A 49,057-nucleotide genomic window follows, 5' to 3' on the forward strand; every position below is an offset into this window, starting at 1 on the left:
GTAATGTCGCATAGTATTTTCCGAAGTTCCCCATAGCGCAGCACCTTACGATTATGCAGGTACCATAAAATACGTCCTTTATATTTCCCACCAATGCGCCGAAAGGCATAGTCTAATGCACAAGTTGGTGCGTTCTCATATTTCTTTGCCATTTTACAATTTTTTTATTGTTGATAATCAGGTTAGTATCTTTTTGGTATGTAGGATACTAAAAAGTGCATACTTGTCTCAAAGATAGTAATGAAATAGATTTGTCATTCAATAAAACTCAAATTTTATGAAAGCAATCATTTTAAAAGAAGCAGGGACCACTGCAAACCTGGAACATACAGAACTGCCTTTACCAAAAATCAAAGAAAACGAAGTGCTGATAAAAGTAAGGGCCATTAGCATCAATCCCGTGGATGTAAAAGCAAGGGCGAATGAAGGCGTGCTGACCTGGCTGTTTGCTGAGGAGCGTCCGGTAATCCTGGGCTGGGATATTTCCGGTGAGGTCACGGAAACCGGTAGCGGGGTATCTGCCTTTAAAATTGGTGAGGAGGTATTTGGGATGGTGAATTTTGTTGGACAGGGGAAGGCCTATGCTGAATATGTTGCGGTGCCAGCCGATCAGCTTGCATTGAAACCAGCCACGGTCTCACATCAGGAAGCTGCAGCAGCCACCTTAGCGGCTTTGACCGCCTGGCAGGCGTTGGTCAACCATGGCAAGGTAAGCCGCGGCGAGAAAGTTTTGATTCACGCTGCATCCGGTGGCGTAGGGCATTATGCGGTGCAAATCGCCAAATATTTAGGTGCATTTGTGATTGGGACTTCATCTGCCGGTAACCGTGATTTTGTGCTCAGTTTGGGTGCAGATGAACACATTGACTATACCTCACCGCTTTTTGAAAAGGCAGTGACCGATGCAGACTTTGTACTGGATACCATTGCCGGAGATACACTGACCCGTTCGATCGACATGCTGAAACCGGGGGGCAGGCTCATCACCATTCCTTCCCCGGACTTCCCTCAGACGGACAAGGAAAAAGCCCTTGGCAGGAATATCAGTTTATCCGCCATTATGGTACAGTCAAGCGGAACAGATATGAACTTACTGGCTGATTTACTGGAGAAAGGCATCCTGAAATCTCATGTTGCTCAAAATTTTGATTTTAAGGATATGGACAAAGCACACCAGGCAGTAGAGACCGGTAGGACAAGAGGCAAGATTGTCGTGACATTAGTAGCGGATTCAAATTAAGGTCATATAGCTATTAAACCTTTCCTGTTAAGCAGGAAAGGCTTTTATGAAGCTGGTTCTGCTATTTCAATAAGGCGTCGAGCTGCTTTTGTAGCTCCGGATTCGAGGGACGCTTTGCGTCGTTGTCAATGACGATGCCATCAGGACCGATCAGCAAGAATCTTGGAATAGAATTTACGCCGAATTTCTTCACGAATTCGGACTTAAAATCGTTGTCTGCAATGAGCTGGATCCCCTGTAAATCGTTGTCCTTTACGTAGCTTAACCATTTGTTCTTCTCTGCCGGTGCATCCAGTGAGATACTAACGAATTTAATGTTCTTTTCCTTCAGCTTCAATTCAAGTTTTTTGAGGTCTGGAATTTCTGCAATGCATGGGGCGCACCAGGTTGCCCAGAGGTCGATGTAAACATAACTGCCCCGCATACTTTTAAGGCTTACCTGCTGGTTATCAGGATTGGTATAAGTGAAATCAGGAACAATTGCATTTTTTTCCGTTGCCTTTAAGTTTTTAAAAGCCTGTTCAACGTCTTGGAGACGGCTTGGAACTTTAGTGCTGCTGAGGTATTCCTTATAAAAGGATTCCACTTTTGCGCTGCTTTTCGACTTCCTGATCAGGGATAGGGTAGTGGTGTACAGAAAATAGTCTTTAATGTAGTCGTTGCCGATCTCTTTCCTGATGAACATGAGTTTGGCCTGATCTGGGTTTTTCAAAGAATCACTCAGCTGCTTGTATTCGCCTGATCTGGTTCCGAAATTAATCCGGTTACTGATCGCATAGCTGTAGGAAGAGGAGTTTTTAAACAACAGCTCGTTGTTCATGTCCCATCCGGAAAATAACAGCTCATCCACCTGTTTCTTTTCCTCCGCCGTCATTTTCTTGCTGAATTGATACAAATAGGCGTTTTGCAGCTGCTGGGTATGGTCTTTTTTGCGTGCCGCCAGGGGAATTGAAAGGGTTTTCTTTAGCGAATCCATTCTGGTGCTGTCCAGTCCGTAAAAGAGTTTCCAGTTATAGATTTTATTGAGACGAATGTAATTGATCTCTTCCCGCATCAATGTTTTAAAGAATTTATTGCTGGATTTGTCAATCGCTAGCAATGCCAGTTCTTTGTATTTGTCCATGATCGGGATGAATTTTTCCGGCTCGGTGAGCAGGACTGAAAATTTTACGCCGTATCCACTATTCGAATTCATCCGGTTTAAGGGAATCTGGATTTGTTGGATCAGGTTGTTTTCCAGGCTTCCATTCCCGCTAAATTCATACCCGTCATTGACTTTTTTTATGATTAAACTGTAACTGGGTTCCAGGTAGATCTCTCCAACCTCCCCAAGACTGTACATCCCTTTTTTAAGTGCCTTGATTTGGACTGTATAGTTCCCGTCCTGATCGGTAGTTACCGGCGTGCTCCAGCCGTCGTTATTGCTAAGGGACCACTTTGACTTGTCTGTTCCCGGTATGACACCGGTCACCTGGGCATTTGTAATTTTTGCACTGCCTGTAATCAGGAAGACTAGCAGTAAATAGGCTGAGGTTTTCATATTTATAACTAATTATTTAGTTCAATTTACTACTAAGTTTTTAGTTATGCAAATCTTTAAAGGGATTTATGTATTTTATTTTGACCTTGGCCTGTTCATTCATTCTTGATTTGGGAGGAGTGATTCTTTTATGGATAGGATTGTTTAGCGCTCTTCCTGAATCAAATTAGACAACTAAATTCAGGACGAAGGCATACTGGTCGATAGTAAGCAATAGCTTAATTTATTCTATACTATGAAAATCAATAAATTCAATCATCTTAATTATTAAAAAATCAGGGAAAAATTTGAGAAAGTAAAACAACTGATTGGTTCTTTTGAAGCTGATGCTGACAAGTTTTATAACAAAGCGAATGATACTGCAGGCACCAGGGTAGGCAGAGGAATGCAGGACTTGAAAAATTTGGGTTCGGAAATTCGTGAGGAAGTTACCGGGCGTAAGAACAATAAATAAATCATCAGTTGTTTTGGGAATTATCGAGCGTTATCATTTTGCAGTCAGGCTTTTTATTTTTGATAGTTACTTCATTAGCTTACATTAGGCAATAGAAATTGATTGTAAAGAGATAGAATATTACCGACGGTGCTAGTTCCGGCGATTCAGATTTGCCATCTTTTAAATAGCTTACATCCATCATAAGTTAAGGTAGAGAATAATTGAAGTCATAGAAATGCTTTCCATCAGTAACGGTAATGGAGAACACTCCAGATAAGCCGACTAGATCATCTGTACCCGAATCCGGGACTACCAAAATGGTCAGCGAGGGTACCCCTTTTTTCATAGTCGCCGAATGCTGGAGGATAAAGCTTCCCTTTTTTCCTTGTAATACTCCTTCAACCCTTTCGATGGCTACATATCCTGCTGACTTTGGATTGCTCGTTTTTGCACTGAGCATTTGACCTTGCGATATCCCCTCAAGATCACCCTTAAATATTTTGTCGATGGTCATTCTCGAAAGCATTGGTATTTCCCGATCCGCTTGGGGGATGATGTTTACTTCGAATTTTCCTGTTGCTTTAAAATCCATAAATGTGAGCTTTTATTTTAGTTCCCGTATCGTTTAGTCAGACCAATGCTGCATTTTAATGTCCAAAACCATTCATAAAATTCCCATCTAGCTCGTCGTCATAAATCTCAGAAATAGAATAGGGCTGTTTGTTTTTTCAGTTTTATGTTTTCCTAATGTTCGTTTTTATTTGAATAGGGGAATTCTTATTCAGTCAACACTTTATAAATAAAATGGTTTGATTTACAGTGAAGTTATATAGAATCGCTGGGCAGAAGACCTGCTAATTTTCAGTACTGATTTGGTATAGCCGATGAATGCTGCCAATTGGCTGGAGATCATGAGTAGTGAGGCGACCTGAATTTTTATTTTTGTGCGTTCTGGTTTTGGGTATTTGGTTACGGAACTTGTTCCGTTCTGATGATGATACGAGAAATCATTCCTTTTCATTACACCAATTTACCTGATTTTTTTAAAAGGCATGGAGATCAATCGAATCAGTTATGCTCCGCATTTAAAACGACTCCATAGTGCGTTCAGTTTCGTCCATACCGGTTGATTAAGCGGTTTTGGGGATAGCTGGTAGAAAACAATCGTTTGGGTGCTTCCGGGACATTTTTTGACATGGATCCTGGCATTAAGTACCATTGGTTTCTGCGCCATATAGTCGAGCATGCGAATGGTTCCCAGGAAAGTACGCAGATCTCCTCCTTCTGTTTTTATCGCCTGGAGTTTGGTCTGCGTCTTGATGACTAGGGCTTTTGGAATGTTTCGCTTGGTGACGTTCCTGCCGACAAGACCGTCGTAATAAGCATTCAGGTTGTTTTGGATGATCGCTGCAGTTTGACCAGGACCATTGTCCAGAAGCCACAGGAACGCATAAGACCAGTATTCTGGGCTCTTATGATCGCTCCAGCCTTTGGTAAACCGGATGTCTTCCACACCGGTATAGGTAAGGGAGGGTGCGAAGTCTATAGGGATGGGAAAACGCTCGATTCCCCATCCCTCCAGTTCAAGCTGATAGGGTGGTTTCCAGGAGGGGCCATCAAATGCTGGTTTATTTTGGGCCATTACCTCAGCGCAAAGGCAGCTGAGGATCAAGGCAAAAAGGTAGCTGCTAAACTTTTTCATGTTTTATGGGTTGAATAATATCGATTGGATGGCGATTAGTCGAATCGACAAAAGATTTTGAAAAGCGATATCTTGTGGATCAGTACATTCCCTATAGTCCGAACTTGTAACCCAAGCGGATGCCAACAACGCGGATCGCATTATAGTCCCCACTGCCTTCAGAATGTTGATACCTTAGGGAAAATTCGACGTTTTTGAAGGCATAACCTGCACTAAGGGCCCAGCCAAATGCGGTTTGGGTATCACTGTGGGATTCGCCAGGAACAGATAAGGCAACTCGGTTAAAGGAGACGCCAGCCTGTGACTCCAGGATAAGGCCACTAAGATCGGCCCTGTATCCCGCGTAGACGGGCAATAGAGAATAATCTCCGGAAGCAACAGCGGGTAAATTTTTAACTGCAAAGCTGTTGTAACCTGCCTCCAAGGTAATAGCCTGGGGTTTAGTGCTGAAGCCGTAGATACCCTTAACAGATCCGCCAAAACCGGTTTTGACCACATCTGAAAAGTTTCCGGTGGGTAATGTTGCCTGTCCGGCTACCTGCAAGAAATTGCTGCCCTTCTGGGCCATGGTTACAAAAGGAAAAATGATAAGAATTGCGAGTGCTGAAAAATTACGATTCATAAGCTGTAAATATAGTGTGGTTTATCGATGAGCGAGGAAGATTTGTTTTTACAGAGGTTGCGCAGGTCCAGTTTGAGGTTGAGTTGAAACATTGTGGCATGGTTTGATTTCGGGATTGCAGTTTCCATTTTTATGCCATAAGGTTAAATAGGGTTTTAGGTGGGTGTAGTTAGTTTTTTCTTTAGTGTCTTTGTCCGATAGCGGACATGGGTTGTTCGGTTTTGAACAGCAGATGGTGCGTATTGGGGATTCAGTAGAAAACATATTTCTGCACAAAAGGATCTGAATTCAACAGCCAGGGATTAAACGAAATGGTGATGGATTTGGCTTAGCTTTTGTTTAGCACTTAAGCGATGCGTTGGAATGTTTCAGTGCAGCCACTAGCATGTAGGCGGTATGCTCGGTGGTTTGTCTTACGATTTCTTCCGGACTGCCTTCAAACCGTAACTTTTCTGAAAACAATGTTTTTCCGAATAGCCTGCAATGGATAAACATGGTTCCCACGGGCTTTTCAGCTGTCTCGCTACCACCCGGAGCAGTGAGTCCGGTTACCCCGATGTGCAGGTCGGCAGGGATGAGTTTCTCTAAACCTAAGGCTATGGCCATAGTGACTTCCATGGATTCGGGGCTGAAGGTCTTGATCAGGCCCTGGGGCACGTTTAACAGTTGTTCCTTCAGACTTGCATCATAACAAACCAGTCCGCCTTTAAGGAATTTTCCGGCCTCCGGGAGGAGCGAGAATTCTGCGGCTAGTCTTCCGGCTGTAGCGCTTTCGGCGAATGCGATGCTCAGCTCCTGATCAAGAAGCAGCGTTCCGCAGGTCAATAAGGTTTTTGATTCCATGGTCTTTTTAAATAGCTGCTTACAGGGTGTCTACCTGCAGACTGTCTGGTGTTAATTTGCTGGTATCCGGCATCCCCCCGTCTGGATTGCTGCTGGTGTCAATTCTTGAAGAGTCGGTCATCAGGGAATCTGCCGCTTTGTTCCGATCGCTGGAGCCACAGCTGGTGAGTGCTAGCCCAGCCATAAAAACTAATATTGGAAAGAGGTTTTTCATGGCCGTGATTTTAAAACTGTTTTGTTTTTGCTGGATACTGTGCTGCTCAATATGTAACTGGATGCCCCGGGAAATGGCTTTGACCAGTTCAGCACGAAGATCGGTTTCCCCTGCACTGGTCCACACGTTGTTTCTTTTGATCATAGTGATCGAATCCTTTTCCGGAAAGATGACTTTAAGGGCCTGTTCGCCTTGATGTAAGGCAGGTATGGCATTCAACAGCAAAGGCTTGTTGTCGGTAGGGTCTTTAATGCTAAATCTCATAGGTCAGAATGATTGAATTCACAATGGTCTATAAAATGGTGATCCATTTGATGCAACAACAACTGAGATTCCTGCAGGTTTGTAAAAAAAATAATCTTCATGGAAAAGTACCAATTATCTGGAACCACCTGACGATTCAGTTGTTGTTTTTATGCTTAGTCAGGAGCTGAAGCAGGTAAATTATGGAAATGAATCAGTCCGAAATCAAGCCGGAGAAACAGGATCCTGTTTAACGATTTGACCAACGCATGTAAATGCTTAAATAGAACGTTATGAAAATTGTGGTTTTATTGGGAAGAGTTTTATTCTCCCTGATTTTTTTAGTTTCCGGTCCTGGCCATTTTTCGAATCAAAGTATTCAGTTTGCTACGGCTCAGGGTGTGCCGCTACCTTCTTTGCTGGTTCCGTTTTTCTGTATTTTAGCCCTTATGGGTGGGATCAGTATTTTGTTGGGATATAAAGCTAAGCTGGGTGCCTGGATCATTGTCGTCTTTCTTGTGCCGGTGACCTTGATGATGCATAATTTCTGGGCAGTGTCGGAGCTGCAGTTGAAACAAATGCAGCTCGCCATGTTTATGAAAAATCTGTCTTTACTGGGAGGAGCATTGCTGATCGCCTATTTTGGTGCGGGACCTTTAAGTCTCGATCATAAAATGGGGGGTACCTGAACTGGATCAGCCAGGTTAAACGGTGCTACGCTCTTTTTATTGACCTGCCTTATCGACGCCCTTGGTTGTCATGATTACGGGCTGTATGGTGCCATCTTGGTTATAATGCAGGTAATCTATACAGACCGAGCGACGGTGATTTCCGCCTCCCTTTAAAGCACCATTGTGATAGAAGAGATAGGATTTGCCTTTGAAATCTATAATCGCAGGGCGATTGGTTTCACAATTGTAAGGGATCTCGTTTAGGATGCCCACGAATTTCCATGGACCGCTGATGTTGCGGCTCATGGCATATCCGATTTTTTCAGGCATGCCATAGCCATAGGCAAGATAATACCAGTTGCCATGCTTATGGAGATGAGCACCTTCACTGAATGCAGGAAGGGAAATGGTGTAAATCGGTCCATCAATTTCGATCATGTTGCTTTTTAATTTTGCAATGTAACAGGTTTGGTTTCCCCAAATGAGATAGGCTTGGCCATCCTCATCGATGATTACGCTGGGGTCCAGATTTGCTTTTGGGTTCGCGGTTGGAGGGATCATCTCCTGGGAGATTAAGGCGGATGCTTTGGCATCCCTGAATGGTCCGGTCGGTTGAGTGGCCACCGCGACTCCAATGGCCATGCCCTCAATACTGGCATGAGAGACGGCAGCGTACCAGTAGTACTTATCGTTCTTTTTAATGACGTTTGAGGCATAGGCATTTCCTTTGGCCCAGCTAAAGTCTATGGCCTTGAGCGGAGAGGGGTGTTCGTTCCAGTTCATCAAATCTGTTGATGAAAAGCACAGCCAGTTGTTCATGACATAATCTTCGACTCCATCAGGAGGGGCGTCATGACCGGTGTACAGATAAACGGTATCCTGATGGACCAGAACAGTGGGATCGGCGGTAAACTTGTGCCTGATAATGGGATTGCCTTGCCCGGTAATTTTGCCTTGTGTATGTTTCATAGGCTTAATGTCTATTGATTTTCCGATTCCTTATGGGCGGATGAGTTTTTCACGATCGTTTTCATCTTTGTGCCGAGGATTACCCAGGTTTGGTTTTGGCGGGCTTGGTTTTGAAAACCCGGCTTCATTGGCCTCTGCCTGATCGTTCAGGTTTTCAGTCGAAGGCAATTCATGACTCGCCCTTCTGTCGCTGCTGCTGTGGTATTCGGGAACATTTAGGTGTTGTGGCTTTTCCGCATCATATGCTGCTGAACCTGGTTGTGGGGTGTTTCGATTTTTCATCATGTCTTAGTTTTAAGGGGTAAGAACAATAGGAACTACGATGCTTACCCTGTGAAGCGGTAGCAGGTGCCTACCTTTCTTTCTTATTTTTGTTTAACCTTTGGCGGAGTGCTTCCTCAGCCTGTTTGACTTCGTCTTTTTCTGAAAGTGGCTCATCTGTTTTGAGCTTTTTCGGAGGGACACTTGCTGCTTTTGCCAGCACTTTGTCGGTATCGCTCTCGGGTAGTATCTTATCGCTGTTTGTCATGATGGGGTTGCTTTAAATTGAACAATTTTGCTTAATTTCTTTTTGACCTGAGGTACCCATCAGGACGATAACCAGCAGTGCGACGATCAGGGCACTTGTGATAGATATTTCCATCCGGCAATAGGTCTAGGAGCACTGTTTTGGTTCGGGAGTCCTGTCCCGGCTAAAAAGAAGGATAGAGAACTGACTCAGGATTTTTTCCTGGGAACTTTTGCGCCGGCTTTACGGGCTTCTGAAAGGCCAATCGCAATGGCTTGTTTTTTTGACGTGACCTTTTTTCCGCTACCCGACTTAAGTTTCCCTTCTTTCATTTCATGCATGGTTTCTTCTACTTTCTCTGAGGCTTTTTCTGAATACTTTGCCATAATCTGAGTATTTAAATTTCTCCATTTTGTGTACAGGCCAGTAATCATTGATCCCGTAGGACTTCTGCAGTATTTTCTGACCTTATTCTGTAGCAATAACATTTTGTTTGCTAAATGGTTTGTCATAAGGTGTTTAATGACAATCCCGGGTTTGGTAAACTGGGGTCATGCTTATCGTTTATGTTTCTCGCTAATACAAACTTTGTAACGACTGATCAGGCATAGGATACCGGTTAAACTCCTGTGGTATTTTCACAGTGACTGATGTTAAGTGACAGGGACTATGCGGCTATTTTAAGGCACTCCCGGGCGCAGTGTAGACAGGCCTCAGCACATTTTTGACAGTGTTCGGTATGGTGCTTACCGCATTCTGTTCCGCAGTCTTTACAAATTTCAGCACAGAGCTTACAAAGCTGTTTTGCGCTGTCAATACCCAGGCTCATCAGCTGCTCAGCAGCATAACATATCGCTGCACATTCCATATCCAGTCTGATGCATTCCGCCATCATTTCCACATCCGGTTCTCTGGTGCAGGAGCTGGCGCAGTAATTGCAAGTTGAGGCACATTCCAAACAGGCCTCAATGCATGATTTCCATTCACGATATCCCGTTGGCTTCAGTTTTGAATTTTCAAATCATACCGTTACCTAAATAGCATGTGAGGTTTGTTAACATATACGGTTGTTTGTTCGCCCTGATCTTTTAGGTCGGTATTAGCTGTTCCTTATTGGACAACTCTTCACCGGTTCCAGATTTTGGGGGATTTGAACTGCCTGCCTTTGCAATGACCGTATCGGTGTCATGGTATGTTATTCTTTTTCTTTTATTTTCCATGGCTTAAACATTTGGGAAAGTAAGAAATGCGTTTGCTATGTTAAACGGTAACAGTCAGGGATTTAAATGGTTTGTCATAAAGTTGATTTCGAAAAGAGGGTACTGAGGTGATTGATTACATGATTAGCCCCTGATTTCTGCTCCAAAGCAACTTTGACAGCGGATAACTGGAGGGAAAATGAGCCGTGTCGTCAATTGCGAAAACAGGTTTGGGCTGTTCCTGTTGTTACCGCTGCAGGTTTAATATTTTGAGGGTGATGTGGTCCTTTAAGCCGTTGTAGAATTTATCAAGGACTTTTTCGAAGACTTGATTTGTAGGTGAAACCGCCGCAAACAGGGTCATACATGATTTTAGTTTCAAGTCATCCGGGCTCCCCAATAGCTGATGTGCATCATTGGTTTTAAGTTCCAGCAAGGTATTGCACATTAAAATCAGTCTTGGACCTAATGTGCGGTGTTGTAGGTATTCTTTGGCCTCATCAAGGTCACGAATGGCATAAAATCTGGAAATTTCTGTAAAGCCAAGTCCCTGGATTTGCGGAAATACATACCACATCCAATGACTGCTTTTCCTGCCGTTTTGAATTTCAGTCAAAGCGGTTTGAAATACGGATTTCTGTGCGGTTATGTATCTTTCCAGGTTGTGCGGTTTCATCGCTTCATTTTCTTTACAAATTAGGGTAAAGTTCGCAAAATTGCTATAGTCATCCTTATTCCTTTCAGGAAGTGTAGAGGGTTTCTATGGTTGATAAACGTTACCAGACAGAGTGGAACGCTGATCAGAAATTCACATTTTAAATGAGGTCATCTGTCTTAGTCTCCTTTTTGTTAACTTTTAAGCCATCCCGTATATTGGAGCGTTCGTTTGTTTTTCCCCAGTCGCGATCTTCTCTAAAATCTTCATCAGCATGAAAATAGTGGCTGTGTTTGCTTGTAGCAGGATCTTTGACTGCATCAAATGCACTGCTTTCTTTTCCTTTAGTCTTCATGTTTTTTAAAAATTGGTGACACGCAGCTAAGTAACAGCTGCGTGTTCAAAAAGGTTTGTCATAGGATTTTAATTTATGGATGAAGTCAATACTTTGATATAGGGGGCTGAATAGTTACTGCCTGACTTTTAAGCTGACTGCAAGAAGATCGCATGTAAGCTTAAAATAAGCGTAGCATTTTTTCCTGGCATTATGATATCTTCGCCATGACAGCAGAAGATTACGACGTGGCATTTTACGGATACAACTTCCGTAAGGACCAATTGAAATTGGACAGGGGGCGATTGTTAAGGATGCTCCTTTATATATTGAGAATGGAGGTTAAACAGGCTGATTGAGCTGATCGATGAAAGTAACCATAGCAGGAGTTCGATTTAAGTGCTGCTCATGTACTTTGCTATGGGATTGATAAAATTAAAAAAATCGGATCGATAGCTTGCCTTATGTATCATGACTGACTTAGTTAAATCATAGCGTTTTCATAACTTGTAGATTCATTGTGCTTTTCTCAACATGGGGCGCACTATAGGGGAGTGGCCGGATTGAATTTCGCCAATTACCTCGAATCCGTGACGCTGATATAGGGAGACGTTTTTGGGGTTCGAAGATTCTAAATAAGCGATCAGCCCATCACGGTCAACGGCCTTGAGTGCTTCGGTCATAAGTGCTGAGCCTATCCCCGAACCCTGATGTACCGGGTCGACACCGATCATCGGTAAGTACCAGTGCGGCTGGGTTGGGTGAAATTCCTCCATTTGCTCAAAAATGCCCTGCATATCTTCTTTAATCTCTTCGTCAGTGTTCTCGTTGAATATCCTCGCTAAGGATTCTTCGTCGGATGTGGAACCGGGTGGCAACCATAGTGCTGCGCCGGTGAATCCATTTGCAAAGTAAGCGGTTCCCTTTTCGAACGCACTTCCGCCAAAAGCCTTCGTGATCGAAGCAAATGTTGCCAGATATTTTGCAGGGTCTGGCAGGGACCATCTGGCCATTGGATCAACGCTGAATGCCATTGTCAATACCCCGATGGCGCCGGCTTGATCCGAGGCTAAAGCTGTTTTTATCATCATATCCATTTGTTCCTGAATTTTTAACTCGCCTAAATTTCATTGGATGGTTAGCATTATTTAGTATTAGTTTATCAATTCCCTTTGTCCTTTGGGGGTTTATTAAAATAACAATCGATGGCAGGAGACTGTTTGTATATTTCGCTGACATAGCTGAGCGCGCAATCTGGTTTTAACTTACAGCAACGTTTTGCTGCCCTACTTTACTACGCTGTGTCGTTTTAGTGCACCGCTGGACCATAGTGCCCAAATGATGAGCACAGGCTGGAAGAAAAGCCGTGCCAGACGTTTGGTGTCGGTATCCAGCCCGAATGCATTGCGATGTTCAGTGTACTGGGCAATGTTGCCGGGGAAAACCAGTAGATAAAAGATGGCAAGTGCTATGCCGACTTTAATTCTTTGCCTGCGCCAAAAGATCATTGCGGCGCCCAGTAAAATCTCCACGACCCCTGAAAGCAGTACGACCAGGTCTTCGTTCATTGGGATCCAGGCTGGTACCTGTGCCTGAAATTCTTCCCGCTGAAAACTGAGGTGCCCCAAACCTGCCAATATCATAAATAGGCCAAGGATGATCCGTGCAGGATTTTTTAGATGGAAGGAAGGCTGATTTTCGTTTGTCATTGTCGCGGGAAGGATTACTGTTTTGTTAACAATCGGCAGGCGTGATTGTTCGGGGGATTAGATCACTGTTCCCCCTTTTAGCTGAAAGTCTTTCTTCACACGTTCATATCTTTCCGGATCTATCGGTTTAGATGCGCGCGTTATAATGCTTGATTTAAAACCCAAGTCCAATGCGTCATTCGCGGTATAATACACACAGAAATCAGCTGCCACTCCGCAAACGGCTACTGCTGTAACCCCTCTTCCTTTAAGGTAATCGGCCATGCCTGTAGTTTTTTTTCTGCCATTGTCAAAAAAACCGCTGTAACTGTCAATCTCTTTATCCATCCCTTTTCTAAAAATAGCCTCAACAGCATTCGTTAAAAGTTCTGGAACCAGTTCTGCCCCCTTTGTTCCCTGTATGCAATGCTCAGGCCACAGCACCTGATTTAATCCGTTTAATGATATCTCTTCAAACGGTGTTTTATTTGGGTGGGAAGTAAAGAAGCTTTTATGGCCCCTTGGATGCCAGTCTTGTGTGGCGACTACCAGGTCATATTCAGACTGTATGTCGTTAATAATTTGGACGATTTCATCACCATGGTCAACGGCTAAAGCACCCCCCGGTAAAAAGTCATACTGTACATCAATAATAATTAGTGCATTCATAAATAAGGATAATTGTGAGGTGGTTGCAGCCCATCTCTTTAATGCTAGTGGATCTGACTTATTAGGTATATATTTTCATTCCTGTTAAATTATAAAAAATTATATTTATTTCGAACTTTCTAATTTTTGAACAAAATGTAGTGAATCTTTAATAGAACTGGAATAGATGAATAGAGAAATAATAGGTTATTGGATATTAGATCCTGCTGATGTTAAATCATTTGAAATATACGGCAATATATCTATGGAATTTAAAGCCAATGGTGAATTGATATATACCCTACATTCTGATATAAAGAATGAAATTATTGTAATGACTTATGAGATAAAAGATGAACTATTAATCACCGATCAATTATCGTCTCCTCATATGGAGGAAACTAAATTCGTATTAACATTTGATGATAAGTTAGAGTTATTTTTTAGTGGACATCGATCAATTCATATAAGAAAGAAATTGAATAGATTAAATAGATAGATTTGATATATTTATATTTAGTAGTATTATTTATTTGTTTTGTTTCTCTTGTGTCTTACTGCTGTCAATCAGCTGAGAAACGTATAGAAATAAGAGACCGCGTTATGTCAAATGGTCTTTTGTTAAAGGAAGAGTCCTAAATGTAAAGGCTTCAGGGAATCACAGTTTCGGTATTCTTTTATTAAAGGTAGATAGTATCAGTAGCGGTAAGTTCGTTGATACTATATTAAATGAGGGTATCTATCCTTATAAAATTAAGGAAGGAAAAGCTGAGGTATATGTTACTATTTATAATGGCATTCAAAGAGGTGATGAAGTGATTGTTGATTAGGAAAAAAAAACAGTATTCTATCCTTATATTAGAGAGAATGAGCGCTCTGAAGGCGACCTAAGAGTTGTTGCAGATCCTTATAATGTTGAATATGTAAAAGAAAATACAGTATTCAAGTAGAGTTATCTGTAGCGAAACCTGGTTAAGTAGCTGATTCCTGACTCGGAAAACAAAAAAAAAGTTTGATTTTCGATGTGCCAAATATCTTATACTAAAAATTCATTCTCGTTTTATTTGAAATACTAATATTTTTAGTATTATCTTTGTTTGTTCATTTGCATTGCTAATGCAATAAATCAATAAGGGGGATGACATCATGAACGCAAAACAGGAATTGGTCCATAAATTACAGCAGGATATCCTGCTATGGCAGGGCTTTAAACTGCAAGGKAAAGAACCTGCTGAGGCGATTGGCCTTGGTGAGGTAGAAAATGCATTTCCAAACGGGGKATTTCCGAAAAAGGCGATTCATGAATTTATCACAGTGCTACCAGAGCATGCGGCAGCCAGTGATGGCTTTATCGGCGGACTGCTGTCGGTATTGATGAAGGATGGGGCAGCCTGCCTATGGGTCAGTACGGCAAGAAAGTTATTCCCGGTTTCCCTTTGTCCGTTCAATGTGGAACCTGAGCGGATCATTTTTATGGATGTTGCCAGGGAAAAAGATGTGCTCTGGATCATGGAGGAGGCTTTAAAATGTGAAGGTCTTGCTGCTGTGGTGGCGGAACTGAATGAACTGAGTTTGATTGAATCCCGCAGATTGCAACTTGCGGTGGAAGGTTCTGGTGTGACGGGCTTTATTTTACGTAAAGATGCCCGGAAGGCGGTAAGTACGGTGGCTACCGCACGCTGGAAGATCAGCCCGGTGCCGAGTGTAACCGAGGATGAAATGCCTGGTGTGGGTTTCCCCCGCTGGAAAGTGGAACTGACCAAAGTCCGTAATGGAAATCCGGGAAGCTGGATCCTGGAATGGGGTGGTGATCGTTTTGTGGAAGTATTACCGGCTTTGAAAACAGGGGGATGGTACGATCAAAGGGAACAACAAATTGGTTAAACGGTTAAAAAATGCAAAAGCGTTATGTTTCGATATGGTTCCGCCATTTGCTGGCGGACTGGCAAATGATCCGAAGGCCGGAACTTTGTGACATTCCTTTTGTTTTCGCAGCGCCCGATCATGGGCGCAATATGATTACTGCAGTGAGCCCTTTGGCTGCTTCGCAGGGAATTGAAATAGGAATGCGTGCGGCTGATGCCAAGGCCCTTTGCCCGGGACTGGAAGTATTGGATGATAAGGTCGGTCGTGGGGCCAAATTACTGAAAGGACTGGGAGAGTGGTGTGTCCGTTATTCGCCGGTGGTAATGGCTGATGATTTTTCTGTGGATGGCTTGTTTCTGGATGTAAGTGGCTGTACACACCTTTGGGGCGGGGAACGGGAATACCTGAAAGAGATCGTATCCAGGTTAAAAAGCAAGGGGTATACTGGTCGTGTGGCGATGGCGGATACTGCCGGTGCTGCATGGGCGATCGCTCGTTTTGGAAAAGTAACTCCTTTAATTGCACCCGGGGCGCATACCGAAGCCCTGCTTGCGTTGCCACCAGAAGCCTTACGTTTACCTGAAATTACACTGGCTAAACTGCGTAAGCTTGGCTTTTACCAGATCAGGAGTTTTGTAAGCATGCCACGCTCGGTATTGCGCAGGCGATTCGGGGAGGAATTTTTGGCCCGTTTGGGGCAGGCTTTGGGCACGGCCAGTGAACTGATTACTCCTTTGCAGGTGCCTGTCCTTTTTCAGGAGCGCTTGCCTTGTCTGGAACCGATCAAAACCCGCATTGGCATTGAAGTGGCGATCAGTCGGTTATTGGAGCACTTATGCCTGCGACTGCAAAATGAAGGCAAGGGCTTGAGGACCGGGGTGCTGACCTGTTATCGCATTGATGGCAAGGTGGTACAAGTTTCGATAGGTACCAGCGGGGCCACCTGCAGTGTCAATCATTTGTTTAAGCTTTTCCAGCTCAAGATCGATCAGATTCGCCCGGGACTGGGAATTGAGCTGTTTGTATTGGAAGCAGCTAAAGTCGATGATATTTTACCAGGACAAGAAGCGCTTTGGGCGGGTAAGCCCGGACTGGATGACCAAAGTGTGATCCAGCTGCTTGACAGGATAACGGGGAAAATGGGGGCCGATGTGATTCACCGTTATGTTCCTGCGGCTCGTTATTGGCCGGAGCGATCCGCAAATCGGGCAGTTTCGATTACTGAAAAACCGATAGCCCAATGGCATATTGACAGACCACGTCCTACGGAATTGCTCAATAAACCTGCCCCGATCGAGGTGATGGCCTTGATCCCAGATCATCCGCCAAAGTTTTTCATTTATATGGGCATCAGGCATGTTGTGGTGAAGGCAGATGGTCCTGAACGCATAGAACGGGAATGGTGGCTGGATGTGGGGGAGCACAGGGATTACTATCAGGTGGAAGATGAATTGGGACAGCGTTACTGGTTGTTCCGTTCAGGTCACTACGGGGGGCAGCAGCGGTATCAATGGTTTTTGCATGGATTTTTCGCTTAAATAAGGAGGGAATAATGGAATACAGTGAATTACAGGTGACTTCTAATTTTAGCTTCCTTCGGGGAGCTTCCCATCCCCATGAACTGGTTGATCAGGCAACGGCTTTTGGGTATAAAAAGATTGCCATTACAGACCGCAATACCCTGGCAGGCATTGTCCGTGCACATGCTGCAGCTAAGGAAAAGAACATTCAGCTCATTCCAGCTTGCCGGCTGGATCTGCTGGATGGGCCAAGTTTACTGGCTTATCCAACCAGCAAAGAGGCCTATTGTCGGCTGTCTGCTTTACTGACAGTTGGGAATCTGCGCGCGGAAAAAGGATCCTGTCATTTGAATAAGGCCGATGTGTATGCGCACGCTGCGGGGATGTTGTTTACCGTAGTGATGCCAGGTGTGCTAAACCGTCACTTCCATTTTGAGGATTCCTTGGTGAAAGATCTGCAGGAGTGCAGGGAAGCTTTGGATAAGCAGCTGTACCTCTCTGCAACAAGAACCTATCTGGGTAATGATGATAAGCTGATCTTTCGTATCCAGCAGTTGTCGGGCAGGTTTGGAATACCAGTTGTGGCTACAGGAGATGTGCATTACCATGATCCTTCACGAAGGGAATTGCAGGATGTGCTGACCTGTGTGCGGGAAAAGTGTACCATCAAGGAGGCTGGTTTCAGGTTGCATCAGAATGCGGAGCGTTATATGAAACCGATTGCCGAAATGCACCGTTTGTTCCGTAATTATCCTGAAGCGATCCGCAATACCATGGCTATCGCTGAGGCCTGTACTTTTGCGCTGGATGAACTGAAATATGTATATCCGGAGGAGATCAACAAAAGCGGGCGTTCGCCATTGGAAGAGCTGGAATACCTGTGCTTTAAAGGGGCACATGCCTTTTATGGGGAGGTGATACCGGAGAAAGTGCTGAACATGATTGCCCATGAAATGGACTTTGTCCGGAAGATGGATTATGCGAATTACTTCCTTTTTGTGGAAGACATTGTCCGGGAAGCGAGAAGTCGGGGCATTTTATGCCAGGGAAGGGGATCAGCGGCCAATTCGGCCATTTGTTTCTGCCTGGGCGTGACTTCAGTTGACCCCATGAAGTTTGACCTGCTTTTTGAGCGGTTCATTTCTTCTGACAGGAACGAACCACCTGATATTGATGTGGACTTTGAGCATGAACGGCGTGAGGAAATTATGCAGTACATCTATACCAAGTATGGCCGTGACCGTGCAGCGATTGTGGCGACGGTGACCCAGCTGCACCAGAAAGGGGCTTTGCGAGATGTGGGCAAGGCCATGGGTTTATCAGTGGATACCATTAACAGGTTATCCAGTTCAGTCTGGGAGTTTACCGATGAATGGTTCGAGGGCAAGCGTGTGACCGAACAGGGATTGAATCCCCGGGATCCGCATTTGATGAAGACCTTGCAACTGACTGCGCAGATGATGGGTTTTCCCAGGCAGTTGGGGCAGCATACCGGTGGCTTTGTGGTGACCAACGGGAAGCTGACTGATCTCTGTCCGATCCTGAATGCGCGGATGGAAGACCGTACGAATATTGAATGGAACAAGGACGATATTGATGCTTTGGGTTTTCTGAAAGTGGATGTATTGGCTTTAGGCATGCTGACCTGTATCCGCAAGGCTTTTGACTTGTGTAAAGCGCAGTATGGTTTAGACCTTACGCTGGCCAATATTCCACAGGACGATCCGGAGGTGTATGATATGATCAGTGCTGCGGATACACTGGGGGTATTCCAGATTGAAAGCAGGGCACAGATGTCCATGCTGCCCAGGTTAAGGCCCAAGTGTTTTTATGACCTGGTGATTGAGGTAGCTATTGTGAGACCTGGTCCGATACAGGGGGATATGGTGCATCCTTACCTGCGGAGACGTAATGGTGAAGAGCCTGTTGTTTATCCTTCTGCAGAACTGGAAGAAATATTGGGCAGGACCCTTGGGGTTCCACTTTTCCAGGAGCAGGCAATGAAAATTGCTATTGTAGCTGCTGGATTTACACCTGCCGAAGCGGATGGCTTGCGACGTAGTATGGCCACCTTTAAGTTTACCGGAACGGTTAACAAATACGAACAGAAGCTGATCGAAGGAATGATGGAGAAAGGATATACCGAGGAATTTGCCAAACGGATTTTCAGACAGCTGGAGGGTTTTGGGAGTTATGGTTTCCCGGAAAGTCATGCGGCAAGTTTTGCTTTGCTGGTCTATGTATCCTGCTGGCTGAAACACTATTATCCAGATGCTTTTGCTACGGCCTTGCTCAACAGCATGCCGATGGGCTTTTATCAGCCTGCACAGATTGTGATTGATGCACAGAAACATGATGTGGAGGTTCGGCCGGTTGATATCAATTATTCTACATGGGATAATTTGCTGGAAGAAAAATCAGGCAAGTATTGTGCGATCCGCTTGGGTTTTCGCCAGATTAAAGGTTTAGGGCAGGAGGAGATGGCTATTTTGGTGAATTGCAGGGGAAAGGAGTACCCGACAGTTACGGCCTTACGTGATGCAGGAATAGCGATTAATACGTTGGAACGGTTGGCAGATGCGGATGCTTTCCGCTCGATTGGTCTTGACCGTAGAAAAGCATTATGGGAGGTTTCGGCCTTGCAGGATATGCCGGTGGAGATATTTAAGGGGCAACCCTCAGAAAGTATGTTGGAAGCACAGGTGGAATTGCCATTGATGAGCAAAGGGGAGCATGTGGTTCAGGATTATGCGACTGTAGGATTGTCGTTAAAAGCGCATCCAGTGAGCTTTGTGAGATCGCAACTGGAGATGCTGCGCATCTTGTCCTGCCATCAGATCAATAGGGAGGCGCAGAATGGACAATTGGTGAAAGTTGCAGGGCTCGTGCTAGTAAGACAGCGGCCGGGAACTGCCGGTGGAGTATGTTTCATTACCATTGAGGATGAGACCGGCTTTAGTAATCTGGTGGTATTTGAGAAGCTTTTTGACACCTATAGAAAGGAAATCCTGCATTCCAGGCTCCTGATGGTGGAGGGTCGATTGCAGCGGGAAGGAGAGGTTGTTCATGTGATCGTGAGCAAATGTGTGGACTTGACCAAGCTGTTGAGTAAGCTGGTGCAACGGGAGCATGATGAATTGCCAATACTTACTTTATCACGGGCAGATGAGACAAGTGCACCTTATCCTTCACAAAATAAACGGATAACGGTTCCGGGGGAAATTGCGAAGCAGACTTTTTATGGGGGAAGGAATTTTAAATAAGGTGCTTTTCTGTTATAACATTTATACAATTACTGACCAAAACTGTTGTCAGCTCTTTTCTATGCTATTATTTCAAAGAAAAGCGACGGAAATATGTAGGGCAAAGCGAAACAAATGGTTAGATTTGATGGTGAAACTAACATTTGTTTATGTGCAAAATTAACGCTTCTTTACTGCTTATTTTTCTTTTTATTGGCCATCTATCCGCTCAGGATATCAATACTGCGAAATTAGACAGCTTCTTTAATGCTTTAGATGCCAATAGCAAAGGGATGGGCAGTTTCGCTGTTGCAAAAGACGGTAAAGTAGTTTACCAGAAAAGCATCGGTTACAGCTTGATTGAAGGAGAGAAAAAGATTGCAGCAAGCTCAGAAACCAGGTACCGGATAGGATCTATAAGTAAGACTTTTACCGCGGTGCTTATCTATCAGCTGATCGAACAGGGAAAGTTGTCGCTGGACACAAGGCTGTCGCAATTCTTTCCAGAGGTACCTAATGCAAAGCTGATTACCATAGGCAATTTACTGGCACATAACAGCGGCCTGGGTGACTACGTACATGCTTCGGGCGATCTGATCTGGATTACAGCGCCGAGAACAAAAAAAGTACTTCTGGATTCAATTTACGCAAGTAAGCCAATTTTTGCTCCCGGTACGGAAAAGCATTATAGCAATTCAGGTTATCTGCTGTTAAGCAGTATCGTAGAAAAGCTTTATAAAAAACCTTATGCCAGGGTTGCTGAGGAACGGATATTTAAAAAGCTGGGAATGAAAAATACCCTTTCAGGTGTAGTCAATAAGACCGGTTTGCACGAAGCCAGACCATATGGTTTGGCGTCTTCCTGGTCAGAGATTAAAGACATTTATTTTACCAATGTAATTGGTGTTGGTGATATCCTGTCGACTCCAACCGATCTGCTGAGATTTATGGAGGGCTTGCAGGAAGGAAAGTTGATTGGTACTAAAAGTTTGCAGCAGATGAAGACTGCCGGACCGGAGGATTATCTGGCAATGGGTCTTATGATTATTCCTTTTAAATCGATGGTCGGTTATGGCCATGCTGGTGACACTTATGGTTCACACTGTGTGTTCGAGAATTTCGATAAACAGGGACTGATGGTAACGATTTGTATGAACGGAGTAAGTTACCCCATAAATGATATTAATATGGCGATATTGAGTATAATAACCGACAGCCCATATGAGATTCCCTCGTTTACTTCATTGAGCCTGACACCAGTGGAACTTGAAAGTTATCTTGGAGTGTATAGCAGTCCCGAGGTTCCCTTGAAATTAAGCATCACCAGAAATGGAACTGTGTTAATGGCGCAGGCAACGGGGCAGGGTGTCTTAACTTTGGAGGCTTTCGAACACAACAAGTTTAAGTTTGAGCCCGATGGCATTGTGTTGGAATTTAACCCTAAAAATACTGAACTTGTACTGAAGCAGGGAGGGCAGACCTATCTGTTTAAAAAAGAAATTGATGTGTCTGCAAATTAACTGCAGTGCGGGTTCATGTTTTTTAAGAAGCCTGGGATAAAGATTATTAATCTCTCGATCGCTGGGACGAGCACGGTTGAGTCCACTATAAAACCGTCTTACAAAGAAATTTGTGTTTTTTTTGAAAATATTTTTTGTATGAAAGACTATATTATTTTATTCCGTGAGCCGGACGGAAGAATGGATGAACATTCCGATGAAGATCTACGGGTTCATCAGCAACACTGGAGCGAGTGGTTGACCCGGTTAAAAGGAGAAGGCCGTTTAGCCGGGGGAAGTTCCTTAACGCTGGAGGGTAGACTGATCACGGGTGATGGCACAACAATCACCCATACAACACATAAAGTTGGAACGGAGATCGTCGGTGGATTTTTATTGTTAAAGGCAAACAACCTGGATGAAGCCGCGGAGATCGCATCCTCATGCCCAATCTATGAATCTGCTGGTTATTCGGAAGTCCGCGAGTTTAAAAATTAAGCCGGACCATCAACTCACTGGCAGGCTTTGAAATGGAATATGGTCACAATCAATTTATTTTATATATCCTTTAATTCAGGAAGATGACAGAACAGGAGCATTAGGTAAAGACTTACTTTTGCTTACCAAAAACGACCTGGCCAAAATAAGTTCAGCTTAAGCGGATTAGGTGGAAGTATTCATAGCTTTGGTTCTCCTCACTTTTGATGCTGGACCCAATTTCTTATCAATAAATCAATACGCCAGCTACTTTGAAAGGATATTGAAGGACAAGTTGATTGAAGATACGGAGTCTCCACTCAAATTTATTTCCTAACAAAAGTCAAGTGTATCCCTGAGTTTCTATAGGAACTTTGTGTCTTCAATACTGTAAGATATGATGACACAGAAAAAATTAGCATTGGTTTCGGGAGCAAACGGACATTTAGGAAATAACCTGGTAAGGTTTCTCCTTGATAAAGGAATCCCTGTGAGGGCCTCTGTCCGCAAGATCGATAACAAAACACCTTTTACAGGATTAGACTGCGAGGTGGTACAGGCAGATATTACCGATAAAGCCTCTTTTGTAAAAGCTTTAGCGGGTGTAGAAACCTTTTATGCCGTAGGTGCATCGTTCAAACTTTGGGCTAAAGATGCCAAAAAAGAAATTTACGATGTCAATATTCAGGGAACAAAGAACACCATTGAGGCTGCCGCGGAGGCGGGTGTAAAGCGTATTGTATATGTCAGTTCAATCGCAGCATTGGATTATACGAAATTGCCAGCCAAAGAGGGGAATGGGTACAATCCTGATCGAAGGGATATGTATTACAATTCTAAAAATGATGGCGAAAGATTAGCCTTCCAATTGGCAAAAGACTTAGGTATAGAACTGGTAGCCGTAATGCCTGCCGCAATGATTGGCGGTGAAGCTTTTTTGCCACTTAATGTATCCTACGGAGTGCTTAAACTTATTCTGAACAGGCAGATTCCTGTTGACACCAAGATAACATTGAATTGGATTGATGTAAAGGACGTGGCCGAGGGTTGCTGGCTGGCTGCAGAAAAAGGAAGGCATGGGGAGCGTTACATCCTGGCCAACGAACAATGTATGACGATTACCGATACCACTAAGCTTGCCAGTGAGCTGTATCCGGAACTAAAGCTTAAAATTCCTGGTGCTGTTCCAAAACTCATGCTGTTTGCTATTGCAGGGATAATGGAGTGCTTAGCCAAAATAAGTAATAAGGCTCCTGTATTGACAAGAAAGGACATTGCCATGTTTTCAGGTTTGCAACAGAATTTCGACATCAGCAAAGCCAGAAAGGAATTGGGGTTTAACCCCAAAAAACCAGAAAAAGCAGTAACTGACGCCTTGGCGTACTTAATGGGGCATCAAGCGTTATTAAAATAGTTATTGTAAATTTGAAGTGATTTTGAAGGTATGCTGCAACAGAAATTAATTGACTTTATCCAGTCCGGACATGTGCTTTCAAAAGCGGATATAGACCTGATTGTTCATTATTTCGAGCCCGTACTTTTCCCAAAGAACCGGATCATTGAAGAGGCAGGAAAAGTACCAAAGTACCTTTACTATATTGTTTCAGGTTACCTGCGTCTATTTTATTATGATGAAACTGGTGATGAGATCACAACGCACATCAATTGCCCTCCGGGTTTTTTTACTTCCTACCTCTCTTTTGTCAATGAGACCAAATCCAATGACAATGTCGAATGTATTACTGAATGTGAATTGTTGCGGATTACTCGGACCGACCTGGAAAAGCTAACTTTTAATAGCGCTGCTATGAAAGACTTCAGTATTCATGTTTTTCAGCAATCCATTTCCTATAACGAAACCCGCTCTATGGAATTGGCGACGCTTTCTGCAGAGCAGCGCTACCAGAAACTCATAGAGAACTACCCGGGGATTTTACATAATGTCCCCATTACTTATATTGCTTCCTTTCTTGGTATGAAACCCGAAAGTCTTAGCCGTATCAGGAGAAAATGGATGCTGAATAACCCATAACGGCAATTTATAGTCAAATTTGATTTGAAAGATCAACTTGCACAAAGTGTCGGGATAAATGGATCAGGGCAAGAAAATGCCCTTTGCTGTCTCTATGGTAATCAAAGCTTTTAAAGCATCTTGATGAGAAGTAGTCCTATCCAGTACGACTTAAACTATATATATCGGGAAATATCAGGGCGAACCATATTCACTGAAATATACAGTGTCTTAATGAATTGTCCAGTCGTAATAATTTAATTCAAACTTAACCTCTCCATTAGGATAGGTGCCGGCTTTGCTCCAGCCCTGAAGCAGATAGAACCGTTCAGCACGGGTATTTGGAGCGGTACCTAATACCACTTTTTCTTTGGTCTGCTGAAAATACCAGTTGATCATTAGTCTGTGCAATTCTTTACCTATCCCTTTTTCTGCGAATTCAGGATCTACAAACAGTGCCCAAACGCTTTTGTCGCGTAGGTCAACAATTGAGAAACCTACTATTTGATTGTCTACTTCACAAACCCATCCCTTTCCTTTTTCTGTAATGTAAAATAGTACGTCTTTATCGGGAACAAGATCAGGATTGCTCAGTGTGTTCTCCTTCACCAGATGTCTTACTATCTGGATTTGTTTGATATCAGATAGTTCTGCAGTTCTAAAATTCATATGCTCAAATATATCAATTCTTGCAAATAAGTTTAATATACCTCAATTGGTCGATTGTAACCATGTACCATACTGACAAGAATGTACTGTCCTGATGAAGGTAAAATAGCAATTTTATGCTATGATTTGTTTTGCGAAACTAGAGATGAGGTAATTGCTGAAACGCATTGTACTTTTCTTCACCTTCTGTTTTCCGTCTGTAATACTCGATCATCTCCGGAATATAGCGTTTGGCAGAGACCGCACAGGTATGGATCAACGCTTTCATTTTTCTGTTTGCCATTGAAGGGACTTTAGTTCTCTTTTTTACGGATACCCCTGAGCGATGTTCAAATGGTGCAGTACGTAAAGAGGCTGGAGCGTTAAAAACGCATCACATCAGTGTCAACAGGTGTATGACCAAGCAACCGGGCCATGGTCATCGCCTGGCCTTTATGATGAAACTCATGTGTAATGACATGGGTGAAAATGCCGTAAGCATCAGTTTCGATATATTTTTCCGGCCATTTATAGCCTTTAACAGCCTGCGTTGGATCTCCAGCGAAATGTGCGATAAAACGTTCCATGAGCTCATCAATCTGCGCAAACAGTTTTTTGATCTGGGAGATGCTTAAGGACTCATCCTGATCGTAATAATCGGAGGAGTTATTCAAAGCAAAATTGCCTGCCCAGGCGATATAGGTATTGGCAATGTGAACATACATATACGATATGGTCTTATTCTTAAATGCCGAAAGTGGTTTAGCAGTGTCCTCCATAACATGTTCTTCCAAAAATTGAAAAACAACCTGCCTGGATTGCCGAATCATGGTGTATTGTGTATAAAGTAAATCTGCCATCAGAAGATGAATGTAGGAAAAATATATTAAATGATATAAAGGGTTTTTATCTTTACGAAGGCTAAAATTTAGATATCCCGTCTGTAGCTTTTGGTGAAAAGATACAGACCAAAAGATGTACATTTAGCTGATAACAATATCGTTGCAAAATAACCGCGGCGGGCCTGCATATGACCTGGTCAAATAAGCGATTTATGTCTCGTAAAAGGGGTTTGATGCGAGCTTTTTATATCGCACTGCTTATTTAAACACTAAGCCTATTTGGGGTTGGTTTTATATTTATATTTTTGTTAAAAAATACCAGCATGCATGAGATAAACGACATCCGGCAATTGCGTAATATCCTTGCGCAGGATCAGATCCGGATAAAGGCATTGGAGCTTCGAAACGAGGAACTTACCGACTTCATTGAAAATGCTGCTATCCCTTTGCATTGGGTGGATAAGCATGGAAATGTGATTTGGGCAAACCAGGCGGAGCTGGATGCGTTGGGTTATACGCGTGAAGAGTACATCGGTGCGCCGATAGCCACCTTTCACGCGGACCAGTACGCGATCAGCGAGATCCTCAGCCGGTTGGAGAACAATGAAACGTTAACTAATTATCAGGCCAGGCTGAAGTGTAAAGATGGGAGTATCAAGCATGTGCTGATCAGCTCTAACGTCCGCAGATCCAATGGTGAATTTGTGCACACGCGTTGCTTTACCAGGGATATTTCTCAGATCGTTCTGGAACAGGAGCGCATGAGTGAACTGATCGGGCGGCTTGGAGAAAGCGAGGCCCGGCTGCGTATGGCTACGGACATTGTTGAATCGTCCTTTGATGCCATCATCAGTAAAAAACTGGACCATACCATTACCAGCTGGAACAAGAGCGCAGAGAAGCTATTTGGTTATACCGCTGAAGAAATGATCGGCAGATCAAGTTTGCTGCTGGTCCCTCAGGAAGTGATGGAACAGGAAAAAGAGATGTATATGCGCCTAGAGCGGGGAGAACGCATCGATCACTTTGAAACCAAACGTACGACTAAAGAAAATCAGGTTCTGGATGTATCGATGACCTTATCACCGATTATTGATATCGCTGGAAACATAACCGGGATATCTAAGATCATCAGGGACATTACCGAACGAAAACTGGACCAGCGGCGGAAAGACGATTTTGTGGCCATGGTCAGCCATGAGCTCAAAACGCCGCTTACTTCGATTCTCTCCTACATACAAATGCTGCACGTCAAAGCAAAAAGGAGCGGAGACGATTTTGGTATTCAAACGCTTGCCAGAACCGAAGCCCAGACCAAACGGATGACTCAGATGATCAATGATTTCTTGGATATTGCCAGGCTTGACGATGCCAGAATCCGTCTTGTGAAGACGGAGTTCGAGCTGGAGCCGCTCATCCGGGAAGTCATCGCCGAGATTCAGGTGGTGTACACCGGCCATCCCATACTGCTGGATGCTTGTCCGGGAATAAAGGTTTATGCGGATAGGGGAAAGATTGGCCAGGTCTTCACCAATCTGATCAGCAATGCGATCAAATATTCGCCTGCGGGCAGTGATATCCTGATCAGCTGCGCGCTTGAGGATGAAAAAGTGGAGGTTGCTGTTACTGACCATGGCCTGGGAATCAGTAAAGAAAATCAGGAAAAACTGTTCGAGCGCTTTTACCGTGTGGAAGATGACCGGACCAGGAATATATCCGGTTTTGGAATCGGCCTGTATCTGGTGTCCGAGATCCTGCGTTATCATGAGGCAGCCATCCATGTGAAAAGTGAGCTGAACCAGGGTTCTACTTTCTCCTTTACTATGGGGATTTTGTAAGAGCTGCCGCTGAAGCCAGCCATGGATAGATAAATAGGTAAAAGGGTTCCTTAATGCGTATGGATTATGAAACACAAAATTCGACTTGGTGAAAGATTATTTTGGGAAACAAAAATAAATGTTTAATTTTTGCCATGTAACAAACGTGTGGCATATGGCCGCGTGGTTAGGGTTATTTTATCTAAATTTTCAAGTAAATGGAAACGATTATCGTACAGGATAAAGATGAGTCAATTCTGGATGTGCTGACCCTCGCCCTGGAACAGGAAGGGTTTGAAGTCATTTCGGTGAATACCTGTGATGAAAAAAAGATCCTGGAATTGATTGATAAACAAAGGCCACATGCGGTGATGTTGGACATCAGGCTGTCTGACCAGGATTGCATTGAGGTATGCAAAATGATAAAATTAAAGTATCCTCACCTTCCTGTAATTGCATTGAGCTGTAATAGTAATGTTCATGAGCAATACCACGAAGATGGATTCGACGGATACATCCAAAAGCCTTTTGATCTGGACCTGCTTTATAAGGTGATCAGAAAACACATTTCTAAATAGCCAAACCATTTCGGGTTCCTGATGGTTATCAACAACTAAACACCAACCCGGGAAAAACTATGGATACTCCGAAACCTCGCATCTATGTAGTTGAAGACAATTATGATATTGGACTTGTGCTTGAGTTATTTTTAAATGATGAAGGCTTTGAAGTCAAATTATTGCCAACAGCCAAAGATTTTAATACCGCTGTAAAGCAGGAATTGCCAGATTTGTTTCTTCTGGATGTCATGTTGCCAGACGGAAATGGCATCGATCTTTGTCATCAGATCAGAAAAGATCCGCGCAGTAGCGGTTTGCCTGTTTTAATCATGTCGGCGCACGCTAATGAAGGTGCTGTAAAGACTTGTGAAGCAGAAGGATTTATCGCAAAACCTTTTGATTTGTTTACTCTGCTGGATACAATTAAACAAAATTTGCCCGATTGAGCAGTTTTAAGTTGACATTTATCCTCCTGGCGGAAAGGGAAATTTAACGATTGTCATCAGACATAGCAAAATGCATTTACGCATCAACCAAATAAATTACCTATGCATGAATTTTTAGAGCGCCTGCTTACAGATCAGCTGACCCTGGAAGAAAGGCTTGTTTATGCCAGCCGGCGCAAACACGAGCCTTCTGAAAAAATATACCAGGCGTATGTTCCAAGGGTTTTTGAGCTTCTCCGGCATACCGATGCGGCACATCTAAAAAGGGACCTCTATCTTGTACTGGAAGATATCATTCCCCCAGGCATTCCCAATCAATCGGTTCTGTTTCTGATAAAAGAACTGCAATCCGACCAGCATGCAGATATGGTATTAAACATACTGTTAAAAATCCAGATCCCCCGACATATTGATATTGAGCCTGTAAAAGTTATTGCCTGCCGGGAAGATGTAAATCGCAACCGGGCAATCCTGGTGCTGGGTAACGCCCACTGGACAGCAGGGGAACCTTGCTTAATACAGTTATGCAGGGAGTGTCAGGAAAATTCAGAGGATATGCCGGACACAATTAAATGTATCTGCCAGGCGCTGGACAGGATAGGGACCGTTAATTCACTGTCTGTACTTTTAGCTTTAAAACAAACCGTTTCCACAAAACAGATTCAGCAATACATAGATAAAACCATCGGGCATATCCAGAGGAGACATTCCGAAAATGAGCTGAGTCCTTCTCCAGGACCGCTGTAGTAATAAAGCTGCTGCATAAGATGATTTGAAAGGATATAGCAGACCTGGTTAAGTTATATGCAAAAGTAAATAAAGCAACCTACAGCATACATACCGAAATATTATGGTTGGACATCACCTTTAAACCTCACTATTGCTTCATTTCTACTACATTAGCTTATGGATAGAAAAAAGATTGATAATGTTACTTTAAGGATAGGTGTTCCCGTGTTTAGTTTTTTTATAATCTTTTTTGCTTTCAAAATATATAATAATCGTAGCCTCTCATTATCCAATAGTTTTTCAGGCGTAATTGACAAGGTTAGGTATGAGGAACCCAAACACCTACCGTATATAACTATTGCAGGTAAGGAATATGATGTATTCCATTACTATTGGGGTCAGGATACGCTTGCAGTTGGTGATAGCGTAATGAAGAAAAAAGGTACTCTTGATCTAATTCTGTTCAAAAACTAAATAATAGTCCGAAGATACCAGTCAGAATTAAAATTTTTTTCCTTCCTGGGTTTCAAAAAGCCTGGGAGCGATTAGCAGTTGATTACTGCAAGCGCTAGATACTGTTCAGACGACGCAAGTGCGAAAGATCCATTGCATCGATAAAGGGCTGGTCGTTATATTTTGAAACTGCTGTAAATATACCTTCGGTAAGGCTTTTGTTTTTTTAGATGTTTGAACGCTAATTGTTCATGTGTGGTCAGCCAGTCTTGCTTAATTTACTGATGAGTTCAGTGAAGTTTGTCCAAAGTGCCATAATCATTTTTTTGGTTTGCTCATCTGTAAGATTTCCCTGCTCATCAAATTTGTCTGCTGCTCCTGCCAGATAAAATTCCGGCTGCTGTACAGGGTGCATATTGAGGTAGACCAGTACCTGCCTTAAGTGATTCACTGCGCCGAACGCGCCCAGATTATAGGGGGTACATCCCAAAATTACAGCAGGCTTATTGTTCCACTTATTTTGCCCCTGGGGTCTTGACCCCCAGTCCAACGCATTTTTTAGAATAGGTGAATAGGACCTGTTGTATTCCGGTGTAGCCAGGATAATCGCATCGGCGGTGTCAATACTGCTATGCAACGCTTTTACTTGCCGGGGTAAATCGTTTTCAAGATCCTGGTTTAAAAAGGGAAGCTGGCTGATATCAATGAGCTCCACAGTTACGCCTTTGGGCGCCAGTTGCTGAAATGCCTTTACGAGCTTGGTGGTATAGGACTCTTTTCGTATGCTTCCTGAAAATGCTGCTATTTTGATGTTCATGTCGATTGATTTTAACTATACATTGAACACAGGGAATTGCTGATTGTTTTGATCTATCGTTAGATTTGTAACCAGCTGACGATAGCCGTTTTCCCTGATTTTGCCTTAAAGTGCTTGAAACCAATCGGTCCAAGGTGAGTTAACTTTTAGGGTTGGAATTTGATAAATATGGGTAGGCAATCCTGATGATCGGTTAATGATCAGGGCTGAGCCTTACCATACACAATATACTTTTTGTTTTTTAGTTCTCCATGGTAATTAAGAGAATAGGCACTTTAACCATCGGCTCTTTTTAGTTATGGCGCGTTGTAAATTGTTCTGTCGCGCCATAACTATGTTTAAAATATGAGTTGTGGCGTATCGCTGATAATATCTTAGGCCACAAATTTGTTCTTGTGCTCATGTATATTTTTTTGCGCCTGCATATGGTCTGTACTAGGAAGATACATGGTCGCGCAAGGATTTAATCCTATCGTGGGAAGCCCTTAGGTCTGCTTGTTGTTCGGAAATGATACTTCGCAAGTTCGCTGAAAGGCCCTCCGTTTCCAAAGCCATTTTATATGCCTTTTGAGCGGCATCCTCGCCATATTCGCAGTTGTTTAAAACTGTCTCACGGTCATGTCCGGTAAAGATGGCTTTGATGTCCATCCATGCACGGTATATTTTTCCAGAAGTAGTTGTGCCCGTATCTGCACTTGCTCCCAGGACCTGGACCTCCTGTGTCAGTGCTGATCTGTGCCGGTTACTTTGCATGATCATCTCTGAGAACAAAGAGTGAAGATCACTATCTTCCTGTGATAATTCGGTTATTGCTTTTTCATAGCCTGTTATTCTGTCGTTGTTGATCTCTATCAGATCATTCAGAATCTCTGTGTTAATTGTGTTGTTTTCCATAATTAATAAGTTTAAATGTGTGTAGTTAACACCCTGGNAAAAAAAATGTTTAGATTTTTCTGCATTGCCGGCAGGCCTCTGGCAAACATTTTCAGCAATATCTTTGGGCGTGATTTATGATTCTTTCAGGTCACATTCGGAATGCATAACACAGCGCCAATTGTCATCAGCCTTTACCCATGTTGAAGTACATGCGCATTTGCCGGAAGATTTCTGATCTTACCAGGCGTATGCTAATTCGATAAGGTTGGCTATAATGGTAGTGGTTTCACCTATTACCTGACTTTCAGCTCCAGAAATATCCAGCACTTTTGTTCCAGTTCAAGAATTTGATTTCCATAATAACAATGTAGTTAGGGTATAACAGTAGTCTATTGATTTGGTTTGTCATATATACCATTAGGTCCTGTATATTTTGACCATTCAATCAGCGTTTCAAACCTGATGAGTATGCTGAAAAACGCCGATATAACATGCTGTTTTCGATTTGTCTATCCATCACAATTTATTTTCCGGTTTCCATGTCAGGCGCATCCACGGGTTTTGATTCCGGTGAGCCTTTCTGACGCAGGTAAATGGTAAGAAAGACAATGGAAGCTACAGATAGAAATTCGCTTTGCCAGTTCTGAAAGGTTTCGAACCAGAATTCTGCCTCCCCCAGATATGCTGAAACGCTTTCCTTTGGTAATCCTTTAATCAATTGCTCCACGTTATGGTTTTGCCAGCTTCCGTAAAGGTGCATTGCCCAGCTTGCCAGAAACAGGATGGCAAAACAGATAGAAAGTGAGTTGCTGTAGATTTTCAGGATCCAGCCACCTTTGCGGACCGGCCAGGGTGCCTCAGGTGAAGGTTTAGGCTCCCGGTCTACTTCTTCAGCCCGATCGAGCTGCTTGGATTCCGCCGATCCAATCTGGCGAAGGGCGACTGTTACCAGCACATACAGGGCCATCTGAAGGAATTCACTTTCAAAGTTTTCAAAAGTAGCTGAAATGAAATGCCCGCTCTGCAAATAGCTTCCCAGGCTGATCTCCGCTGCGTGTTCATCTTTAAGGTCCCGGTTGTGTGTTTTCCAGCCTGAGAAACCCTGAGCAAATAACGTTAAGATAAATAAACTTAGAAAGAAGATGGTGAGACCATTTCTGTAAAAAAATGAATGTTCATCGGCAATTTTTTTCATGTTTTTAATTTTTAAAAAGTTGATTTAAAGCCTCGACAGGAACATGCTCAAGGTTATGCTGCTGCGCCTGTTTTTTTGCTGTAGTTGTCATCATTTTTTCTTTTTATAGTTAGTGTGCTGTAACTAACAGCCATGAATTAACTTTGTTTAATAATTATTAAGGTATCCTGAACGTTTTGATATGATTTGCGATTAGGTTTGGAATAGGTTAAATACAGTTGATTGTCCGCAATGACAGAGGCTACAGTCCTATTTCATAGTCCACTAATCAGCCAGATAGATGTAAATTTGTAAATAAACAACCCCGAGACATGAAACACCCGAATGAATGCGAAGATATGGCCGACATCCGTAATGAAATTGATCGTATCGACCGACAAATCATTGGATTTATCGGAAACAGATATCAGTATGTTAAAGCGGCAGCGAAATTTAAGACGGATAAAACAGCTGTAAAAGCACCCGAACGATTTGCAGCAATGCTTTTGCAAAGAAGGAAGTGGGCTGAAGAGGAAAAACTCAGTCCAGAAGTGATTGAAAAAATGTATAAAGAGCTGGTCAACTATTTTATAGAAGAAGAGCTAAAAGAATGGGGGAGGAAGCCGGGAGGGTAATTTGCTCTTACATGGTTGATCACGGTAAGGCCTGAAGGTGCAAACCCAAAGTAGCGAGTCCAGCTGTGAGAATACTTGTTTTTATCGGATGAAATAGCAGTTTGCTACTGAGATATCTGGAGCTGAATCTTTAGCTCAATCAAATCTTTAAAAAAACGGGGAGTGACCATTCCGGCCGTTCCCCGTCATCTAAATTAACGCTCTCATATATTATACGTTCTAAGATCTGAATTATTGTACGCCCCCTTAAAAACGGGGACAATCAGGTATAACTACGTTACTAAGTAGATTATACCTGTCAAGGAATATTTGTTACCGGTGCACCTTCAGACTTTATGGATGGGGTAGGATGAACCGTTTGACCGAACAAGTGCCTGCGCGTGATTAGCCATTCCCTGTCCGGAACAATCTTGAAACATTATCATTTTGTGGTTGTTCTGAATACAACTAAATGATATCAATATGGAAACTCCAAATAAGCAGCGAAACAAGGATCAGGCATTTGAAGACAATGGGCATGATTCGGGATCTGAGCGCAATGACGGTCAACAGTTAAAAACCCGGGACGATAAGCCTGAGCAAAATATAGATTCAGACAAAAGCATTACCCGGACGCGGGAAGAAGCTGAAAATAAAAAGGGTGATAAGCTGGAAGATCAGACCGGTGAGGAAGAAAATGGACCGGATGATGATGCCATGAATTACAAAAGCGATCGGGATCATGGCACTTACAATCCGGAGAACATCTGAATGAATAATTTAAAACATACCTATGGAACCTTTTGAAATACAGTTGCTCGAGAATCATTTTACAATTGAGCCTTTAGAAAATGGGTTGTACCGAATCCTGGAGGGTGAAAACAAGCTGGGTGTCATTTACGCTGAGGCAGATGGTGACCAGGTAGTGTGGGGGACCCGGGATGAGCTGGACAAGGACTTTATACAGCAAATTGGTGAGCTTATTGCCGAGCACAACATGTAAAAAGAATTTACTACCGCGGGAATTTATTGACAAGACTTTGGGCAGATCCCGGTGACCCTGACTGAAAAAGCGCCCGACCTGATCCGTTTGGACGATAAACGCGCTGAGGATATACGGGAAAAAATTGAGCAGGTTGCTTCACCGGATAATGATCCGATATATGGTAAATCACCGGATAGACTTTTAAATGTTTGGAGAGGAGTAATATGAAGTTGAAAGTAATTGGATGCGGCGATGCCTTTGGCAGCGGAGGAAGACTGAATACCTGTTTTTATGTAAATGCGGATCCTGTTCGCTTTTTGATTGATTGTGGCGCAAGTAGCTTGCCGGGCTTAAAAAAATATGGTATTCATACGCAGGATATTGATGCGATCGTGATCAGTCATTTTCATGGAGATCATTATGGCGGTGTTCCTTTTGTGTTATTGGATGCTGCGGTCAATGGCAGAAGTAAAAAGATGCAGATTATCAGTCCGGCAGGTGGAAAGCAGCGGATTGCAGCTTTACTGAATCTGCTTTATCCGGGTACTGAAGTGCTGGAGAAACTGGATCTTGAGTTTTTAGAATTCCGCAGGGATGACCTGATGGATTTGGGTGAATGGCGTTTACAGGCTTTTGATGTGCTGCATACGGACAAGGCTTTGCCGCATGGGCTGCGGATCCAGGTCTCGGGCAAGGTGATTGCCTATTCCGGTGACACCTCCTGGACGGACGCGTTGTTTCCACTAAGTGAAAATGCGGATCTGTTTATTTGTGAATGTAATTTCTTTTACACGCAGGTAAAGGGGCACATGAGCTATGTGGAGCTGGAAAAACGCCTGCCTGAGTTTTCCTGTAAGCGGATGCTACTGACTCATTTTGACCAGGAGATGCTGTACAGATTGGATGAGGTGAAGGTAGAAAGTTTGACTGAAGGCATGGAGCTGCTGATTTAATTTTTGTTTCTTGATTTTTTCTGCCGAAGTGCCCTGGCTTTTTTCAGGCCGGTGGCTATGGCTAGGCCTTCATCTCCTTCAAGAATGGCGTTGGCGATTTCTACCGCTTTCTCCCGTAGTTTTAAGGGAAGGTTTTTGTAGGAGGGGGGATAGGATCCTTTCGGCCAGGGCATAATGTTCTATTTTTAGTGGGTATGTTTCCAGTTTTCATAGAACTGAATCTGGTCTCTGATCGCATTCAGCAGTGGCATGTCTAATTCGCAGCCCTGGCTTTCGCAACGGGCATGGTCATTTTCATCAAGTTGTATGGTTCCGATGGTTTCTTCTTCCATGTAGATCTGGTAGCGTTGATTGCCCAAGGGTTTGATGCTGTAAAATCTGCCCTTTCCATTATGGGCTACTTCTATTCTGAATTGTTCCATAACACATTGTTTTTTCTTTTTAACAGTTTTGATACCGGATTGTTTAAGGTTACGTAAAATTCACGGTGTGACTCATCCGGCACACTTTGGTATACCCTGCTAAGGATCGGGGATGACTCATTCAGCCTGTGAAGCCATTTCTTTTTTTGAGGCGGTGATGCGTTTTAAGATCAGCGATAGTATTCCTGCATAGATGACATAGCTTACAAAAATAAAATAACCTGGCTGCAGTGAGGTATTATTTTGTGTGGAGGTAGACAATAATTCCTCTTGTATATTGAGGTCCGAGAGTTGGCTTTTTAAAATTCCGTTTAAACCGATATAGGTCATTCCAATCGCCACAACCATCACATCGGCCATGTCCCATTTACCCAGGTCGAAAGCCAAAAACCTGATCAGCTTATTTTCTGCATAACTATCTCTTCCCCATATCAGGATCCCCTTTCCAATGAGTCGCAGCACGGGAAGGATCATGACAAATAAGAGGATCAGGGCACCGGCCAATATTGCGTCAGGCTTAGGCTGATCAATTAAAGCCTGAATAACCCCTATGATGCTCTTGCTCTGGAAAAATAACACCTGGTTGCTGAATGACAGTTTTTCACTCAACAGTGTGAAATTTAGCGATTCGATGCGGGCATCAACCTCGATGATGGTAGCTGTACTGCCCACCAGTAAAAGGATAAAGGCAAATAACAAAGACAGGATATATAAGGGCGTATAAAGACGTACTTGTTTTCTCATCAGCAGCCAAAGGCACAGGGCCAGCACCACGCAAGCGGCCATCCCATAGGCATAATGGTAGGTCAGGGTTGTGGTTTTGGTCAGCAGCGCACTGATCTTTTTCTCAAATTCGGCTGCGTTAGAAACCTGGTATTTGGCATAAATATGCCTGGTTACTTTAACGTTGGCAGGTTCACTGTTATCGAAGGTCTGCTTTTCCAGCTGATCAATTTTACTGGTTACAATGCCTTTGAGTCTTTTCCTGCTTGCCGGTTTATTGATCCTGCTGACAATAGTACTGGCGAAGGCAGGTACCTGTTCATATAGTTCATCCTCGTCTACAAGGGCATTGAAAGCGAGTTTTTTGAGTTTGCCGCCAAGTCCCTTCCGTGGTTTGTTGGCTCCGGCGATAGCCTTGCCTATCAGGTTGTTCAGTTGTCTTTCAATTTTTTTCTGAAGTGCTTTTTTCTGCTGGGCAGTCATGTTAAAATCATTGATTTTTCCATCTACCACTGAGGCGATCTTCACCCTCCACTCATCAACTGAAAAAATGCCGAAGGTAATGCTATTGGCGACGCTATAGTCTTCCTTTATTCGTTCCTGCTGAGCAGAAAGTGCAGATACCCTGAAACCAAACCAGGCCTCTGCGCAAAGCAAGGCGCTTAACCCGGTAACCAGGAGGATTTGTGGCAGGTATTTTCTAATCGCAGTCATGTGGAGAGATGTATTTTAATATTGTTGACAGAATCAGCCCGTACAGCACAAAGCTGATAAATATGATAAACCCTGGTTGCAGTGCTGTGTTGTGGGTCGTAATGACCGTCAGGTCTTCGCTTTTGAGGTTCAGGCCCCTCAGCTGGCGTTCCAGCAATCCATTTAAACCGATATAGACCATCAAAATGGCAATGACAATTACATCTGCCATACTCCATTTGCCGGATTGAAAAGCAAAATATTTAATGAACCTGTTTTCGGCAATTCGTTTTTTGCTCAGCAAGTGAATGCCCGTGGCACTTAGCTTCATCACAGGGAACAGGATACTGAAAACCAGAATCAGTACACCAACCAATACCGAATCTGTTGCTGATTGCTTTAACAATACCTCAACTACATCCAAAATGCTTTTGCTCTGAAAGAAAAGCACCTGATTTTCAAATACGACATGTTCACCCAGGATAATGAAGTCAAATGCATTTATGCGCGCGTCAACTTCGATCATTGAGGCGGTCAAACCTATAAAAAGCAAAATAAAGGCAAACATTAAGGACATGATAAAAAGTGTGGCATGCAATTCTGTCCTTTTTCTAAAGATCCACCATAGTGACAATACAATAACAATGCAGCCAAGCATGGCAAAGGAATAGTTATAAGTTGCCGCTTTAATTGTGGACAGTGAGGAGATCAGTTTTTTGTTCAGTTCTCCGGCGGAGCTTACCCGATACTTTTGATACACTTTTTCAGTGGCAATCCTTGTTGCAATAATGGTGCTGTCTAGATATTCTGCACGTTCGAGTGAGTCAAACTTTGACATTGCCATGCTGCTCAACTGTTTTTTATTGTCGGGGTTATCGATCTTGGCAAGGATGTCTTTAGCAAAACCCGGAACTTTCTCCCTGATGCTGTCCGTCTCTACAAATGTTTTAATGATGAACTTTTTGATTTTGCCGTCCAGGGTCTTTTTTGGTTTATTCAGCTGCGCTTCTGCCTTGTCAATTAATGCAAGTAATATCTGCTCAACCTCTGTTTGCAGGACTTTCTTTTGTTTTGAGGTTAATTTGAAATTGCGGATCTGGCGGTGTACAATACCAGATACTTTGTTCCGCCATTGTTGTACCGAGAACAGTCCAAAAGTAATGTCATTGACATTTGCGTAATCTTCCTTCACTTCTTTCTGCTGCTTTGAAAGCTCGTGCAGCTGATAGCCAAAATACCCTTCCGCCCCAAGCAGCAGGATCAGTCCCAGTACCAGCAGCAGTTTTGTTGATTTTTTGTTGAAAGCGTTAGTTTTTTGCATGGGCAATTAAAATGTTGGACAGGTGCTTTTACCGATATTAAGTTAACAGATAATAAACAATCTTCCGGGTAAGTAGTTTTACTGATCGTATTCTATTTACGCGAAACACGCAAAGACGGTGCCGGATGGCAATTTATCAAACAGCTGAAACATTTTTGCCGCGCCGCTCGTTAATGCCTATCGCAGGCATATGGTTAAAACCACTGATTAGGAAAGACAGCCTGGTAGAAAACTTAACCTATAAAAATCATGGAAACAAACAGGGAAAATAACGAGCCTGGAGCGGAACATATGCCGCCCCGGCAAACGGTGGCCTGCAGGAAACCAAGGTTCACAAACGAATTTTTGAAAAAAGAAATATAAAATACTTTTTCTGTTTACTTTTACTGTATATCCATGCTGATGCCACTACTTGAACTGACTGAATCCGATTTAAAAGCCTATTTAGATAAGCTATCCAAACCTTCCTTATTCTCAAACGAAAGTTTAGGGCAATTGAGCCTTATGTATTCCAGATTCCGGATGAATGAACTGGGGCGGATTAATCTGGAATATGATGCGGACAGCAGGCGCGTCGAACAGGACTACATTGAAGAAAAAAAACGATGCCAATACAAACTTGATGAGCTTAAAAGGCAATACAAACAGATCGACAACCGCATCATCTCCGTCGAGCAAAAGCTAAGCCGGGGCATTCCGGAGGACCTGGCGCTCATTGATAAATTGATCGCTGAACAGGAGGCCATAGTTCAGGAGCAGGAGTACCTCAATGCGGCAAAGTCCGCTCTTAAAGCGCAGGTGACCAATGTGGACATCACTTACGGAAAAACATGTGAGAAACTCAGTCAAAACCGAATCGCCCGAGAAATGCCAATACCATCCCGGTTTGAACAATATGCGATGGGAATAAAAAAGGCTGATCAGAAAATCAGAATAAAGACCAGCCTTTTTGCGTTGATATTGATCATTGGTGTCCCGCTTATGCTGGAATTTGTTGCTTACAAAACCAAAATTCCAATAACCACAACAGGTGCAGTTGTCCATGGCGTATTGGTACATTACCTGTTCCTTGTAGCGCTCATTTTGACAGAACTATTTTTAGCGGAACGAATCAGAAATAAAATCTATGCTTTTTTCGGGATTCGCTATGCCGTAACATCTGGAAATGCGCTTTTGAAGTTACTCTCGGAAAATTTGGATGCCATCTCGAAACTAAAAAAATCCGCTGTTGAAACCCAGCAAACTGATGAAGTAATGGAGCAGCTGAATCATTAACAGTTTCCGGTGGTTCAGTCACCGCCGGTGAAAATGTGTAAACACTTACAGGCGGGGTTTGTTACCGGGAAAAAAACTGAAAACGAACAGCATTAATCAAAACCAACCGGGTCGTCATTGCGGAAATCTCAATAGCAAAGACGCAATTTGAAAAAATAAAGGAGCTGATTGCGGAATCTGATGTTTGTTTTTTTGTCCGGTGGCAAAACGGGCCCTTCGATGGGAGTAAGGCCGATGAACATACAACAGGTAGATGATAAAGGAGAGCTTTGGCTGCTGAGTGCAAATGACAGCTATAGCAACCACGAATTTGAAATCAGACCTGACGTAAAACTCTACTTTAAGGGTTCTAAACACGCTGACTTCCTGATTTTAACCGGCACAGCAAGTATTCATTACCATCAAGCAAAGATTAAGGAATTATGGAAGCCTGTCATCAAAGCCTGGTTTACTGATGGATAAAATGATCCGAGAATATGATTAATCAGGGCAGGTCCTGAGGAGGGTTATTACTGGAACAATAAAAACGGCAACCTGGTCGCTGGTGTTAAAATGCTCATTGGTGCTGCACTCGGTAGGACACCGGAAGATTCGATCGAAGGGCGGCTCAAGGTCTAAATTTCACCTCAATGAGTTCGGTTTGACCGCTGATCTCTGCCATTGGTAATCCCCCGTTGTTTTTTATCGTCTTTGGCATTGCGGTACAGGCGATCTGAGGTGGGCTTCCCCTGTTCTGAACAGGTATGCTAATATCTTGTTTATTCTTCATCGTGTTGAATTTCGGTTCATAAATTAAATCATTGCCTTAATGCTCAATTATGTAACGGTCGTGTTCTGGACTGTTTTTATAAATAAGCCGTTTTTAGGCAAAATTCCAATACAAAATCATGGTAGAACGGTAGTTACTGGTCGTTTGTTATTAAAATCAAAACTTGTCTGAGTTGCAATTGTTTAGTTGAGTAAATCACATCCATATGGCTGAACACAATAAGATCATATTAGAAAAAGCGAATGCTGCTGTGACTGCAGGGGACTATGAAGCATTTCTGTCTTTTTGTACTGAAAATACCCGCTGGGTATTCGTAGGCGACAGAATATTACAGGGCAAAGATGCCGTCCGCGAATACATGTCAGTCACCTACCTGGAACCACCAAAATTTAGGGTTGAGCACTTCATCGCCGAGGGTGACTTTGTCACTGCAATTGGCAGTATCAGCATGAAGGATGCAGATGGAGAAATGAAAGCCTATGCTTACTGCGATGTCTGGCGATTCCAGGAAGGTAAAATGGCAGAATTAAAGGCCTTTGTAATTGAAGTTGATGCAATGTCATAGCGGGTCATGCACTTACAAAAGGAATTCAAATTTAAACACTTATCAATGGACTATACCATATTATTGATTCAGGGAGCAGGGGAAGTAACCTCTGCACAGGAGCAGATTATTGTAGCAGCATTAAAGAGCAAGCTTGGTGATGGATTTACCATTATCTATCCACCTATGCCGGATGCAGATACGCCCACTTATCTGGCATGGGAAAGTGTTTTAACCACAAATCTCGAATACTTATCGGAGAAAGTTATTCTGCTCGGTCATTCCTTGGGCGCGTCCATTATACTGAAACATTTTTCCAGGGAACCTGTTCCTGAGAAAGTTATAGGGATGATCTTATTTGGCGTACCTTACTGGAAAGATCAGCATTGGGATGTCTCTGAATATGCAATCGAGGATGAATTCCTGGGGAATCTTAACAAATTGGACCCTATTTATTTTTATCATTCTTTGGCTGATGAAGTGATTCCTGATGATCAGTTCAGGGCTTATCAGAAATTGATCCCCAAGGCACACTGGAGGGTATTTTCAGGAATGGATCATTCTTATCACGCTGCAATCCCGGAAATGGTTAAAGATATACAGGAACTGGCTTCAGCATAGACAATGGCCAACAATCAAAAATCAATCTATAGTGCACTAGCTGCCAATTTGCTGATTGCAATAACAAAGTTTATTGCTGGCTCATTTACCAATAGTTCRTCGATGMTTTCTGAKRRGMYCYRWWCTGMKSWTSAKNACKMMCWNNAYCAGMTGTTATTGCTATACGGCTTGAAAAGGAGTAAGAAAGCGCCAGATCAGTATCATCCATTCGGTTATGGTAAAGAACTTTATTTTTGGTCTTTTGTGGTTTCTATTTTGATCTTTGGTCTGGGTGGTGCTTTATCTATTTACCAGGGAATTGCGCACATCAGAGAGCCGGAACTGATGAAAGACCTGTTTTGGAATTATCTGGTGCTGATTCTATCCCTTATTTTTGAAGGTACATCTTTGGTAATTGCCGTGAAAGCGTTTAATAAAACCCGTAATGGAATGGGGTGGTGGGAAGCCATTATAAAAAGCAAAGATCCCTCCAGCTTTCTCGTTGTTTTTGAAGATGGTGCTGCAGTTGCAGGGTTGATCATTGTCATGGTACTGATGGGAATCAGTCACTGGTTGCAAATTCCGGAATTGGATGGCCTGGCATCAGTAATTGTCGGATTGATATTGGTTTTTGTTTCATTTATCCTGGCTAGGGAAAGCAGGAGCTTGTTGATGGGGGAAGGGATAGCCCCGGAAACCAAACAGAAGATTGCACAACTGGCAGAGAAAGATGTTGCTGTGTTGAAAGTAAAAAACATACTTTCCACTTATCAATCGCCGGAAGAAGTTGTTTTAATGCTCATCATAGATTTTGAGGATCATTTGGATACTGCGGAGATCACCGGAGCCATAGAGCGCATCCGCGAAAACATAAAAAGTGAGTTTCCGCTGGTTCAGTTTGTGCTCATTCAGCCAGAATAGGCCCCTAAAAATACTCCTGAGGACCTGTGCTGTAATCAGTGCAGATAGTCGCTTTTTAAACTCAAATCAGACAGATCGCAATTTATTGTGATCTGAGGTAAAAATTCGGGAAAATATCACCATATTAAATTCCCGAATTTAACTCAATAAGATGATGAAAAAGATCAAGATTAGTCTGTTATGTCTGTTGATAGCTGTTGTTAGTGCAAAAGCGCAGTTTATCGCAAACCCTTTGCCCATTCCTTTTGGAGATCCGTATGTGCTGTATGACCAGGGGAAATACTATATGTACGGGACCGGAGGCGATGTAAAAAATGGATTTGGCGCCTATTCATCGAGCAATTTAAAAGAATGGAAATTTGAAGGACAGGTTTATCATCACGATAATCCCAATGGCTGGGGCATACATTCGTTTTGGGCTCCTGAGGTTTATAAGAAAGATGGTAAGTATTATATGTTTTATAGCGCCCAGTGGAAGCAAAATCCCAACCAGGAAAAAGAGAATTTCAAGATCGGAGTGGCCGTTTCAGATAAACCGACCGGCCCTTTTACCGACCTGAATGACCGCCCTATCTTCGATCCGGGATATCCGATTATTGATGCCAATTTGCTGGTTGAAAATGGTAAAATCTATTTATACTATTCCAGATGCTGCTATAAGCACCCGGTGGATAGTGAGGTCGCGCAGTNGGCGAAAAAAAAGGGATGGTATAATGAGGTGGAAGAAAGCTGGGTGTACGGGGTAGAGCTGAAACCGGATTTTTCAGGGATCATAGGAGCGCCTGTGCTGCTGTTGCGTCCACCAGTTAAGATGGGGAGCATCAAAGAGGAGTGGGAAAGCCGTTCGGTAACTGCAAAGGAAGTAAACAGAAGATGGACGGAAGGCTCTTACATCTTTAAAAAGGATAAAATTTATTACATGATGTACTCGGCAAATAACTTTGATGGGCAAAATTATGCCATAGGGTATGCTACCTCAAAAAGTCCTTTAGGACCATTCAAAAAGGCAGATAACAACCCTGTTTTACAGAGAAATGGAAAGGTAAGCGGAACCGGTCACAACAGCATAACCCATACGCCTGACGGCAGGCAGATGCTTTGCGTATATCATGGGCGTACTGAGGCTACAGGACATCAAAGACTGGTATTCATTGATAAAATGGAGGTTACCAAAGATGGTCGGTTAATGGTGCACGGACCGACTTTAAAAAATTAGTTGTTAAAACTAGGGATTGGCACAATTGTTTGAATATGATCGTTATTTTCGGAGGGATTTGGTAAATTAGGTATAGTCAATTAATGTTTATATTATGGATACACACAATTTTAAATTCGTTAAAAGATCAAAAGCTAAACCGACTCATCTAGTAGCATATCAGCCCTTTGACGGATATGACGCTTACTATCAACCGAAAAAGAATCCACATCTGTTTACCATTTATGACCCTGTCAAAGAACTTTATCATACCTTCGAGCATAATGGAAAATCAACCAGGTTTAGAGATGTTGTTAAGGATTTAATGTATGTAGTGAGAAATGTAATCAGACAACCAGAAAGGTACAGATAACCCTGGTTTCAATTCATGATTTTATTATTAGTGTTTTTTTAAGCTGACAAATCCTTTGTTTAGTTTAGGACTGATTTGGGCAGAGTAAACCAAAATGTGCTGCCTTGACCCGGCTCACTATCGACCCCAATTTCTCCACCATGCTTACGAATGATGTTGGCACAGATAAACAGCCCCAGACCCAGTCCTGAGTATTGTGTCTGCTGGTTATCGGCCTGGTAATAGCGGTCAAAAAGCAAGGGTATCTTTTCTTTACTGATTCCCGGCCCCTTATCCCTTACTGAAACTTTTACAAACGCCGCTTCATTCTGAAGTTCAACTTTGATCGCTGCTGAGCCGGGAGCATATTTTACTGCATTGCTGATCAGATTGGTTAGTACCCTTCCGATGCGTTCGGAATCGGCTTGGATGATCAGCGCTTTATCTCCATTTAAAGTTAGGGCTTGAGTTTCTGAAGGTACAAACTGGTCGCATATTTCCTGTGCGAGCTCGTAAAGGTTAAAAGTTGTCTTTCGGAATTCGAGTTGGTCACTGTAATTTTTTCCCGCATTGAGCAGGTCGTCTATGATCAGCGAGATCCTGTTTATTCCTTTATTTGCCTGGGAAAGCAACATTCTGTTACGTTCAGACTGCGGCTCGGGAGATCTGTCAAGTAGTTGAAGTGATGCTTTTAGACTGGTAACCGGGGTCTTGAGTTCATGGCTGGCAATGCTGATGAAGTCGTCTTTGTACCTTTCGATGATTTTATCTTTTGTGATGTCGTTGATCACGCCAATTAGTTTTATTGCTTTGCCATTTTTGTTGGTCTCTGTTTTCCCTTTCATGTTCAGCCATCGCAGTATACCGTCGGCTCTGATGAGCCGGACCTGAACATCAATGCCTTCTTCGGTTTCGATGTGCTGGATTGCGGCTTTAAATCCGGGCAGGTCCTGCTCAGCGATGTGTGGATAATAGCTCTCCAGCGTCCAGTGTGCTTGTCTGTCTTTGTATCCAAATATTTGGTCATGATCGGGAGATCGGGAAACTTCATTTGTCTGCAGATTCAATTCCCATACAGCGGTATGAGAATACTTTAATGCTACATTCAGCCGTTTCTCACTTTCCTCATGTTGTTTTAAACCGGAGATATCGTCCAGAACGGTAAAACCGAATGTGTCACCCTGATCGTTATATAGAATAGTGGTAACATCTACCCAGACAAGGCTCCCGTCTTTTCGGTACAGGCATGCCTGTAATTTGAAATAAGGCACTTTCGTAGACCAGAGCTCTTCCTGAAGTTTGTGCCAGTGTGCTATATATTCCTTGCAGGCATGATCCAGGATCTTCGTGCCTTCAATTTCTTCCGGTGGATAACCTAACAGTTCACAAAACGCCTTATTGACCTTTAATATGGTCAGGTCTGACCTGATGATCTTCGAGGCTACACTGGTGAGATCAAATATCGTGTTGAACTTGGCGTCACATTCATGGAAACGTTTCTCAAAATCGTTGGGCTCATTTTTTTCTTGCATAACAATCTTCAGTTAATGTGGATATAACACTAATTGGGCCGTTCTGTTTAGAAATTCAATGGTTTTGTGTAAAAGCTATAGTTTTGCACAGGCGGTATTTCTGACAGTGATCTTAGATTAGCCTGAAAGGCAGGATGGATTAAGGGACTTTGGGGATATGCCTGCGCAGGATTTTCACGAGTAAATCCAGGTCAAATGGTTTGCGGATATAGTCATCAAAGCCATGGCGTTCGTAATCCTGGTTAATGTTGTAGTTGCAGCTGAGTGCGATGATCGGCAAGTGTGGAAAGCGTCGTTTGATCTGATTGCATACATCAATGGCTTCTTTTCCGCTAAGCTTGAAGTCCAATACCACCAGGTGAGGCTGCGTTGCAGCGATGATCTCCAGAAAATCAGGGGCACAGTGATCCGTGGCGTGCACCTCAAAGCCGGCTTCGGTTAGTGCGATGTCCAATATTTCCAGCACTGCAGGATCGGTTTCCTGAATGACAATTCGTTCCATAAGGGGGAGAATAAGAACAACCTGATGGCCATTCTTGAGGAAGTTACAAAATTTTATGGTCAAGGCCAACTTGTTTGCTTTTTTCGTTAGATTGTTGCAGCAGTGGGTACCGAGCTGATCGCGGATGACAACAAGATCAATTGCAAGAATCACCCGAATAAACTTGTCTCGCCTTTAAAAAGCACGGGTGAAAAGCTATTGAAATCCGGCCGGCGAATCTTTGCTGGGATTTTATGGACGCTGGATGTTTCGCATCAGCCAGTAATCTTAAGCGATTGAATTAAACCTTGATGAACAACCAGGTTAAAGTTAAGAATGGCCGGGCTACCTGGAAATGTTCCCAAAATCTCAGCTGTAAATACTGAACCCTTTTCACCTTCCTTTTAACTGATCGGTTTTAAAGTAGTTTGATACTGCTGGTTCGAATTTTCAATCCATTTTCGAATTGCTGCTCTTCCGATATGGTTCTTTCCTTCGTCGAATACGTTGGCGTTTTCTGAAAAAAGTGAGGAATAAGCTCCAGCATCATGGCTGTTTTGCGCTTCAATTAGGTCTGTTATAACTTTTGGTAAGTTCATGATATTTATTTTAGATTAACTTAGTGTGTACAAATTTCGGTAGTACCGGCGTGATGCACAAGTAGGGGATTACGATTCGAATAGGGAAAAATTTATCCGTATTGTTTCATTAATGGCCTACGTGTATCTTTGTTAGATGTACGAGAAAAAAACTTTTCCCAATTTAAACTGTGGCCTCGATTTAGTGGGAGAGGTGCTTTATGGCAAATGGAAAATGCGGTTGCTGTGGTTTATCAACGAGGGTTACTTGCGTCCCAGCGAGCTGCAACGCAAAATACCAGATGCGAGTCGTAGGGTAATCAATATTCAGCTAAAGGAACTTGAAGAACATGAATTGGTCATCAGAACAATCTATGCGGTGATGCCGCCAAAGGTAGAGTATTCACTTACTGAGTTTGGCAAAACCTTGATACCGGTGATCGCCGCTATTGGAAATTGGGGAGATCGGTATCAGGACAGTTTGAAGCGAGTGATTCTGAAAGGATATCCGCAGTTGGCCTGATTTTTCTGAATAAGTATTGGCTAAATTATGCCCGGGTTGTTTTCGGTCAGCATGTTAGTTCATCCCAAATTCAACCTAGGCTGGTATTGTTGTAATTTTAAACAGTGGGTATGGTGCCTCCGTCAATTATAAATTCGGTCCCGGTAAGATAACTTGCCCGTGGCGAAACAAGAAACCCAACCACTTCTGCCACCTCTTCTGGCATAGCGGGCCTGCCGTATGGAATGCCGCCAAGTGCATTCATTACGCTTTGTGTGGCCTGTTCTATCGAAATTGCTTCGCTCAGTGATATGCGTTCCATCATTCTCTTTGAACCGTCTGTCATAATCCAGCCCGGAGAAACCGTTAAAACCCGAACTCCTTTCGGAGCAACTTCGTTAGAAAGTCCTTTGCTGTAATTGATTAATCCAGCCTTTGCCGCCGCATAAGGTAGTGTGCTTTCATATAATGGAAGTTTGCCTTGAATAGATGCGATATGGATAATCACACCTTTTTTTTGTCTAATCATTTGCGGCAAAAGTGCCCTGTCTAATCTTACTGGCGCTAAAAGATTGGTCTGCAATGTTTCTTCCCAGTGTTCATCGGTTAAATTAGCGAAACCACCCGCCGGAGTTTCTGAACCGCCAAGGTTATTGATCAGGATATCCAATCTGCCAAATTTTGATAATACCGCTGTTACTACTTTTGCTGTTCCATCAGCCTTGCTTAGGTCCGCCGAAATAAAATACAGTTTTTCGTTGGGCTCTTCAGGCCTGTTTCTTGCAGTGATGATTACTTGTGCCCCGGCTGCCAGTAGCCGTTCGGCAATTGCTTTTCCGATACCTTTGGTTCCGCCTGTCACCATGGCAATCTTGCCGGATAGTTCGCTATTGAAATTAAATTCCTTTTCCATTGCATATATTTTTATGCAAAATTCAGGTATACTACAGTTTCCTACAAGTACGGTATTACGATTCGGATAGCGTAAAATTTATCCCTATGCAATTGGTAACAATAATTATTCAAAAATATTTCTCATAATGAAGTCCCCTGAAAACAGCACTGATGACTACGATCAAGCACGCATTTGTTATGTCTGTGGATAACTTATATTATTTACATTTCTTTTTAGAATACGGATTCCGTTTATCCAATTTACCGTCTTAGGTTTGTCAAAGAAGCCCAACTCACGATGAAATGACACAAGAAAGCTAGCATTCCCATATTTACCAAGCACAAAAAAAGCGCTGATGTTAATCAGCGCTTTTCTCTATATGTCAGTGCCAGGGGTGGTCCCGGGCTCGTGACTTGACCCAAGCGGCTTATGTTTTCTATCAGGCCTTGAAATTAGGTCTGTCCTTCCCATATCGACTACAGATGAGGTTTCTCCGCTATCTGGTTTCTTTTCATTGGTACGCTCTTCTGCTTCTTTGTAAACAGTTTTTTTAGGCGCTTGCTCTTTTCTTCGGTTATTTTGCTCATTTGACATGATGATAAATTTTAGTGAAAAAATCTGTTTCTGTTAAAAATAACAAACCAATCTGGCTTATGTTTTCCGCTGCATCAAATAGTGTCGGGATGAAGTCTTTCTTGCTTATTATTTTGAATCGGTTTGATTTGAGCCTTTAATGTCATCGTTAGTTTTGTCCTTTTTAGAACCTGTCTGCAGGAAAGAGGGATTCAACTCATCGGTTTCCCCGGTCACCTTTGGATCAAATACAATGGTCTGGCTGCTTTTGCCCGTGATTTGTGGCTGTTGAAAGTTGTATTTCGTTTCCATAACATTAGCAATTAGTTCTCTTTGTAGAACACATTTCCCCTTTGAAAGTTTCGGCGAATTAACGTGTACTGTACCTGTATTGAAAATCTTTCTAAAAGGTGTCAATTTAGTCGGGGAAGAATGCATGTGTCTAATTAAGTAGGGTAAAAGAGGGTGCCTTTCTGGTGTGACCCCAAAAAGTTGGACGGATTACAAAATTAAGTTTTTTGTGCGAGAGCTCGGTATTCCACCGGGCTCTTTCCATTTAACCTGTTTTTTATTCTTTTATTGTTGTAGTAATAAATGTATKCTTTKWAGGAAGCGATTACGCTCCTAACTGTACGCGTTA

Annotated in this window: 64 protein-coding genes and 2 pseudogenes (1 of these 66 running past the window's edge); 29 read left to right on the plus strand and 37 right to left on the minus strand. The window is 43.0% G+C overall.

Features of this window, described 5'->3' with window-relative positions:
- On the minus strand, positions 1 to 152 hold the beginning of the coding sequence (locus N824_RS08910) for a helix-turn-helix domain-containing protein (RefSeq protein WP_048904807.1). The gene continues 226 nt to the left of window position 1, outside the view; 152 of the gene's 378 nt are visible here — the first part of the coding sequence; the start codon lies at positions 150 to 152; the stop codon falls past the left edge of the window.
- A gap of 125 nt (positions 153 to 277) precedes the next feature.
- On the opposite strand from N824_RS08910, the gene N824_RS08915 reads away from it, so the two are divergent.
- A complete protein-coding gene (locus N824_RS08915) occupies positions 278 to 1,240 on the plus strand; it encodes an NADP-dependent oxidoreductase (RefSeq protein WP_048904808.1) in 963 nt (320 codons plus the stop codon).
- 61 nt (positions 1,241 to 1,301) lie between these two features.
- Here the strand turns inward: N824_RS08915 and N824_RS27880 are convergent, their stop codons facing one another.
- A complete protein-coding gene (locus tag N824_RS27880; protein WP_052334097.1) occupies positions 1,302 to 2,780 on the minus strand; it encodes a TlpA disulfide reductase family protein in 1,479 nt (492 codons plus the stop codon).
- Positions 2,781 to 3,054: 274 nt separating this feature from the next.
- On the opposite strand from N824_RS27880, the gene N824_RS34095 reads away from it, so the two are divergent.
- Positions 3,055 to 3,234 carry a histone H1 gene (locus N824_RS34095; protein ID WP_084498254.1) on the plus strand — a complete coding sequence of 60 codons (180 nt, stop codon included), beginning with the start codon at positions 3,055 to 3,057 and terminating at the stop codon, positions 3,232 to 3,234.
- A gap of 187 nt (positions 3,235 to 3,421) precedes the next feature.
- Here N824_RS34095 and N824_RS08925 read toward each other — a convergent pair whose 3' ends face one another.
- The 6 genes from N824_RS08925 to N824_RS08945 all read right to left on the minus strand — a co-directional run bounded on the left by N824_RS08925 (position 3,422) and on the right by N824_RS08945 (position 6,861).
- On the minus strand, positions 3,422 to 3,808 hold the full coding sequence (locus tag N824_RS08925) for a DUF3224 domain-containing protein (protein ID WP_048904809.1): 387 nt from the start codon (positions 3,806 to 3,808) through the stop codon (positions 3,422 to 3,424).
- Between the two features lie 222 nt (positions 3,809 to 4,030).
- Positions 4,031 to 4,237, minus strand: a complete 207-nt coding sequence (locus N824_RS30115; RefSeq protein WP_152542097.1) for a hypothetical protein — start codon at positions 4,235 to 4,237, stop codon at positions 4,031 to 4,033.
- 51 nt (positions 4,238 to 4,288) lie between these two features.
- Positions 4,289 to 4,918: a hypothetical protein gene (locus N824_RS08930; RefSeq protein WP_152542099.1), complete on the minus strand. Its 630-nt coding sequence runs from the start codon at positions 4,916 to 4,918 to the stop codon at positions 4,289 to 4,291.
- Between the two features lie 91 nt (positions 4,919 to 5,009).
- Positions 5,010 to 5,540 carry an outer membrane beta-barrel protein gene (locus tag N824_RS08935; protein WP_048904811.1) on the minus strand — a complete coding sequence of 177 codons (531 nt, stop codon included), beginning with the start codon at positions 5,538 to 5,540 and terminating at the stop codon, positions 5,010 to 5,012.
- Between the two features lie 339 nt (positions 5,541 to 5,879).
- Positions 5,880 to 6,383 (minus strand): CinA family protein, encoded by a 504-nt coding sequence (locus N824_RS08940; protein ID WP_048904812.1) that lies wholly within the window; start codon positions 6,381 to 6,383, stop codon positions 5,880 to 5,882.
- A 19-nt stretch (positions 6,384 to 6,402) separates the two neighbouring features.
- The gene (locus tag N824_RS08945; RefSeq protein ID WP_048904813.1) at positions 6,403 to 6,861 is read right to left on the minus strand and encodes a hypothetical protein; all 459 of its coding nucleotides are present in this window, start codon (positions 6,859 to 6,861) and stop codon (positions 6,403 to 6,405) included.
- 272 nt (positions 6,862 to 7,133) lie between these two features.
- Here N824_RS08945 and N824_RS08950 point away from each other — a divergent pair, with 272 nt between their 5' ends.
- Positions 7,134 to 7,529, plus strand: a complete 396-nt coding sequence (locus tag N824_RS08950) for a DoxX family protein (RefSeq protein ID WP_048904814.1) — start codon at positions 7,134 to 7,136, stop codon at positions 7,527 to 7,529.
- A 36-nt stretch (positions 7,530 to 7,565) separates the two neighbouring features.
- On the opposite strand, the gene N824_RS08955 is transcribed toward N824_RS08950, so the two are convergent.
- From N824_RS08955 to N824_RS08980, 8 genes are all read right to left on the minus strand, one after another.
- On the minus strand, positions 7,566 to 8,480 hold the full coding sequence (locus N824_RS08955; protein ID WP_048904815.1) for a glycoside hydrolase family 43 protein: 915 nt from the start codon (positions 8,478 to 8,480) through the stop codon (positions 7,566 to 7,568).
- Positions 8,481 to 8,510: 30 nt separating this feature from the next.
- Complete coding sequence (locus N824_RS08960) at positions 8,511 to 8,765, minus strand: hypothetical protein (protein ID WP_152542101.1); 255 nt, start codon at positions 8,763 to 8,765, stop codon at positions 8,511 to 8,513.
- 67 nt (positions 8,766 to 8,832) lie between these two features.
- A complete protein-coding gene (locus N824_RS31200; RefSeq protein WP_161662284.1) occupies positions 8,833 to 9,009 on the minus strand; it encodes a hypothetical protein in 177 nt (58 codons plus the stop codon).
- A 188-nt stretch (positions 9,010 to 9,197) separates the two neighbouring features.
- On the minus strand, positions 9,198 to 9,374 hold the full coding sequence (locus N824_RS32990; RefSeq protein WP_200869849.1) for a DUF6496 domain-containing protein: 177 nt from the start codon (positions 9,372 to 9,374) through the stop codon (positions 9,198 to 9,200).
- Between the two features lie 281 nt (positions 9,375 to 9,655).
- On the minus strand, positions 9,656 to 9,883 hold the full coding sequence (locus N824_RS34100; RefSeq protein WP_084498255.1) for a four-helix bundle copper-binding protein: 228 nt from the start codon (positions 9,881 to 9,883) through the stop codon (positions 9,656 to 9,658).
- Positions 9,884 to 10,076: 193 nt separating this feature from the next.
- Positions 10,077 to 10,208, minus strand: coding sequence for a hypothetical protein (locus N824_RS35425; RefSeq protein WP_255327431.1), 132 nt, complete (start codon positions 10,206 to 10,208; stop codon positions 10,077 to 10,079).
- A 226-nt stretch (positions 10,209 to 10,434) separates the two neighbouring features.
- Positions 10,435 to 10,863 (minus strand): DUF1810 domain-containing protein, encoded by a 429-nt coding sequence (locus N824_RS08975; RefSeq protein ID WP_048904819.1) that lies wholly within the window; start codon positions 10,861 to 10,863, stop codon positions 10,435 to 10,437.
- Between the two features lie 139 nt (positions 10,864 to 11,002).
- The gene (locus tag N824_RS08980; RefSeq protein WP_048904820.1) at positions 11,003 to 11,197 is read right to left on the minus strand and encodes a hypothetical protein; all 195 of its coding nucleotides are present in this window, start codon (positions 11,195 to 11,197) and stop codon (positions 11,003 to 11,005) included.
- Positions 11,198 to 11,403: 206 nt separating this feature from the next.
- Between N824_RS08980 and N824_RS35430 the strand changes: the two genes are divergently transcribed.
- Positions 11,404 to 11,535 carry a hypothetical protein gene (locus tag N824_RS35430; RefSeq protein WP_255327432.1) on the plus strand — a complete coding sequence of 44 codons (132 nt, stop codon included), beginning with the start codon at positions 11,404 to 11,406 and terminating at the stop codon, positions 11,533 to 11,535.
- A gap of 156 nt (positions 11,536 to 11,691) precedes the next feature.
- Here N824_RS35430 and N824_RS08985 read toward each other — a convergent pair whose 3' ends face one another.
- From N824_RS08985 to pncA, 3 genes are all read right to left on the minus strand, one after another.
- Positions 11,692 to 12,273 (minus strand): N-acetyltransferase, encoded by a 582-nt coding sequence (locus N824_RS08985; RefSeq protein ID WP_235207042.1) that lies wholly within the window; start codon positions 12,271 to 12,273, stop codon positions 11,692 to 11,694.
- Positions 12,274 to 12,462: 189 nt separating this feature from the next.
- Positions 12,463 to 12,885, minus strand: a complete 423-nt coding sequence (locus N824_RS08990) for a DoxX family membrane protein (RefSeq protein WP_048904821.1) — start codon at positions 12,883 to 12,885, stop codon at positions 12,463 to 12,465.
- A gap of 57 nt (positions 12,886 to 12,942) precedes the next feature.
- Positions 12,943 to 13,533 (minus strand): bifunctional nicotinamidase/pyrazinamidase, encoded by a 591-nt coding sequence (gene pncA / locus N824_RS08995; RefSeq protein WP_048904822.1) that lies wholly within the window; start codon positions 13,531 to 13,533, stop codon positions 12,943 to 12,945.
- A gap of 166 nt (positions 13,534 to 13,699) precedes the next feature.
- Here pncA and N824_RS09000 point away from each other — a divergent pair, with 166 nt between their 5' ends.
- The 8 genes from N824_RS09000 to N824_RS09035 all read left to right on the plus strand — a co-directional run bounded on the left by N824_RS09000 (position 13,700) and on the right by N824_RS09035 (position 24,148).
- On the plus strand, positions 13,700 to 14,011 hold the full coding sequence (locus tag N824_RS09000) for a hypothetical protein (RefSeq protein WP_048904823.1): 312 nt from the start codon (positions 13,700 to 13,702) through the stop codon (positions 14,009 to 14,011).
- Between the two features lie 647 nt (positions 14,012 to 14,658).
- The gene (locus N824_RS09005) at positions 14,659 to 15,396 is read left to right on the plus strand and encodes an ImuA family protein (RefSeq protein ID WP_048904824.1); all 738 of its coding nucleotides are present in this window, start codon (positions 14,659 to 14,661) and stop codon (positions 15,394 to 15,396) included.
- Between the two features lie 11 nt (positions 15,397 to 15,407).
- Positions 15,408 to 16,916: a DNA polymerase Y family protein gene (locus N824_RS09010; protein ID WP_048904825.1), complete on the plus strand. Its 1,509-nt coding sequence runs from the start codon at positions 15,408 to 15,410 to the stop codon at positions 16,914 to 16,916.
- Positions 16,889 to 20,161 carry an error-prone DNA polymerase gene (locus tag N824_RS09015; RefSeq protein ID WP_306413884.1) on the plus strand — a complete coding sequence of 1,091 codons (3,273 nt, stop codon included), beginning with the start codon at positions 16,889 to 16,891 and terminating at the stop codon, positions 20,159 to 20,161. The genes N824_RS09010 and N824_RS09015 overlap by 28 nt, the downstream gene beginning before the upstream one ends.
- Before the next feature lie 149 nt (positions 20,162 to 20,310).
- Complete coding sequence (locus tag N824_RS09020) at positions 20,311 to 21,660, plus strand: serine hydrolase (RefSeq protein ID WP_048904827.1); 1,350 nt, start codon at positions 20,311 to 20,313, stop codon at positions 21,658 to 21,660.
- Between the two features lie 180 nt (positions 21,661 to 21,840).
- Positions 21,841 to 22,137: a YciI family protein gene (locus N824_RS31205; RefSeq protein ID WP_161662285.1), complete on the plus strand. Its 297-nt coding sequence runs from the start codon at positions 21,841 to 21,843 to the stop codon at positions 22,135 to 22,137.
- A gap of 376 nt (positions 22,138 to 22,513) precedes the next feature.
- Positions 22,514 to 23,530 (plus strand): NAD-dependent epimerase/dehydratase family protein, encoded by a 1,017-nt coding sequence (locus N824_RS09030; protein ID WP_235207043.1) that lies wholly within the window; start codon positions 22,514 to 22,516, stop codon positions 23,528 to 23,530.
- Between the two features lie 30 nt (positions 23,531 to 23,560).
- Complete coding sequence (locus tag N824_RS09035; protein ID WP_048904830.1) at positions 23,561 to 24,148, plus strand: Crp/Fnr family transcriptional regulator; 588 nt, start codon at positions 23,561 to 23,563, stop codon at positions 24,146 to 24,148.
- A gap of 210 nt (positions 24,149 to 24,358) precedes the next feature.
- Here N824_RS09035 and N824_RS09040 read toward each other — a convergent pair whose 3' ends face one another.
- The 3 genes and pseudogenes from N824_RS09040 to N824_RS09045 all read right to left on the minus strand — a co-directional run bounded on the left by N824_RS09040 (position 24,359) and on the right by N824_RS09045 (position 25,635).
- Positions 24,359 to 24,796: a GNAT family N-acetyltransferase gene (locus N824_RS09040; RefSeq protein ID WP_048904831.1), complete on the minus strand. Its 438-nt coding sequence runs from the start codon at positions 24,794 to 24,796 to the stop codon at positions 24,359 to 24,361.
- A gap of 139 nt (positions 24,797 to 24,935) precedes the next feature.
- A pseudogene (locus N824_RS38290) lies at positions 24,936 to 25,130 on the minus strand (IS110 family transposase); the annotation flags it as partial.
- 28 nt (positions 25,131 to 25,158) lie between these two features.
- Positions 25,159 to 25,635 (minus strand): DinB family protein, encoded by a 477-nt coding sequence (locus tag N824_RS09045; protein WP_161662286.1) that lies wholly within the window; start codon positions 25,633 to 25,635, stop codon positions 25,159 to 25,161.
- 305 nt (positions 25,636 to 25,940) lie between these two features.
- Here N824_RS09045 and N824_RS09050 point away from each other — a divergent pair, with 305 nt between their 5' ends.
- From N824_RS09050 to N824_RS09070, 5 genes are all read left to right on the plus strand, one after another.
- The gene (locus tag N824_RS09050; protein WP_048904833.1) at positions 25,941 to 27,455 is read left to right on the plus strand and encodes a PAS domain S-box protein; all 1,515 of its coding nucleotides are present in this window, start codon (positions 25,941 to 25,943) and stop codon (positions 27,453 to 27,455) included.
- Positions 27,456 to 27,652: 197 nt separating this feature from the next.
- Positions 27,653 to 28,012 (plus strand): response regulator, encoded by a 360-nt coding sequence (locus N824_RS09055; RefSeq protein WP_048904834.1) that lies wholly within the window; start codon positions 27,653 to 27,655, stop codon positions 28,010 to 28,012.
- Between the two features lie 59 nt (positions 28,013 to 28,071).
- On the plus strand, positions 28,072 to 28,440 hold the full coding sequence (locus N824_RS09060; RefSeq protein ID WP_048904835.1) for a response regulator: 369 nt from the start codon (positions 28,072 to 28,074) through the stop codon (positions 28,438 to 28,440).
- A 102-nt stretch (positions 28,441 to 28,542) separates the two neighbouring features.
- A complete protein-coding gene (locus N824_RS09065; protein ID WP_048904836.1) occupies positions 28,543 to 29,187 on the plus strand; it encodes a hypothetical protein in 645 nt (214 codons plus the stop codon).
- A gap of 159 nt (positions 29,188 to 29,346) precedes the next feature.
- Entirely contained in the window at positions 29,347 to 29,643 is a 297-nt protein-coding gene (locus tag N824_RS09070) for a hypothetical protein (protein ID WP_048904837.1), read from the plus strand.
- Positions 29,644 to 29,881: 238 nt separating this feature from the next.
- Here the strand turns inward: N824_RS09070 and N824_RS09075 are convergent, their stop codons facing one another.
- From N824_RS09075 to N824_RS09085, 3 genes are all read right to left on the minus strand, one after another.
- A complete protein-coding gene (locus tag N824_RS09075; RefSeq protein ID WP_048904838.1) occupies positions 29,882 to 30,439 on the minus strand; it encodes an NADPH-dependent FMN reductase in 558 nt (185 codons plus the stop codon).
- A 435-nt stretch (positions 30,440 to 30,874) separates the two neighbouring features.
- The gene (locus tag N824_RS09080) at positions 30,875 to 31,333 is read right to left on the minus strand and encodes a PA2169 family four-helix-bundle protein (protein WP_048904839.1); all 459 of its coding nucleotides are present in this window, start codon (positions 31,331 to 31,333) and stop codon (positions 30,875 to 30,877) included.
- A gap of 505 nt (positions 31,334 to 31,838) precedes the next feature.
- Complete coding sequence (locus N824_RS09085) at positions 31,839 to 32,510, minus strand: DUF6766 family protein (RefSeq protein WP_048904840.1); 672 nt, start codon at positions 32,508 to 32,510, stop codon at positions 31,839 to 31,841.
- Positions 32,511 to 32,821: 311 nt separating this feature from the next.
- Between N824_RS09085 and N824_RS09090 the strand changes: the two genes are divergently transcribed.
- The 4 genes from N824_RS09090 (at position 32,822) to N824_RS09105 (ending at position 35,041) form a co-directional block, all read left to right on the plus strand.
- Positions 32,822 to 33,124, plus strand: coding sequence for an isochorismate lyase (locus N824_RS09090; RefSeq protein ID WP_048904841.1), 303 nt, complete (start codon positions 32,822 to 32,824; stop codon positions 33,122 to 33,124).
- A gap of 462 nt (positions 33,125 to 33,586) precedes the next feature.
- Positions 33,587 to 33,874 (plus strand): hypothetical protein, encoded by a 288-nt coding sequence (locus tag N824_RS09095; RefSeq protein ID WP_048904842.1) that lies wholly within the window; start codon positions 33,587 to 33,589, stop codon positions 33,872 to 33,874.
- Between the two features lie 22 nt (positions 33,875 to 33,896).
- A complete protein-coding gene (locus tag N824_RS09100) occupies positions 33,897 to 34,106 on the plus strand; it encodes a hypothetical protein (protein WP_048904843.1) in 210 nt (69 codons plus the stop codon).
- Between the two features lie 191 nt (positions 34,107 to 34,297).
- A complete protein-coding gene (locus tag N824_RS09105) occupies positions 34,298 to 35,041 on the plus strand; it encodes an MBL fold metallo-hydrolase (protein ID WP_152542103.1) in 744 nt (247 codons plus the stop codon).
- On the opposite strand, the gene N824_RS32995 is transcribed toward N824_RS09105, so the two are convergent.
- The 4 genes from N824_RS32995 to N824_RS09120 all read right to left on the minus strand — a co-directional run bounded on the left by N824_RS32995 (position 35,038) and on the right by N824_RS09120 (position 38,200).
- Positions 35,038 to 35,214, minus strand: a complete 177-nt coding sequence (locus tag N824_RS32995; RefSeq protein ID WP_200869850.1) for a hypothetical protein — start codon at positions 35,212 to 35,214, stop codon at positions 35,038 to 35,040. The genes N824_RS09105 and N824_RS32995 overlap by 4 nt on opposite strands.
- A 12-nt stretch (positions 35,215 to 35,226) precedes the next feature.
- Positions 35,227 to 35,463, minus strand: coding sequence for a hypothetical protein (locus N824_RS09110; RefSeq protein ID WP_048904845.1), 237 nt, complete (start codon positions 35,461 to 35,463; stop codon positions 35,227 to 35,229).
- A gap of 117 nt (positions 35,464 to 35,580) precedes the next feature.
- On the minus strand, positions 35,581 to 36,900 hold the full coding sequence (locus N824_RS09115; RefSeq protein WP_048904846.1) for a paraquat-inducible protein A: 1,320 nt from the start codon (positions 36,898 to 36,900) through the stop codon (positions 35,581 to 35,583).
- Positions 36,887 to 38,200: a paraquat-inducible protein A gene (locus tag N824_RS09120; RefSeq protein ID WP_152542106.1), complete on the minus strand. Its 1,314-nt coding sequence runs from the start codon at positions 38,198 to 38,200 to the stop codon at positions 36,887 to 36,889. The genes N824_RS09115 and N824_RS09120 overlap by 14 nt, the downstream gene beginning before the upstream one ends.
- Before the next feature lie 396 nt (positions 38,201 to 38,596).
- On the opposite strand from N824_RS09120, the gene N824_RS09125 reads away from it, so the two are divergent.
- Positions 38,597 to 39,475: a hypothetical protein gene (locus N824_RS09125; RefSeq protein ID WP_048904847.1), complete on the plus strand. Its 879-nt coding sequence runs from the start codon at positions 38,597 to 38,599 to the stop codon at positions 39,473 to 39,475.
- Between the two features lie 219 nt (positions 39,476 to 39,694).
- Entirely contained in the window at positions 39,695 to 39,937 is a 243-nt protein-coding gene (locus N824_RS33000; protein WP_235207045.1) for a pyridoxamine 5'-phosphate oxidase family protein, read from the plus strand.
- A 145-nt stretch (positions 39,938 to 40,082) separates the two neighbouring features.
- On the opposite strand, the gene N824_RS31210 is transcribed toward N824_RS33000, so the two are convergent.
- Entirely contained in the window at positions 40,083 to 40,244 is a 162-nt protein-coding gene (locus tag N824_RS31210) for a hypothetical protein (RefSeq protein ID WP_161662287.1), read from the minus strand.
- Positions 40,245 to 40,449: 205 nt separating this feature from the next.
- Between N824_RS31210 and N824_RS09135 the strand changes: the two genes are divergently transcribed.
- From N824_RS09135 to N824_RS09155, 5 genes and pseudogenes are all read left to right on the plus strand, one after another.
- A complete protein-coding gene (locus tag N824_RS09135; protein ID WP_048904848.1) occupies positions 40,450 to 40,809 on the plus strand; it encodes a nuclear transport factor 2 family protein in 360 nt (119 codons plus the stop codon).
- 45 nt (positions 40,810 to 40,854) lie between these two features.
- Entirely contained in the window at positions 40,855 to 41,409 is a 555-nt protein-coding gene (locus N824_RS09140) for an alpha/beta hydrolase (RefSeq protein WP_161662288.1), read from the plus strand.
- 3 nt (positions 41,410 to 41,412) lie between these two features.
- A pseudogene (locus N824_RS09145) lies at positions 41,413 to 42,309 on the plus strand (cation diffusion facilitator family transporter).
- 151 nt (positions 42,310 to 42,460) lie between these two features.
- Positions 42,461 to 43,525, plus strand: a complete 1,065-nt coding sequence (locus N824_RS09150) for a glycoside hydrolase family 43 protein (protein ID WP_200869852.1) — start codon at positions 42,461 to 42,463, stop codon at positions 43,523 to 43,525.
- Between the two features lie 94 nt (positions 43,526 to 43,619).
- Positions 43,620 to 43,877 carry a hypothetical protein gene (locus N824_RS09155; RefSeq protein WP_048904852.1) on the plus strand — a complete coding sequence of 86 codons (258 nt, stop codon included), beginning with the start codon at positions 43,620 to 43,622 and terminating at the stop codon, positions 43,875 to 43,877.
- A gap of 59 nt (positions 43,878 to 43,936) precedes the next feature.
- Here N824_RS09155 and N824_RS09160 read toward each other — a convergent pair whose 3' ends face one another.
- The 3 genes from N824_RS09160 to N824_RS34105 form a co-directional block, all read right to left on the minus strand.
- Positions 43,937 to 45,388 (minus strand): PAS domain-containing sensor histidine kinase, encoded by a 1,452-nt coding sequence (locus tag N824_RS09160; RefSeq protein ID WP_048904853.1) that lies wholly within the window; start codon positions 45,386 to 45,388, stop codon positions 43,937 to 43,939.
- A gap of 139 nt (positions 45,389 to 45,527) precedes the next feature.
- On the minus strand, positions 45,528 to 46,043 hold the full coding sequence (locus N824_RS09165) for a response regulator (protein ID WP_048904854.1): 516 nt from the start codon (positions 46,041 to 46,043) through the stop codon (positions 45,528 to 45,530).
- 230 nt (positions 46,044 to 46,273) lie between these two features.
- Complete coding sequence (locus N824_RS34105) at positions 46,274 to 46,468, minus strand: nuclear transport factor 2 family protein (RefSeq protein WP_235207046.1); 195 nt, start codon at positions 46,466 to 46,468, stop codon at positions 46,274 to 46,276.
- Positions 46,469 to 46,604: 136 nt separating this feature from the next.
- On the opposite strand from N824_RS34105, the gene N824_RS09175 reads away from it, so the two are divergent.
- Positions 46,605 to 46,970 carry a helix-turn-helix domain-containing protein gene (locus N824_RS09175; RefSeq protein WP_048904855.1) on the plus strand — a complete coding sequence of 122 codons (366 nt, stop codon included), beginning with the start codon at positions 46,605 to 46,607 and terminating at the stop codon, positions 46,968 to 46,970.
- 97 nt (positions 46,971 to 47,067) lie between these two features.
- On the opposite strand, the gene N824_RS09180 is transcribed toward N824_RS09175, so the two are convergent.
- From N824_RS09180 to N824_RS38295, 4 genes are all read right to left on the minus strand, one after another.
- Complete coding sequence (locus N824_RS09180; RefSeq protein WP_048904856.1) at positions 47,068 to 47,862, minus strand: SDR family oxidoreductase; 795 nt, start codon at positions 47,860 to 47,862, stop codon at positions 47,068 to 47,070.
- 357 nt (positions 47,863 to 48,219) lie between these two features.
- Positions 48,220 to 48,438 carry a hypothetical protein gene (locus tag N824_RS09185; protein WP_048904857.1) on the minus strand — a complete coding sequence of 73 codons (219 nt, stop codon included), beginning with the start codon at positions 48,436 to 48,438 and terminating at the stop codon, positions 48,220 to 48,222.
- A gap of 108 nt (positions 48,439 to 48,546) precedes the next feature.
- The gene (locus tag N824_RS30125; RefSeq protein ID WP_152542110.1) at positions 48,547 to 48,729 is read right to left on the minus strand and encodes a hypothetical protein; all 183 of its coding nucleotides are present in this window, start codon (positions 48,727 to 48,729) and stop codon (positions 48,547 to 48,549) included.
- Between the two features lie 197 nt (positions 48,730 to 48,926).
- A partial coding sequence (locus N824_RS38295) for an IS3 family transposase (RefSeq protein WP_152542113.1) occupies positions 48,927 to 49,057 on the minus strand: 131 nt, incomplete at its 5' end.

Source organism: Pedobacter sp. V48, from assembly GCF_000523515.1.
Classification (GTDB): Bacteria; Bacteroidota; Bacteroidia; order Sphingobacteriales; family Sphingobacteriaceae; genus Pedobacter.

Bases quoted from the DNA above. Each gene is read 5' to 3' on its own strand.
- N824_RS08935 (WP_048904811.1), bottom strand. From the start codon at position 5,540: ATGAATCGTAATTTTTCAGCACTCGCAATTCTTATCATTTTTCCTTTT.
- N824_RS09020 (WP_048904827.1), top strand. From the start codon at position 20,311: ATGTGCAAAATTAACGCTTCTTTACTGCTTATTTTTCTTTTTATTGGC.
- N824_RS35430 (WP_255327432.1), top strand. From the start codon at position 11,404: ATGACAGCAGAAGATTACGACGTGGCATTTTACGGATACAACTTCCGT.
- N824_RS09110 (WP_048904845.1), bottom strand. From the start codon at position 35,463: ATGGAACAATTCAGAATAGAAGTAGCCCATAATGGAAAGGGCAGATTT.
- N824_RS09140 (WP_161662288.1), top strand. From the start codon at position 40,855: ATGGACTATACCATATTATTGATTCAGGGAGCAGGGGAAGTAACCTCT.
- N824_RS08975 (WP_048904819.1), bottom strand. From the start codon at position 10,863: ATGAAACCGCACAACCTGGAAAGATACATAACCGCACAGAAATCCGTA.
- N824_RS09010 (WP_048904825.1), top strand. From the start codon at position 15,408: ATGCAAAAGCGTTATGTTTCGATATGGTTCCGCCATTTGCTGGCGGAC.
- N824_RS09030 (WP_235207043.1), top strand. From the start codon at position 22,514: ATGATGACACAGAAAAAATTAGCATTGGTTTCGGGAGCAAACGGACAT.
- N824_RS08980 (WP_048904820.1), bottom strand. From the start codon at position 11,197: ATGAAGACTAAAGGAAAAGAAAGCAGTGCATTTGATGCAGTCAAAGAT.
- N824_RS09060 (WP_048904835.1), top strand. From the start codon at position 28,072: ATGGATACTCCGAAACCTCGCATCTATGTAGTTGAAGACAATTATGAT.
- N824_RS35425 (WP_255327431.1), bottom strand. From the start codon at position 10,208: ATGGAAAATAAAAGAAAAAGAATAACATACCATGACACCGATACGGTC.
- N824_RS08915 (WP_048904808.1), top strand. From the start codon at position 278: ATGAAAGCAATCATTTTAAAAGAAGCAGGGACCACTGCAAACCTGGAA.
- N824_RS08990 (WP_048904821.1), bottom strand. From the start codon at position 12,885: ATGACAAACGAAAATCAGCCTTCCTTCCATCTAAAAAATCCTGCACGG.
- N824_RS34105 (WP_235207046.1), bottom strand. From the start codon at position 46,468: ATGAACTTACCAAAAGTTATAACAGACCTAATTGAAGCGCAAAACAGC.
- N824_RS09070 (WP_048904837.1), top strand. From the start codon at position 29,347: ATGGATAGAAAAAAGATTGATAATGTTACTTTAAGGATAGGTGTTCCC.
- N824_RS09000 (WP_048904823.1), top strand. From the start codon at position 13,700: ATGAATAGAGAAATAATAGGTTATTGGATATTAGATCCTGCTGATGTT.
- N824_RS09160 (WP_048904853.1), bottom strand. From the start codon at position 45,388: ATGCAAGAAAAAAATGAGCCCAACGATTTTGAGAAACGTTTCCATGAA.
- N824_RS09090 (WP_048904841.1), top strand. From the start codon at position 32,822: ATGAAACACCCGAATGAATGCGAAGATATGGCCGACATCCGTAATGAA.
- N824_RS09045 (WP_161662286.1), bottom strand. From the start codon at position 25,635: ATGGCAGATTTACTTTATACACAATACACCATGATTCGGCAATCCAGG.
- N824_RS32995 (WP_200869850.1), bottom strand. From the start codon at position 35,214: ATGCCCTGGCCGAAAGGATCCTATCCCCCCTCCTACAAAAACCTTCCC.
- N824_RS09035 (WP_048904830.1), top strand. From the start codon at position 23,561: ATGCTGCAACAGAAATTAATTGACTTTATCCAGTCCGGACATGTGCTT.
- N824_RS34100 (WP_084498255.1), bottom strand. From the start codon at position 9,883: ATGATGGCGGAATGCATCAGACTGGATATGGAATGTGCAGCGATATGT.
- N824_RS09135 (WP_048904848.1), top strand. From the start codon at position 40,450: ATGGCTGAACACAATAAGATCATATTAGAAAAAGCGAATGCTGCTGTG.
- N824_RS09175 (WP_048904855.1), top strand. From the start codon at position 46,605: ATGTACGAGAAAAAAACTTTTCCCAATTTAAACTGTGGCCTCGATTTA.
- pncA (WP_048904822.1), bottom strand. From the start codon at position 13,533: ATGAATGCACTAATTATTATTGATGTACAGTATGACTTTTTACCGGGG.
- N824_RS09040 (WP_048904831.1), bottom strand. From the start codon at position 24,796: ATGAATTTTAGAACTGCAGAACTATCTGATATCAAACAAATCCAGATA.
- N824_RS27880 (WP_052334097.1), bottom strand. From the start codon at position 2,780: ATGAAAACCTCAGCCTATTTACTGCTAGTCTTCCTGATTACAGGCAGT.
- N824_RS09155 (WP_048904852.1), top strand. From the start codon at position 43,620: ATGGATACACACAATTTTAAATTCGTTAAAAGATCAAAAGCTAAACCG.
- N824_RS30115 (WP_152542097.1), bottom strand. From the start codon at position 4,237: ATGAAAAGGAATGATTTCTCGTATCATCATCAGAACGGAACAAGTTCC.
- N824_RS08940 (WP_048904812.1), bottom strand. From the start codon at position 6,383: ATGGAATCAAAAACCTTATTGACCTGCGGAACGCTGCTTCTTGATCAG.
- N824_RS09125 (WP_048904847.1), top strand. From the start codon at position 38,597: ATGCTGATGCCACTACTTGAACTGACTGAATCCGATTTAAAAGCCTAT.
- N824_RS09015 (WP_306413884.1), top strand. From the start codon at position 16,889: ATGGTTTTTGCATGGATTTTTCGCTTAAATAAGGAGGGAATAATGGAA.
- N824_RS09085 (WP_048904840.1), bottom strand. From the start codon at position 32,510: ATGAAAAAAATTGCCGATGAACATTCATTTTTTTACAGAAATGGTCTC.
- N824_RS32990 (WP_200869849.1), bottom strand. From the start codon at position 9,374: ATGGCAAAGTATTCAGAAAAAGCCTCAGAGAAAGTAGAAGAAACCATG.
- N824_RS08960 (WP_152542101.1), bottom strand. From the start codon at position 8,765: ATGATGAAAAATCGAAACACCCCACAACCAGGTTCAGCAGCATATGAT.
- N824_RS09050 (WP_048904833.1), top strand. From the start codon at position 25,941: ATGCATGAGATAAACGACATCCGGCAATTGCGTAATATCCTTGCGCAG.
- N824_RS31210 (WP_161662287.1), bottom strand. From the start codon at position 40,244: ATGAAGAATAAACAAGATATTAGCATACCTGTTCAGAACAGGGGAAGC.
- N824_RS09055 (WP_048904834.1), top strand. From the start codon at position 27,653: ATGGAAACGATTATCGTACAGGATAAAGATGAGTCAATTCTGGATGTG.
- N824_RS08950 (WP_048904814.1), top strand. From the start codon at position 7,134: ATGAAAATTGTGGTTTTATTGGGAAGAGTTTTATTCTCCCTGATTTTT.
- N824_RS09180 (WP_048904856.1), bottom strand. From the start codon at position 47,862: ATGGAAAAGGAATTTAATTTCAATAGCGAACTATCCGGCAAGATTGCC.
- N824_RS09080 (WP_048904839.1), bottom strand. From the start codon at position 31,333: ATGGAAAACAACACAATTAACACAGAGATTCTGAATGATCTGATAGAG.
- N824_RS08925 (WP_048904809.1), bottom strand. From the start codon at position 3,808: ATGGATTTTAAAGCAACAGGAAAATTCGAAGTAAACATCATCCCCCAA.
- N824_RS09095 (WP_048904842.1), top strand. From the start codon at position 33,587: ATGGAAACTCCAAATAAGCAGCGAAACAAGGATCAGGCATTTGAAGAC.
- N824_RS09185 (WP_048904857.1), bottom strand. From the start codon at position 48,438: ATGTCAAATGAGCAAAATAACCGAAGAAAAGAGCAAGCGCCTAAAAAA.
- N824_RS31200 (WP_161662284.1), bottom strand. From the start codon at position 9,009: ATGACAAACAGCGATAAGATACTACCCGAGAGCGATACCGACAAAGTG.
- N824_RS08955 (WP_048904815.1), bottom strand. From the start codon at position 8,480: ATGAAACATACACAAGGCAAAATTACCGGGCAAGGCAATCCCATTATC.
- N824_RS31205 (WP_161662285.1), top strand. From the start codon at position 21,841: ATGGATGAACATTCCGATGAAGATCTACGGGTTCATCAGCAACACTGG.
- N824_RS30125 (WP_152542110.1), bottom strand. From the start codon at position 48,729: ATGGAAACGAAATACAACTTTCAACAGCCACAAATCACGGGCAAAAGC.
- N824_RS09100 (WP_048904843.1), top strand. From the start codon at position 33,897: ATGGAACCTTTTGAAATACAGTTGCTCGAGAATCATTTTACAATTGAG.
- N824_RS33000 (WP_235207045.1), top strand. From the start codon at position 39,695: ATGGGAGTAAGGCCGATGAACATACAACAGGTAGATGATAAAGGAGAG.
- N824_RS09120 (WP_152542106.1), bottom strand. From the start codon at position 38,200: ATGCAAAAAACTAACGCTTTCAACAAAAAATCAACAAAACTGCTGCTG.
- N824_RS09065 (WP_048904836.1), top strand. From the start codon at position 28,543: ATGCATGAATTTTTAGAGCGCCTGCTTACAGATCAGCTGACCCTGGAA.
- N824_RS09075 (WP_048904838.1), bottom strand. From the start codon at position 30,439: ATGAACATCAAAATAGCAGCATTTTCAGGAAGCATACGAAAAGAGTCC.
- N824_RS08985 (WP_235207042.1), bottom strand. From the start codon at position 12,273: ATGGATATGATGATAAAAACAGCTTTAGCCTCGGATCAAGCCGGCGCC.
- N824_RS08945 (WP_048904813.1), bottom strand. From the start codon at position 6,861: ATGAGATTTAGCATTAAAGACCCTACCGACAACAAGCCTTTGCTGTTG.
- N824_RS08930 (WP_152542099.1), bottom strand. From the start codon at position 4,918: ATGAAAAAGTTTAGCAGCTACCTTTTTGCCTTGATCCTCAGCTGCCTT.
- N824_RS09115 (WP_048904846.1), bottom strand. From the start codon at position 36,900: ATGACTGCGATTAGAAAATACCTGCCACAAATCCTCCTGGTTACCGGG.